General features: G+C 34.6%; 58 protein-coding genes and 1 tRNA gene (1 of these 59 running past the window's edge). 12 read left to right on the top strand and 47 right to left on the bottom strand.

The features are described from left to right. The 3 genes from phaC to phaR form a co-directional block, all read right to left on the bottom strand. A protein-coding gene (gene phaC, locus BM211_RS03055; RefSeq protein ID WP_035435464.1) for a class III poly(R)-hydroxyalkanoic acid synthase subunit PhaC crosses the window boundary here: on the bottom strand, positions 1 to 330 show its beginning. It extends 756 nt beyond the left edge of the window; 330 of the gene's 1,086 nt are visible here — the first part of the coding sequence; its start codon is at positions 328 to 330; its stop codon lies beyond the left edge, outside the window. A gap of 82 nt (positions 331 to 412) precedes the next feature. Further along, positions 413 to 1,156, bottom strand: a complete 744-nt coding sequence (locus BM211_RS03050; protein ID WP_035435466.1) for an acetoacetyl-CoA reductase — start codon at positions 1,154 to 1,156, stop codon at positions 413 to 415. A 154-nt stretch (positions 1,157 to 1,310) separates the two neighbouring features. Further along, a complete protein-coding gene (gene phaR / locus BM211_RS03045) occupies positions 1,311 to 1,778 on the bottom strand; it encodes a polyhydroxyalkanoic acid synthase subunit PhaR (protein ID WP_035435468.1) in 468 nt (155 codons plus the stop codon). A 216-nt stretch (positions 1,779 to 1,994) separates the two neighbouring features. On the opposite strand from phaR, the gene phaQ reads away from it, so the two are divergent. The 6 genes from phaQ to BM211_RS03015 all read left to right on the top strand — a co-directional run bounded on the left by phaQ (position 1,995) and on the right by BM211_RS03015 (position 6,114). After that, a complete protein-coding gene (gene phaQ / locus BM211_RS03040; RefSeq protein ID WP_035435470.1) occupies positions 1,995 to 2,444 on the top strand; it encodes a poly-beta-hydroxybutyrate-responsive repressor in 450 nt (149 codons plus the stop codon). A gap of 43 nt (positions 2,445 to 2,487) precedes the next feature. After that, complete coding sequence (gene phaP, locus BM211_RS03035) at positions 2,488 to 3,012, top strand: polyhydroxyalkanoic acid inclusion protein PhaP (protein ID WP_035435471.1); 525 nt, start codon at positions 2,488 to 2,490, stop codon at positions 3,010 to 3,012. 101 nt (positions 3,013 to 3,113) lie between these two features. Next, entirely contained in the window at positions 3,114 to 3,557 is a 444-nt protein-coding gene (locus tag BM211_RS03030; protein ID WP_035435472.1) for a MaoC family dehydratase, read from the top strand. Positions 3,558 to 3,691: 134 nt separating this feature from the next. After that, positions 3,692 to 3,877, top strand: a complete 186-nt coding sequence (locus BM211_RS03025) for an alpha/beta-type small acid-soluble spore protein (RefSeq protein ID WP_020061915.1) — start codon at positions 3,692 to 3,694, stop codon at positions 3,875 to 3,877. Between the two features lie 390 nt (positions 3,878 to 4,267). Next, positions 4,268 to 5,074 (top strand): TerC family protein, encoded by an 807-nt coding sequence (locus BM211_RS03020; RefSeq protein ID WP_090995068.1) that lies wholly within the window; start codon positions 4,268 to 4,270, stop codon positions 5,072 to 5,074. Positions 5,075 to 5,277: 203 nt separating this feature from the next. Then, positions 5,278 to 6,114, top strand: coding sequence for a formate/nitrite transporter family protein (locus BM211_RS03015; RefSeq protein WP_035435477.1), 837 nt, complete (start codon positions 5,278 to 5,280; stop codon positions 6,112 to 6,114). Positions 6,115 to 6,166: 52 nt separating this feature from the next. Here the strand turns inward: BM211_RS03015 and BM211_RS03010 are convergent, their stop codons facing one another. From BM211_RS03010 to BM211_RS02905, 22 genes are all read right to left on the bottom strand, one after another. Continuing rightward, a complete protein-coding gene (locus tag BM211_RS03010) occupies positions 6,167 to 6,481 on the bottom strand; it encodes a cyclic-phosphate processing receiver domain-containing protein (protein WP_035435479.1) in 315 nt (104 codons plus the stop codon). 15 nt (positions 6,482 to 6,496) lie between these two features. Then, the gene (locus tag BM211_RS03005) at positions 6,497 to 7,207 is read right to left on the bottom strand and encodes a prepilin peptidase (RefSeq protein WP_090995065.1); all 711 of its coding nucleotides are present in this window, start codon (positions 7,205 to 7,207) and stop codon (positions 6,497 to 6,499) included. A 111-nt stretch (positions 7,208 to 7,318) separates the two neighbouring features. Next, entirely contained in the window at positions 7,319 to 8,029 is a 711-nt protein-coding gene (locus BM211_RS03000; protein WP_090995062.1) for a LutC/YkgG family protein, read from the bottom strand. Further along, positions 8,029 to 9,450 carry a LutB/LldF family L-lactate oxidation iron-sulfur protein gene (locus BM211_RS02995; RefSeq protein ID WP_035435488.1) on the bottom strand — a complete coding sequence of 474 codons (1,422 nt, stop codon included), beginning with the start codon at positions 9,448 to 9,450 and terminating at the stop codon, positions 8,029 to 8,031. Before BM211_RS02995 ends, BM211_RS03000 begins: the two co-directional genes overlap by 1 nt. A gap of 18 nt (positions 9,451 to 9,468) precedes the next feature. Next, a complete protein-coding gene (locus BM211_RS02990) occupies positions 9,469 to 10,185 on the bottom strand; it encodes a (Fe-S)-binding protein (RefSeq protein ID WP_035435490.1) in 717 nt (238 codons plus the stop codon). Between the two features lie 154 nt (positions 10,186 to 10,339). Next, complete coding sequence (locus BM211_RS02985) at positions 10,340 to 11,029, bottom strand: FadR/GntR family transcriptional regulator (RefSeq protein ID WP_256216826.1); 690 nt, start codon at positions 11,027 to 11,029, stop codon at positions 10,340 to 10,342. 267 nt (positions 11,030 to 11,296) lie between these two features. Continuing rightward, on the bottom strand, positions 11,297 to 12,685 hold the full coding sequence (locus tag BM211_RS02980) for a sensor histidine kinase (protein ID WP_035435492.1): 1,389 nt from the start codon (positions 12,683 to 12,685) through the stop codon (positions 11,297 to 11,299). Between the two features lies 1 nt (position 12,686). Then, positions 12,687 to 13,358 (bottom strand): response regulator transcription factor, encoded by a 672-nt coding sequence (locus BM211_RS02975; RefSeq protein ID WP_035435494.1) that lies wholly within the window; start codon positions 13,356 to 13,358, stop codon positions 12,687 to 12,689. Next, positions 13,355 to 14,326 carry a YncE family protein gene (locus tag BM211_RS02970; protein WP_035435495.1) on the bottom strand — a complete coding sequence of 324 codons (972 nt, stop codon included), beginning with the start codon at positions 14,324 to 14,326 and terminating at the stop codon, positions 13,355 to 13,357. Before BM211_RS02970 ends, BM211_RS02975 begins: the two co-directional genes overlap by 4 nt. Positions 14,327 to 14,867: 541 nt before the next feature. Further along, on the bottom strand, positions 14,868 to 15,455 hold the full coding sequence (gene folE, locus BM211_RS02965) for a GTP cyclohydrolase I FolE (RefSeq protein WP_035435497.1): 588 nt from the start codon (positions 15,453 to 15,455) through the stop codon (positions 14,868 to 14,870). 43 nt (positions 15,456 to 15,498) lie between these two features. Next, positions 15,499 to 16,215, bottom strand: a complete 717-nt coding sequence (queE, locus tag BM211_RS02960) for a 7-carboxy-7-deazaguanine synthase QueE (RefSeq protein WP_035435499.1) — start codon at positions 16,213 to 16,215, stop codon at positions 15,499 to 15,501. Then, positions 16,208 to 16,699, bottom strand: coding sequence for a 6-carboxytetrahydropterin synthase QueD (gene queD / locus BM211_RS02955; protein WP_035435500.1), 492 nt, complete (start codon positions 16,697 to 16,699; stop codon positions 16,208 to 16,210). Before queD ends, queE begins: the two co-directional genes overlap by 8 nt. Next, a complete protein-coding gene (queC, locus tag BM211_RS02950) occupies positions 16,699 to 17,364 on the bottom strand; it encodes a 7-cyano-7-deazaguanine synthase QueC (protein ID WP_035435503.1) in 666 nt (221 codons plus the stop codon). Before queC ends, queD begins: the two co-directional genes overlap by 1 nt. Before the next feature lie 12 nt (positions 17,365 to 17,376). After that, positions 17,377 to 18,165 (bottom strand): ABC transporter permease, encoded by a 789-nt coding sequence (locus tag BM211_RS02945; RefSeq protein ID WP_090995057.1) that lies wholly within the window; start codon positions 18,163 to 18,165, stop codon positions 17,377 to 17,379. Positions 18,166 to 18,167: 2 nt separating this feature from the next. Next, positions 18,168 to 18,959, bottom strand: coding sequence for an ABC transporter permease (locus BM211_RS02940; protein ID WP_035435507.1), 792 nt, complete (start codon positions 18,957 to 18,959; stop codon positions 18,168 to 18,170). Further along, entirely contained in the window at positions 18,956 to 19,954 is a 999-nt protein-coding gene (locus tag BM211_RS02935; RefSeq protein WP_035435509.1) for an ABC transporter ATP-binding protein, read from the bottom strand. Before BM211_RS02935 ends, BM211_RS02940 begins: the two co-directional genes overlap by 4 nt. A gap of 17 nt (positions 19,955 to 19,971) precedes the next feature. Next, positions 19,972 to 20,628: a PIG-L deacetylase family protein gene (locus tag BM211_RS02930; protein WP_035435511.1), complete on the bottom strand. Its 657-nt coding sequence runs from the start codon at positions 20,626 to 20,628 to the stop codon at positions 19,972 to 19,974. 130 nt (positions 20,629 to 20,758) lie between these two features. After that, positions 20,759 to 21,559, bottom strand: a complete 801-nt coding sequence (locus BM211_RS02925; protein WP_090995054.1) for a class I SAM-dependent methyltransferase — start codon at positions 21,557 to 21,559, stop codon at positions 20,759 to 20,761. 11 nt (positions 21,560 to 21,570) lie between these two features. Then, positions 21,571 to 22,350: a glycosyltransferase family 2 protein gene (locus BM211_RS02920; protein ID WP_090995053.1), complete on the bottom strand. Its 780-nt coding sequence runs from the start codon at positions 22,348 to 22,350 to the stop codon at positions 21,571 to 21,573. Next, positions 22,316 to 23,074: a DUF5591 domain-containing protein gene (locus BM211_RS02915; protein WP_035435518.1), complete on the bottom strand. Its 759-nt coding sequence runs from the start codon at positions 23,072 to 23,074 to the stop codon at positions 22,316 to 22,318. Before BM211_RS02915 ends, BM211_RS02920 begins: the two co-directional genes overlap by 35 nt. Positions 23,075 to 23,087: 13 nt before the next feature. Further along, a complete protein-coding gene (locus BM211_RS02910; RefSeq protein WP_090995050.1) occupies positions 23,088 to 24,755 on the bottom strand; it encodes a carbamoyltransferase family protein in 1,668 nt (555 codons plus the stop codon). 20 nt (positions 24,756 to 24,775) lie between these two features. Beyond that, entirely contained in the window at positions 24,776 to 25,810 is a 1,035-nt protein-coding gene (locus BM211_RS02905; RefSeq protein ID WP_090995048.1) for a bis-aminopropyl spermidine synthase family protein, read from the bottom strand. Positions 25,811 to 26,824: 1,014 nt separating this feature from the next. On the opposite strand from BM211_RS02905, the gene BM211_RS02900 reads away from it, so the two are divergent. Continuing rightward, positions 26,825 to 27,745 (top strand): CAP domain-containing protein, encoded by a 921-nt coding sequence (locus BM211_RS02900; RefSeq protein ID WP_035435525.1) that lies wholly within the window; start codon positions 26,825 to 26,827, stop codon positions 27,743 to 27,745. 304 nt (positions 27,746 to 28,049) lie between these two features. Here the strand turns inward: BM211_RS02900 and BM211_RS02890 are convergent, their stop codons facing one another. The 10 genes from BM211_RS02890 to BM211_RS02845 all read right to left on the bottom strand — a co-directional run bounded on the left by BM211_RS02890 (position 28,050) and on the right by BM211_RS02845 (position 40,589). Next, positions 28,050 to 28,967, bottom strand: coding sequence for an RluA family pseudouridine synthase (locus BM211_RS02890; protein ID WP_035435530.1), 918 nt, complete (start codon positions 28,965 to 28,967; stop codon positions 28,050 to 28,052). Positions 28,968 to 29,061: 94 nt separating this feature from the next. Then, on the bottom strand, positions 29,062 to 29,472 hold the full coding sequence (locus BM211_RS02885; protein WP_035435533.1) for a hypothetical protein: 411 nt from the start codon (positions 29,470 to 29,472) through the stop codon (positions 29,062 to 29,064). 108 nt (positions 29,473 to 29,580) lie between these two features. Further along, positions 29,581 to 31,776, bottom strand: coding sequence for an MMPL family transporter (locus BM211_RS02880; protein ID WP_035435650.1), 2,196 nt, complete (start codon positions 31,774 to 31,776; stop codon positions 29,581 to 29,583). Between the two features lie 104 nt (positions 31,777 to 31,880). After that, entirely contained in the window at positions 31,881 to 32,510 is a 630-nt protein-coding gene (locus BM211_RS02875; protein ID WP_035435535.1) for a phosphatase PAP2 family protein, read from the bottom strand. Positions 32,511 to 32,567: 57 nt separating this feature from the next. Next, the gene (locus BM211_RS02870) at positions 32,568 to 33,620 is read right to left on the bottom strand and encodes a polyamine ABC transporter substrate-binding protein (protein WP_035435542.1); all 1,053 of its coding nucleotides are present in this window, start codon (positions 33,618 to 33,620) and stop codon (positions 32,568 to 32,570) included. Positions 33,621 to 33,737: 117 nt separating this feature from the next. Then, positions 33,738 to 34,538 (bottom strand): ABC transporter permease, encoded by an 801-nt coding sequence (locus BM211_RS02865; RefSeq protein WP_035435544.1) that lies wholly within the window; start codon positions 34,536 to 34,538, stop codon positions 33,738 to 33,740. A 6-nt stretch (positions 34,539 to 34,544) separates the two neighbouring features. Beyond that, positions 34,545 to 35,390 carry an ABC transporter permease gene (locus BM211_RS02860; RefSeq protein WP_035435546.1) on the bottom strand — a complete coding sequence of 282 codons (846 nt, stop codon included), beginning with the start codon at positions 35,388 to 35,390 and terminating at the stop codon, positions 34,545 to 34,547. Next, complete coding sequence (locus BM211_RS02855; protein ID WP_035435547.1) at positions 35,387 to 36,370, bottom strand: ABC transporter ATP-binding protein; 984 nt, start codon at positions 36,368 to 36,370, stop codon at positions 35,387 to 35,389. Before BM211_RS02855 ends, BM211_RS02860 begins: the two co-directional genes overlap by 4 nt. 269 nt (positions 36,371 to 36,639) lie before the next feature. Further along, positions 36,640 to 38,007, bottom strand: a complete 1,368-nt coding sequence (locus BM211_RS02850; protein WP_035435549.1) for an aldehyde dehydrogenase — start codon at positions 38,005 to 38,007, stop codon at positions 36,640 to 36,642. 197 nt (positions 38,008 to 38,204) lie between these two features. Continuing rightward, positions 38,205 to 40,589, bottom strand: coding sequence for an immune inhibitor A domain-containing protein (locus tag BM211_RS02845; RefSeq protein ID WP_090995045.1), 2,385 nt, complete (start codon positions 40,587 to 40,589; stop codon positions 38,205 to 38,207). 340 nt (positions 40,590 to 40,929) lie between these two features. Between BM211_RS02845 and sinI the strand changes: the two genes are divergently transcribed. Together sinI and BM211_RS02835 are read left to right on the top strand one after the other, a co-directional pair. Then, on the top strand, positions 40,930 to 41,043 hold the full coding sequence (sinI, locus tag BM211_RS02840) for a DNA-binding anti-repressor SinI (protein ID WP_141771584.1): 114 nt from the start codon (positions 40,930 to 40,932) through the stop codon (positions 41,041 to 41,043). Between the two features lie 96 nt (positions 41,044 to 41,139). Further along, positions 41,140 to 41,463, top strand: a complete 324-nt coding sequence (locus BM211_RS02835) for a helix-turn-helix domain-containing protein (protein ID WP_035435554.1) — start codon at positions 41,140 to 41,142, stop codon at positions 41,461 to 41,463. Positions 41,464 to 41,603: 140 nt separating this feature from the next. On the opposite strand, the gene BM211_RS02830 is transcribed toward BM211_RS02835, so the two are convergent. From BM211_RS02830 to BM211_RS02790, 9 genes are all read right to left on the bottom strand, one after another. Further along, the gene (locus BM211_RS02830; RefSeq protein WP_090995041.1) at positions 41,604 to 43,991 is read right to left on the bottom strand and encodes an immune inhibitor A domain-containing protein; all 2,388 of its coding nucleotides are present in this window, start codon (positions 43,989 to 43,991) and stop codon (positions 41,604 to 41,606) included. A gap of 456 nt (positions 43,992 to 44,447) precedes the next feature. Beyond that, on the bottom strand, positions 44,448 to 45,041 hold the full coding sequence (calY, locus tag BM211_RS02825) for a biofilm matrix protein CalY (protein ID WP_035435558.1): 594 nt from the start codon (positions 45,039 to 45,041) through the stop codon (positions 44,448 to 44,450). Positions 45,042 to 45,555: 514 nt separating this feature from the next. Further along, positions 45,556 to 46,242, bottom strand: coding sequence for an LPXTG cell wall anchor domain-containing protein (locus tag BM211_RS02820; RefSeq protein WP_051957356.1), 687 nt, complete (start codon positions 46,240 to 46,242; stop codon positions 45,556 to 45,558). A gap of 82 nt (positions 46,243 to 46,324) precedes the next feature. Then, positions 46,325 to 46,915 (bottom strand): CalY family protein, encoded by a 591-nt coding sequence (locus tag BM211_RS02815; RefSeq protein WP_035435559.1) that lies wholly within the window; start codon positions 46,913 to 46,915, stop codon positions 46,325 to 46,327. A 133-nt stretch (positions 46,916 to 47,048) separates the two neighbouring features. Beyond that, positions 47,049 to 47,678, bottom strand: a complete 630-nt coding sequence (locus tag BM211_RS02810; RefSeq protein ID WP_035435561.1) for a DUF4047 domain-containing protein — start codon at positions 47,676 to 47,678, stop codon at positions 47,049 to 47,051. A 435-nt stretch (positions 47,679 to 48,113) separates the two neighbouring features. Next, complete coding sequence (gene sipW, locus BM211_RS02805) at positions 48,114 to 48,689, bottom strand: signal peptidase I SipW (RefSeq protein ID WP_035435563.1); 576 nt, start codon at positions 48,687 to 48,689, stop codon at positions 48,114 to 48,116. Between the two features lie 150 nt (positions 48,690 to 48,839). Continuing rightward, positions 48,840 to 50,075, bottom strand: a complete 1,236-nt coding sequence (locus tag BM211_RS02800; RefSeq protein ID WP_090995038.1) for a D-alanyl-D-alanine carboxypeptidase family protein — start codon at positions 50,073 to 50,075, stop codon at positions 48,840 to 48,842. A 148-nt stretch (positions 50,076 to 50,223) separates the two neighbouring features. Further along, positions 50,224 to 50,451 (bottom strand): hypothetical protein, encoded by a 228-nt coding sequence (locus BM211_RS02795; protein ID WP_035435653.1) that lies wholly within the window; start codon positions 50,449 to 50,451, stop codon positions 50,224 to 50,226. Positions 50,452 to 50,628: 177 nt separating this feature from the next. Further along, positions 50,629 to 51,156 carry a hypothetical protein gene (locus BM211_RS02790; RefSeq protein WP_090995035.1) on the bottom strand — a complete coding sequence of 176 codons (528 nt, stop codon included), beginning with the start codon at positions 51,154 to 51,156 and terminating at the stop codon, positions 50,629 to 50,631. 236 nt (positions 51,157 to 51,392) lie between these two features. Here BM211_RS02790 and BM211_RS02785 point away from each other — a divergent pair. Beyond that, a tRNA-Val gene (locus tag BM211_RS02785) sits at positions 51,393 to 51,465 on the top strand. A 167-nt stretch (positions 51,466 to 51,632) separates the two neighbouring features. Then, positions 51,633 to 52,598 (top strand): tyrosine-type recombinase/integrase, encoded by a 966-nt coding sequence (locus BM211_RS02780; RefSeq protein WP_256216747.1) that lies wholly within the window; start codon positions 51,633 to 51,635, stop codon positions 52,596 to 52,598. A 479-nt stretch (positions 52,599 to 53,077) separates the two neighbouring features. Here BM211_RS02780 and BM211_RS02775 read toward each other — a convergent pair whose 3' ends face one another. After that, positions 53,078 to 54,013 (bottom strand): hypothetical protein, encoded by a 936-nt coding sequence (locus BM211_RS02775; protein ID WP_090995033.1) that lies wholly within the window; start codon positions 54,011 to 54,013, stop codon positions 53,078 to 53,080. Between the two features lie 521 nt (positions 54,014 to 54,534). Here BM211_RS02775 and BM211_RS02770 point away from each other — a divergent pair. Continuing rightward, positions 54,535 to 55,664, top strand: a protein-coding gene (locus BM211_RS02770; protein WP_090995030.1) for an IS3 family transposase whose coding sequence is annotated in 2 segments (ribosomal slippage) — positions 54,535 to 54,790 and positions 54,790 to 55,664 — 1,131 coding nt in all. Because the reading frame shifts where the segments join, the coding sequence is not laid out codon by codon here. A 271-nt stretch (positions 55,665 to 55,935) separates the two neighbouring features. Here BM211_RS02770 and BM211_RS02765 read toward each other — a convergent pair. Continuing rightward, positions 55,936 to 57,192: a PIN-like domain-containing protein gene (locus BM211_RS02765; protein ID WP_090995027.1), complete on the bottom strand. Its 1,257-nt coding sequence runs from the start codon at positions 57,190 to 57,192 to the stop codon at positions 55,936 to 55,938. Between the two features lie 164 nt (positions 57,193 to 57,356). Continuing rightward, positions 57,357 to 57,671, bottom strand: a 315-nt coding sequence (locus tag BM211_RS02760; RefSeq protein ID WP_141771581.1) for an IS3 family transposase, incomplete at its 5' end; no start/stop codon positions are given.

Here is a 57,671-nt window from a genome sequence, read left to right as displayed (position 1 = left end):
TCCCCAGTCGAGCATATATACATCAAAACCGCGGTCTACTAAGTATTCTACTAAACTATTCCCTGGCGTTAAATCCATAATATAAGGCTTATTAATAAGAGCATAAATTAACAAAATAGGAACAGAATGTGTCTTTTCTTTCTTCGGAATGTAACGATATAACTTCGTCTTATTTTTCGTCCAAATTACCTCTTTCGGCGTTAACCCTACTTGCGGCTCTGGTTCACGAAGTAACACTTCACTCGCTCGTCTAAAGCGTTGGTATGCCTTTCGATATTCCTCTGGATACAACTCTAATTGCTTTTCCCATTCTGCTCTCAACGTTGTCATGTTCACAACTCCTTTATTTTTATTTCTTCTAGAAAGAAAGAAGCGCATACCTATCATAGACATGCACTTCTTTGTTGTTAGATTACATATATAAACCGCCATTAATATTTAATTGCTGACCTGTAATGTACGCACCATCTCGGCAAAGGTATACAACACCTTTTGCAATTTCATCAGCTTGACCGAAACGTTTCTTTGGAATTTTCGCAACAATTTGCTCACGAACGTTTTCTGGAACTTCCGCTACCATCTCTGTATCAATAAAGCCTGGGCAAATCGCATTTACTGTTACATTTGTTCTTGCAAGTTCTAATGCTAAAGATTTTGTAAATCCAATCATACCAGCTTTTGCAGCTGAATAATTTGTCTGTCCAAATCCACCAGCTTGCCCAATAATAGAAGAGATACTAATAATTCGTCCCTCTTCAGCTTCCGTTATGTATGGAAGTACAGCACTTGTTGTATTAAATACACTGCTTAAATTTACATCAATAACGCGCTCCCAATCTTCACGATTTAACTTTTTAAATGTACGATCTCTTGTAATTCCAGCATTATTAACTAAAATGTCTACTTTCCCAAAGTGCTGTACTGTTTCTTCAACAAGACGCTTTGCATCTTCTAACTTAGAAACATCTGCTTGACAAGCGTATACATCATGTCCTTCTTTTGCGAGCTCATTCACAAGGTTCTCAGCAGCTTCTTTACTGCTATTGTAGTTAATTACTACCTTTGCACCTTCTGCTGCTAGTGCCATTGTAATTGCCTTTCCAATCCCTTTTGCTCCACCCGTTACAATTGCTACTTTTCCATGTAATTGAGCCATTTTTGCTCCCCCTTTGTTATAATTTGCGGTTACATGATGGATGGATTTCGCCTAGATGTACACCGCATAATGCATGTATACATTTATAAATAATATATCGCCCTAGAAAGAGGTTCTCCCTTCCACTTTCTGAACAAATATATATTTAACGAAATTATTTTTTAGGATCTGGTTTCGCTTGTACAGCTGGCACTTGTAATTTTTCTAATATTGCATTCTGCCCCTCTAATAGCTCTAAAACTTTATCTAATTTATTTTCTAATGTTCGAATATCTTGTTTCACTTTTGTTACATCACGTTTTATTGTAGGTGATTGTCTAATGGATTCTGTATTTTCCTCCAAAAACTCTTCAATATTGTCAACTTTGTTTTCTAAATTAATAACAAGAGAAGCAACTCGTGCAATATCTTCTTGCGTTGGAATATTCACTTTCTCTAAATACCCCTTTGTTGCATCGTTCATCATCTTTTGATAAAACAAGTTCAAATCTAAAACGCTTCCCATCCATGCAGAATACTCTTCTGTCTTGACTGTTTCATTAAGCGTTTTTCCCCAAAACTTTTCTGTCTGTTCGTAAACTTCCTTCCAAGCTTGTAGTGGATCGAGTTTTTGTTCAATCAATTCTCCTACACTCCTTCATTTCGTTATTAAAACAAATAAAAACAATTGAAATAATTCAATCTATTCATTATTTTCCGATATTCTTTCAGAAAGTTCAAGGGTATATTTATTTTTTCTATTTTCAAAAAAATCAATTGACAAAAAATACAGATAGGTGTAAATTGCACATATAAGAAAAAAATCCCAATTAACTGATTCATGAGGTGATGCACAATCATGCTACAAAATGAACCAGAAAAAAAAGAAAGTTTGGAAACGGCCCAAACGAAACAACCAAACTCCATGCCGAAAAACTTCTTAGTTCCATTTCTACTTCTCTGTCTTAAAGACTGGAGTCTTCACGGTTACAAACTCATTCAAATGCTAATGGATATTGGCTTTTCTTCTATTGATCAGGGTAATGTATATAGAACTTTGCGAAAGTTAGAAAAGGAAAACCTCATATCTTCCACTTGGGATACAAGTGAAGGAGGTCCAGCAAAACGAATTTATTCTTTAACGGAATATGGAGAAGAATATTTAACTTCTTGCGCTACGTCATTTGAACAATACCAAAAGATGCTTCGTACATTTTTTAACCTATACACAAATGCGTTCTTCCCATTTTCCACAGTTTCAGTAAAGGATGAAAAATCTTCATCATCTTCTGGTGATACAGCAGATTAATCTGCGTTCACAATATGTAAAAATTTTATTTGGAGGTCAAGTCATGGAAACGAAACCACACGAACTTGTTGATACATTCTGGAAAAATTGGTCACACTCTCTTTCTTTTTTCTCTTCAGCAGGAAAACAAATGGAACAACTTACATTAGAAACGTTGAAACATCAGCAGGAGTCTTTGCATAAATTAACAGAAAGTACACAAGAAATTGAGAAAGAAATCCAGCAATTTTCAGCACAAGCAAACGCGCAATACTCTGAATACGTTAAACAATTTTCCGGAAATTCCTTCAATGAACAAATGGATGGATGGCAAGAAAAATGGAATGAACTTTCCAATCATATGCAGCAGCTAACTGTGTCTCCAACAAAAGCATCCCTATCTTTACTTTCACAAACAAGCGAACAATTCGAAGAAGCAGTAAAACAATTAATTAACCAACAACAACAACAACGTGAAGAGGTTCAAAAACAAATGGAAAGTTTTTTAGAAGAATTCAAATCCATGCAACTAGACCTCGTAAAAAAGTTCGAGGAAAACTCAAAAAATCTATTTACTTCCATGAAATAAGAAAGATGTGGCAACTGACTGCAAAAAATACGCTTTCCCTTCTTTCTCCCTTTGCATCTGGACCGCTCACATTTTTCAACATGGAAAAGAAGGAGGAAGAAATGAATCCTTTTCGAGAAGCAGAATCTGTTCAAGAGCTTTATTATGATGACATTCACTTAGGGGATCGAGCTTCTTTAACAAAGACCATTGCAAACGAAGATATTATTACGTTTGCAAAACTTACAGGCGATGTAAATCCAATTCATCTCCTTGATTCTTTTGCTAAAACAACGATGTTTAAAGAACGCATTGCCCATGGTATGCTCGTTTCTAGCTTTATTTCAACAATACTTGGCACAAAGCTTCCTGGAAAAAATACCATTTATTTATCACAAAACATCGCATTCCGTGCCCCTGTAAAAATCGGAGATACATTACGTGTTGTCGCTGAAGTCATTGAAAAACGCGACGATAAAAGAATTATTACATTACAAACAAACATCTATAATCAATACGATAAAGTTGTTGTAGAAGGCACAGCAACCGTTATGAAAAAAGAGTAGCGCTGCTACTCTTTTTCATTTCCTCCAAGAACTGTTAGTCTCTCCGATTACTTCCGCGTATGAGTGAAATTCAAACACATACAATAACATCATCAGCTCTTATAAGCTGAAAATGAAAAAAGGGGTTTTATACTATGGCAAAAACAAATAAACTACTTGTTCCTGGTGCTGAACAAGCATTAGAACAGTTTAAGTATGAAATTGCACAAGAATTTGGTGTGAATTTAGGCTCTAACACAGCTTCTCGTTCAAACGGATCTGTCGGCGGTGAAGTGACAAAACGCCTCGTTTCTCTTGCACAACAACAATTACGTGGATAATAATATAAACAATGGATTTGAGGCGGATATTCTCCGCCTCTTTTTTAGCGTACATAAAGTGAAATATTCACACAAAACTCTTTTAGCAGATTGACAAACTTTAGCAGTACTTATATACTGTACGTAATAGCATATTTCCAAAGGGGAGTAGCGTCAGAGAAAATATTCTCTGAAACAAAGTCGTCATTACGTGGAACCATGTTCCTCCGGCTTTGTTGGCATAGTTTATTACATATGTCTAGCAAGACCTTTGCCTATTAACGGCAGAGGTCTTTTTTGCATTCATTTCTAAATTCCTCCGCCGTTGATAGAGCTTATTTTGGGGAAGCTAAACAACGGGGAATTTTCTTCTGTTTGTTTAGCGCTTGTACAAACGAGAGGAGATTGTAAATGGAACTATCTTTATTATTGGAGTATGGTTGGGTATTACTTATTTTAGTCGCTTTGGAAGGAATTTTAGCAGCAGATAATGCACTTGTCCTTGCAATCATGGTTAAACACTTACCGGAAGAAAAACGTAAAAAGGCTTTATTTTACGGACTTGCAGGAGCATTTGTATTCCGCTTTGGATCATTGTTTATGATTTCATTTCTTGTCGATGTATGGCAAGTACAAGCAATCGGTGCCATTTATTTAATGTTTATCGCTGGTAACCATCTTGTAAAAACGTATGTTAAAAAGAATGCAGCTCATCAAGAAACAGAGAAAAAAGAGACAGAGAAAAAACAAGAAAACTTTTGGTGGACTGTATTTAAAGTAGAAGTTGCTGATATCGCGTTTGCTGTTGACTCTATTTTAGCAGCTGTTGCATTAGCAATGACATTACCGAAGACAAATCTTGGTACAATTGGCGAACTTGATATCGGACAGTTTGCTGTTATTTTCGCAGGCGGTATGATTGGATTAATTATTATGCGCTTTGCCGCATCCGCTTTCGTAAACTTACTGCAGCGTAAACCAGGATTGGAAACTGCTGCATTCATGATTGTCGGTTGGGTTGGTGTGAAATTAGCAGTTTATACGTTAGCTCACCCTGCATTAGGCGTCATCCCACACGAATTCCCAGAATCAACTACTTGGAAATTAACATTTTGGATTGTATTGCTGTCAATTGGTGTAGGTGGTTGGTTCTTATCAAAAGAAACAACGCCAAACGTACAACAAGATTCAAAACAATATAACGAAAAAGCGCTGTAATTTCAGCGCTTTTTCCTTTTTCTCCATAGATAGAGTTTCTCAATTTTGAAAATATATTATACAATATTTTGTTCAATATTTCACAAAAATGTTGTCCTTTTTGTGAAATATTGAACAAGATTATTGAAAGTAAGAACAAATACGTGTAATTTATTCATATAAAGAATATTAATAAATGATTTATTGAAGGAGCGTAATGTTTTATGCTAGAACAAGGAGTAGATTACCTAGTACAGCTCGCAAAGAAAAAGAAAAAAATGTTAGATAACAATCCAATGCAATATTTCCTTCGGGCAGCGCTAGCTGGTGTCTATATGGGTTTTGTTATTGTACTATGTTCTAAATTAGGAAATTTCTTTCATGATGCACATTCACCCGCAACATATTTTGCATTCTCTATATTTTTTGGAATTGCACTTATTTTAATTATATTTGGTGGAGCTGAATTATTTACAGGAAATACAATGTATTTCACCGTTGCAACTTTACGTAAAGAAACAACTGTTATCGATACACTTCGCAACTGGGGTGCTTGTTATATAGGAAACTTAGTAGGAGCAGTATTTTTGGCATTGCTATTTTATGCAACTGGTATTTATGAAACAATAAGTCACAATCACTTATTAAATGTAGTTGCCACAACAAAGATGGGCGCATCAACAACACACATATTTTTCAAAGCTATTTTATGTAACTGGCTCGTTTGTCTTGCATGTTTCCTTCCATCACAAGTAAAAGGAGATACAGCTAAAATAATTATGATATTTTTAACTGTATTTACTTTCTTCATGTCAGGATATGAACATAGCATCGCAAATCTAGCCATCTTTTCAATTGCTTTACTTGTTCCACATCCTGATACAGTTTCTTTTGCAGGTGCGATTCATAACTTAATTCCAGCTACAATCGGTAACATAGTTGGCGGATCTGTTTTTGTTGGTATGGTTTATCATTATTTGACTAAAACGAAATCTGCAAAACCAGAAATCGATTCCGAACAAACTGAAGAAATTATTCCATTGTCAGCGCAAGTAAAATAAGATGAAACTTTTATTGAGCGAGCATTCCAAATTGATTGGAATGCTTGCTTTTTTAGTAACTTCCAACACATTTAATTATAATGGACGAAGAAATTTCTCCAGACTCTTTTCCTTTTTGTATCCGCGCTAACATATAATGTTGTCCAATCGAATCATTCGTATGAAGATGAATTTCCTCCACATGTAATCGTTCTTTACAAAATACATCTACGAAAAATAGCCCATTTCTCTGACGAAATCCCATATTATAATCAAGTGATAACGTATGTATCTTATAATTCCGCATGAGATCCAGCGCTTGTTCGACTGTCGTCGCTAGTGTAAAACCAGATGGGCACGGTCTTTGATCATCCATAAATACATTCATCTTATCCCCCCTCCTCTACATACTATATGTACATATAGTACCAAGTGCAATAAAAGGCGCAAAAGGAAGCGGTTCATTATATGTCATACGTTTTAGAGCAATTGAGATAATAAGAAAACAAAGACCAAATAATGATGAGAAACAAAGTGATAACAGTATCACTTTTGTTCCAACGACAAAACCAAGTAAAATAAATAATTTTACATCCCCTCCTCCGATTCCTTTTGGATAAATAGTTTGAATGATATATAAGAGCATAAACATGACCATTGCTCCTAACAATCCATCCCACCATAGCGATGGCTGTATAAAAAAACGTTCGATTAAAAATAGTCCTGCAAAAAAGAGTAAAATTTGATTTGGAATAACCATATAAAGAAGATCTGTAATGGAAACAATAAGAAGAAGTGATAACAGCGTCCATGCAATAATAAGCTGCCCATCAGCCCCAACAAAGAACGCTGTAAGAAGAAATAACACTCCGGAAATGCCTTCAAATAATGGATGTAAATATGAAATTTTTATATTACATTGCGTACACCGTCCTTTTTGAATACAAAATGATAAAATGGGGATTAACTCTTTTAGTTGTAATACATGGGAACAATGAGAACAATGTGATCGTGGTTTTATGATGGAATAACCGAGTGGAATCCGATACGCAACAACGTGATAGAAAGAGCCTAATATTAAACCAGTGAAAAAAGCATATACATAAAATAGCATTTCATTCTCTCCTTTCTCGCCTAGTATAACAAGAAAAGGTAACACATTGTATTTTCAAAAATTCATCTTTCTCCATAAAAAAACAGGCCCTTATAAGGCCTGTTTCTTCATTTATACAACAAAATAAAACGCTTTTAATGGTCCATGTACACCAACAACAAGGTTCATTTCAATGTCAGCAGAGTTACTTGGTCCTGTAATAAAATTAATGCAAGAAGCCGGTGCCTCTCCATTTTCTACACGTGTATTCAAATCACGTACCGCTTGTGTAATACGCGGCACGATTGTTTCACGTGGAATAATGGCTACATAAATAGTTGGTAGAAAGTGTAATGAACGCCCTCTTCCTTTATGACTTTGCACGACAATTGTACCTGATTCTGCTAATGTATAGTCACTAAATGAAATTCCGATATTTGCTTGTTCGGCTAACTTCATGTTTTCTTCTTTCTTCGCTGGGTCCCAAACATGCACTTCTACATTTTCACCAGGAAGTTCCGCTTCAAACAATTGCTGCAGTCCAAACTTTTCAAAACGATCATCTTGAGATAACATAATTGGTCCGCCGCCGTTTTCCGTGACAACTTTCTTAATTGCAACACTTAATTCATCTCGATTTGTTTCAATAACAGTCGTATGAATGTTGTTACATTGCTTCTTGAATACTTCTAATAATTCTTCTTGGGAGTAATCATGTAACGTTTCTACATTCACATTGTTTTTCCATACCGGACGCTGTACCCCTTCTGTTTTGCGTTCACGTCCAAGCTGTTTTGCGATATTTTCTAAAAATGAATCGCGATTTTGAATCGTTCCTGCCATTAGTTATTCCCGCCTTTCTTATGCTCTTTATACCAATCGCGGAATCTTTCTTTGCTTGGCGCTGGGAATTCACGAATTTCCGTCCAATTTTTCAGCGGTCCCACACCTTTAGAAACACGATTACCAGATGTAAATGGGCTCATTGCAGCTGGTGCCATTTTCGATCCCATTTTGTATAAAGCAGCTGACGAAGCACCCATACTAAACATTTTCATTGCAAGCTTTTCTGCAAGTGGTGCACGTCCTTCTTTTTCTACAATTACTTGGCGGTGTTTTAATAACAAGTCATGTAATGGAATTTTTACTGGACAAGCTTCTGTACATGCTCCGCATAAACTAGATGCATATGGAAGTTCTTTATAATCATCGTATCCACCTAAAAGCGGTGTTAATACTGCACCGATTGGCCCAGGATAAATGGATCCGTAAGAGTGACCACCAACATGACGATATACAGGACATACATTGATACATGCTGCACAGCGAATACATTGCAGTACTTGACGGAACTCAGAACCTAAAATTTCAGAACGGCCATTATCGACAACAACTAAATGAAACTCTTCCGGTCCATCTACTTCCTCTTCTTGAATTGGTCCTGCTACGGTTACATAACTTGTTAGTTTTTGACCAACAGCGCTACGACATAGTAAACCAACAAGAACATCAAGCTCTTCCATCGTTGGAACCATACGTTCCATACCCATTACCGCAATTTGTGTTTTCGGAATAGACATAACAAGGTCTGCGTTCCCTTCATTTGTTACTAAACAAAGAGAACCTGTGTTAGCAACTGCAAAGTTACATCCTGTTATCCCGATTTCTGCATCCATAAATTTTTCACGAAGAATTTTACGAACAAATTTCGTCATTTCATATGGATCATCCGAGTTTTCATATCCTAATTTTTCTTTAAATACATCACGAATTTGCGTTCTATTTTTATGAAGTGCTGGCGCAACAATATGAGATGGTGGGTCATTGTCCACTTGTAAAATATATTCTCCTAAATCACTCTCAACAACTTCACAACCGATTTCTTGAAGGACATGGTTCATACCAATTTCTTCTGTTACCATCGATTTTGATTTTACAACTTTTTTCGCTTGTTTCTTTTCAGCTACTTGTTTAATGTATTCAGCTGCCTCTTCTTTCGTTTTCGCAAAGAAAACATGACCGCCTCGCTTTGATACATTTTCGCTCAGTTGCATTAAATAATAATCTAAATTTTCTAGCGTATGCTGACGGATTTGTTCACCAAGATCTCGCCATTCTTCCCAGTTTCCTAGCTCCTCAGCTGCTTCTAAACGCTTTGTGTATAAACGCGTTTGTGCAGATGATACAGCCCCGCGCATAAACGAATCTTGAAGATTTTCACCAACACGATCATTAAATTTTTTATCACTCGTTTTCATAGACATAGCTTAATTCCCCCTCCATCAGCGGCTATTCAACACTTCAGCAATATGCATTACTTTCACATTTTTTCCTAAACGCTCGATACGTCCGCCAATGTTTAACAAACACCCACAATCTGCTCCAATTAAATAATCAGCACCTGTTTCCATGACACTATCCACTTTTTCATCTACCATCTGTTCAGAAATTGGCGTCATTTTTACCGAGAACGTTCCTCCAAAACCGCAGCAATTTTGTACATTAGGTAACTCTCTCACTTCTAAGCCCTTCACATTTGATAATAAAATGCCTGGAGCTTCTTTTACTCCTAGTAAACGCGTCATGTGACAAGATTTATGGACCGTTGCTACGCCATCCAAACGAGCACCAACGTCAGTAACTTTTAACACATCAACAATAAATTGTGTTAATTCATACGTTTTTTTAGCTACTTTTTGCGCACGTGGTCCCCATTCTGGATCATCCTTAAATACATGTGGATACTCGTGAAACATTGTCGCACAAGAACCAGAAGGTGTAACGATATACTCAGCATTTTCAAATGTGCTAATCATATGCTTCATTGCTTCTTTTGCTGCTTCTACATGGCCACTGTTGTAAGCCGGTTGTCCACAACAAACTTGCGCTTCTGGAAATTCAATTTCACAACCTAATCGTTCTAAAATTTCAACCGTAGCTTTGCCGACATTTGTTTCAAACATATCGACTAAGCATGTAACAAACAATGTAACTTTCATATTATAGCTCCCCCTCATTTCAACTCAGTCAATATTCATATGGTCATCAGATGACTTAGGAAAAAGAAAGAAACGAGACATTAACTGCTCATATTTATTCTTTCTTTAGAAAACACTAACTTATACTCTCTCTACTTTATCAAAAGGTATAAACTTACGAATTTGTTTCTTCAATGCCTGTGACCATATACTCCACATTCGTTAGGTGATTTTGCATCGCTTGCTGCGCTGCTTCAACATCATTCTCTAACACTGCTGCATAAATTTTTCGATGCTCTTCTAGAAGTCGTTCTGCTGTTGTTTGTTCACCATATAAAATAATTCGTCTTGTTTCACCGATTGCTTCAGCAATCATTTCAGAGACATGGTTCATTAATTCTAACAAAATATTATTATGTGAAGCTTCTGCAATTGCCATATGGAAATGAAAATCTGCTTTTTCACCAGCTTGTTCATCTCCGATTCCCTTTTGCATCTCATCTAACCAGTGCTTCATATTGTGTATATTTTCTTCTGTACGTTTTAACGCTGCTGCACCAACTACTCCTACTTCAAGCACTTTTCGTACTTCAAATAAATTCACAATATCTTCTTGTTTCATCAGCAAAGTTGAATTTAATGATGATGTTAAAGAAGAGGCAGTAAAATTCTTCACATATGTACCTTCACCTTGTTTCATCTCAATTAAGCCCATTGCTCGCAATGCGCTTAACGCTTCGCGCACAGCAGATCTGCCAACTTGAAACTGCTCCGCCAATTGGTGAACAGGAAGAAGTTTATCACCAGGCTTTAATGTACCATTTTTAATCATTCCTAAAATGGCTTCCGATACTTCTTCGTAAATTTTTTTTGGTTTAATAGATTTGTATTCCAGTTGTATCACCCCAGTATCATCCAAACAACAATGACAACAATTTATCCCGCGCTAACGGGCAGTAAAACTCTCACCTCAAGATTCTGAGAAGTGAAAAAGATAAGCAAAAGTTACCGTTTCACTTTATTCAGAAAATAGCATCCATATCTATTTTAGAACTAAATGCGCAGAAGTACAAACATTTTGTTCATAAAATAGACAAAATTAGTTACTCCGACATTTCCCCCTATTTCTTCATTATGATAAGATAACTGGTAACTGAATCAAAATTGTCGTTCCTTTTCCTTCTTCACTTTCAATTTGCCACGTTCCATCGTGAATATGCACAATTTGTTTTACAATCGCAAGACCTAGTCCCGTTCCACCATTTTGACGGCTTCTCGCTTTATCTACTCGGTAAAAACGTTCTCCTAACTTTTCAAGATGTTCGGCACCAATGCCAATCCCATTATCTTTAATTTGCAATGTACATTGTCCTGCTTGTTGCTCTAATTGAACATGTATCGTCCCGTTCTCACCTGTGTAGCGAAGCGCATTATCTATTATGTTATGAAGCACTTGTTGCATCCGATCTTCATCAATGTTGACAATAATATCTGGATCAAGAGTTGTCTGCAATGTAATTTGTTTTTCTGTTACTTGTAATTCATATGTCTCTAATACATCTTCAATTAACTGCGTAAATACAATCGGCTGTTTTTTAAGAGGAAAACGTTCTCCTTCAAGCTGTGCTAAATCTAATAAATCATGAACAAGACGTTGCATACGTCCCGCTTCTTTATGAACAAGCCCAGTAAATTTTAACTGTTGCTCTCCTTTTGCTACACCGTCAATAATCGCTTCACTATATCCTTTAATATAACTAAGAGGAGTTCGCAGTTCATGTGACACATTTGCTAAAAATTCTTTTCGCTGCACATCCTCTTCTTCTAGTGCACTTGCCATCTTATTAAATGCTTTACCAAGCCGACCGATTTCATCTTCTGATGAAATTGTTATTCGCTGTGAAAAATCTCCTTTTGCCATACGATTGGCAACGTTCTCCATTTGTGAAAGCGGCTTTGTAATGGCAATAACAATTTTCCGACCAATCCATACAGTTAACACAATCATGACAAAGGCAAGAGGAGCTAAAATGAGTCCCATTTCATAAATTAGATCTTTAATACTCTTTAAAGGAATATAAGAATATACAATACCGACCAATTTTTTATTGTCTAATACAGGAATAACGATGCCCATAATGTTACGCTGAAAATGTTCTTCATATCCCATCTTTGTAATCGTCTTTCCTTCTAACAGTGTTTGCCGGTCATTCTCACTAATAATTGAATTGTAATGAACATCAAATGGAAGACATGCACTTAAATCGCGTGGATTATCCACAAACAATACATCAGCACTCGCAATTTTATCAAATGATTTTACTTTTTCTTCAAATACCCCTACAGGCTCACCGGCTCTATATTGTGCAACAAGACGATTCCCTTCTGCTTTTAATGTATCTTCAATATTTTGGACATATAATTTTTCATACGAATATAATGAAACAAAATATAAAAACGAAACTGTTATACAAACCGCGCATGCAACTGTAAGCCATAACTTTTGTACCATTGTAAACATTTCACACCTCAAATTTATAGCCTACACCCCAAACCGTTTGAATACAATTCCCATGTTCTCCAAACTTTAAGCGCATTGTTTTCACATGCGTATCAACTGTTCGAGTGCTGCCGGCGTAATCATATCCCCAAACTTTTTCAAGCAACTGCTCCCGGCTAAATACTTGACCGTTATGTTGACAAAGAAAATAAAGTAAATCAAATTCCTTCACAGTTAATGAAATACCTTCCCCATCTATTTCAACACGACGACTTTTCTCATTAATAACAACTGGTCCAAATTCTATTTCCTCTTGTTCTTCATATTTCATATATCTCCTTAATACTGCTTCCATACGTGCAATCAATTCTCCTGGACTAAATGGTTTCACAATATAATCATCTGCCCCTGTACGCAATCCATTTACGCGATTCCACTCTTCTCCTTTTGCTGTCAAAAAGATAATCGGAATATCGGATGTCTTTCGAATTTCTTTACAAACCGTAATCCCATCCATTTCTGGCATCATAATATCCAAAATAACAAAATCAAACTTTTCTATTTCAAGCATGTAAAGCGCCTGTTTTCCGTTTTCAGCTTCTTTCCACTCATAACCAAAGTTGTCCAAATACATACCGACAAGTTGTCTCATATCACTTTCATCATCAACAAGTAATACTTTGCATTTACTCATTTTTTCTCCCCTACTCTTTGCGTAAATTGAAATGGTCCTTTACCAACTGAAATCGTCTGTTTTATTTTCATTTCATGTAAATCTAACACATACACTTCATCACTATCATAACTCGCAACATACCCTTCACTACCAATTTGCCAAAATGCAAATGGATTCGATCCTACTTCAAGTGAAGCTACTTCTTTATACGTTTTCCCATCAAATTTTCTCAGCGTGTTAGATCCGTGACTCAGTACATAAATATATTGTTGATCTGTAGACAGATTAATTGGCATAAATGGCGCATGCAACGATTGAAGCATCTGTCCATCTTGTACAGAATACTCGAGCACTTTTTCATTTACTTGTTTTCCGTCACCATGGCCGCCAATAAATATTTCCTTCCCATCTCCGCTAAGAAAAGCACCTGTTGAAGCTGGTGGAATCATAAAAGAGTTCACAACTTTCTTTTGTTTCACATCAATACTAGACAATTTCGTATCATAAAAATTAAGAACATATAACATGTCATGACGCTGCACCATCGTCAGCGGTCCCTTCCCAACCGAAATGCTCTCCGTTTCTTTTCCATTGGTTGTGAACACACGAATTTTTTGCTCATTTTGATCAGCTGCGAACAATTCTTTTCCATCTTCAGATAATAAAATATTGGCTATTCCTTTTCCTGTATTCCATTTTTCAAGCTGCTTTCCATCTTTCAAAGAATATACATATACATACTCAAGCTGTTTTCCATACACAAGTAAGCGATTCTTGTCTGGTAACAACGTTGTTCCCGTAATTGTTTCATTTAAATGCCACGTTGTAATTGTTTTTTTCGTATTAGTATTAATAAAACTAATACTTCCTTCTTTTATATTTGTTGTTATTAGAAGAGGGGTCTTCGGATCAATCGATTGATAGCCCCCTTCCTTACACCCTGTAAGTAAAAATACAATACAAAGTGAAATCAGCCACCTTTTCAAAAGATTACCTCCATTATGGACAGTTTTGTTATACTTGTAAAATAGCAAATAATTGTGAGGAAAGTGTGAAATTATTTTTCTTTCTATATTATAAATGTAAATTGAAAAACGGACCTAAAAAACAAGCTTTTTTAGGTAGGGCGAGAGCGACTGGTCATGTTTCGTTTCGCAGCTTCCTTCTACTGTTATATCGACCGTTTTGGAGAATATATCATAAGTGAATATATCCAGCTGTAATACGTTGTTCTAACAAGCTTTTCAAAAAATGAAGAAGTAAGATGTTTATGTAATTTTTCAGCAAATAATTGTAGTTCACTTTGAATCGAAAAATCAAAAAAAACGTCATCTTTTCTAAATAAGATAAGTAATTAGAAAAGATAACGTTTTTTTTATTTTGGGGTAGTAAAATTTCTTAAATTGATGGGTATGTAGCGGTACCCCAAGTATAAAAAATACCCTCCTTTCCTACAACCCACAGAAAGAATAACGTCTTTTTTTCATTTCAAGAGAATTTCTTTTTTAGCATAATAACGATGTAATTCTATCCCTCTATCAAATTTAAAGTTTCACTTCGAAGTGTACTATTATCTTTAAATATTCCTTTATATGACGAAGTTATAGTCATTGAACCAGGTTTTTTCACACCTCTCATTGTCATACACATATGCTCAGCTTCAATTACAACAATTACTCCTTTTGGCTCTAAAATTTCAAAAATTACATTTGCTAATTCATTGGTTATTCTTTCCTGCAACTGTGGCCTTTTGCATATGGTTTCTAAAGCTCTAGCTAATTTGCTTAACCCAGTCACTTTTCCATTATTAGGAATATAACCTATGTGAGCCCTTCCAAAAAAAGGTACCAAATGATGTTCACACATAGAATAGAACGGAATATCTTTAACTAATACCAATTCTTCATGATTTTCATTAAATATTTTTAACAAATGTTCAGAAGGGTTTTGACCTAAGCCTTGAAAAACTTCCTTATACATTTTTGCTACTCGCTTTGGGGTTTCCAAAATACCTTCCCTATTAATATCTTCTCCAATTGCTTCAAGAATCATTTTTACTGCTACTTCAATTTTGTCAGTATCTATTTCTACACTTTGGATTGTTTTTAAGCTCATATATTATTTCCACCTTATTAATTTATTCATAAAATGCTCTTATTTATACGCCTCGCTTATTTCCCCATACTAAGGCATGAAGTTGAGGTAATACTTTCGCATCATTCATTTCTTTACACTGTACAGCTTTTTCAATCAACCGTTCATATTTCTGTAATAAGTTTTTAATAAGCGCTGCATCATCCACCGTTTTCGTATCCTCGTTCCCAACTTGTAAGAAAAATGGTACTTGCGGATATCGCTTGTGCACCTTTACTGCATATTCAAAATCATAATCTTCAAATACGACTACTTTTAAACTAAAATCTTTTCTTTCTAATTTATGAATAATAGAATCTAGCATCGTAAAATCTGTTTTCATCTTCGAACTTGGTGGTTTAGGCGAAATTGTCACTTCATCAATTTGAAGTAACCATTCTTGCCACTTACTCCCTTGCGTCTCAATCGCTGTACGAATTCCATTCTCTTTTAATACAGTAAGAAGAAACTGAATATTTTTCAGCAAAACGGGATTCCCACCTGAAATTGTAACGTGAGAAAAATTTTCCCCACCAATTTCAACAAGTTCATTCCAAATTTCTTCTGGCGCCATTTGTCTAATTTGTTCTTTTGTTGAGCCATCCCATGTAAAGGCTGAATCGCACCAAGAACAGCTATAGTCACAACCTGCTGTGCGAATGAACACCGTTTTTTGCCCGATAACCATTCCTTCTCCTTGAATGGTTGGACCAAATATCTCCAAAACAGGAATCTTACTCATCGAGTATCCACTCCCGTCTTACTTCTGCATAACTCGTTGGTGTTTCAAAGAGACGTACGAATTCGACACGAGCCCCTTTATATTCTTCTACTCGATTCCCCTTTGTTAATGCTTCCGCCATCATTTCATAAATCCAGACGACCATATTTTCCGCAGTCGTATTCATCACTGGTAATGTTTCATTTAAATAGCGATGATCCAAATAAATCTCTATTTCGTTTTTCCAAATTTCTTTTATATCTCCAAAGTCAATTGCAAGTCCAATGTCATTTACATATCCACTAATACCAAATACAACTTTGTATGTATGACCATGTAAATTTTTACATTTCCCTTCATAACAGTGCAAATGGTGTGCTGCATCAAATGTAAATTCCTTGCTGACCATTACTCTTTTATTATGGTATTTTAATTGCTCACGCTGAATATCCTTGTCCATTTTTTGCAAATTTTCTACAATGCGAAATCCGAAAAAGTTTTCCATTATCCATTCCCTCCTTCGCGTTCTTGTAGATACGTATCTAAACCTGCTTTACGAAGTTGGCACGCTGGACATTCACCGCAACCATTACCAATGATTCCGTTATAACATGTTAAAGTTTTTTCTCTAACAAACTCGAATGCTCCAAGTTCATCTGCTATTTTCCATGTCTCTGCTTTATCAATCCACATAAGTGGTGTATGAATGACAAACGGATAATCCATTGATAAATTTAATGTAACGTTTAACGATTTCACAAACACATCACGGCAATCTGGATAACCACTAAAATCAGTTTCACATACACCTGTTACGATATGGTGTGCTCCAACTTGTTTTGCTAATACAGCAGCAAATGATAAGAATAGTAAATTTCGCCCATCTACAAATGTCGATGGTAATTCACCTTCTTCGTGTGTAATCTCCATATCTGTTCTTGTTAACGCATTTGGAGCTAGCTGATTTAGTAGGCTCATATCTAGCACTGTATGTTTAATGCCAAGCTCGTTCGCAATTTCCGCTGCACAATCAATTTCTAACTTATGACGTTGATTGTAGTTAAATGTTACAGCTTCCACCACTGCAAACTGTTGCATTGCCCAAAATAAACATGTTGTGCTATCTTGCCCACCACTAAAAATAACTATTGCTTTATCATTAGAGTACATTTTATTCTCCCCTTAACTACTTGCACTGTTATAATATCTTAAGGCAAACTTCCAAAAATAAATTGAAATAATAAAAAATCCAATAGAATAACCCATTAACACGAATACATCGTTTAGTTCTAATCGACCAATTAAAGCATAAGTTGGAATATTACTAACAATAACAATAGGAAAAACAAATAAAAAAACAAATCGACTTATTCCTTTATATAAGGAAGATGGGTATCTGAGTAATGTCATAGTACCAAGAAATAACTCATGCATACCTTCAACTTTGGTTAACCATATAGATAAAGTCATTAAAATATACCAAAGAGAGTACGAGAGTAAAATCCCTAAAAATAATAGACCAAAGAAAGAAAGCCCATTTACAATACTAACACTCTCTCCCTTTTGTAATAATGCATAACTAATTAACAGTACGGCTGGTAAACAGTTCCCTAAATTCCCTAAATCAAGCTTTCTTAATGAAACTAGAAACTGACTATTAATAGGCTTAAACAATATATGATCTAAACTTCCTTGGTTAACTAAACTCGGTATATACGGTAGATTATTGATAAAAAGAGTAAACATCAAAGATTTTATTAACTCACTTGTTCCAATTAACAAATAAATATCATTTGTATTCCAATCATTAATATTACCAAAACTAGCAAATATACTATTAAAAAATATTAATGTAACAATGAACCAAACAACGCTATCTAATATATTTAAAAAAAAGTTAACTCTATACATCATAATATTACTTAAATTAATTTTAAGAATTGCTTTTAACATTTTTAAATATCTAATCATATTTATGCACCAACAGATTCATATTTATTTAACCCCTTCTTCCAAAGTACTCTAATTAGAAGATAGAAAACTAAAGACCATACCACTTGTAAAATTAATCCATTCAAAATTTCAGTGCCACTTAATTTCCCTAAATATACATTTACCGGAAAATGAATCAAGTATGAAAAAGGTAAAAATTGAGTTATTGTATTTAACGGAGCTGGTAAAAATTCAAGCGGAATAAGCGATCCAGATAATAATTCTAATACTATATCTATAGTAAAGAAAAATGATGATATCTCTACAAAGTAAAATGAGAAGAGTGATGTCAAATAATAAATCATATAATATAGTATTAATGCTCCTACTATTGAAAGAATGAATAGGAAAGTATATTTTAAGGTAGGTAAAAGGAAATAATCCCTATTCAGGAATATTATCGGTATTATCGGTATTACTGACATCAGCACCTGAATAATTTTGTTACCTAAATTATGACTAAACCAGTATCCAAAATATGAAAATGGTTTTGTAAGATATTTTGATAGTTCACCAGATTGTATTTCCTCATTTATCGACCAGTGCATTTCAGGAATTAGTAAGAGTTCAATTAACTTAGCAATTATTACATAAGTAATCATCATTTCAAGAGTATAGCCTTGAATATTGTTTTGTGTTTCAAAGAGAGAATGCCACAATAGTATTAAAGCCACAAGCGGTATTAAACCAAAAATCATATATAATACAACATTCATGCGATACTGAAAAACCGCTTGAAATGAAAGCATCATTGGTTTTAAATACTTCTTCATACTGTTATTTTCACTCCAGTCGATTCCATTGAATAAATATCTTCAATGAGGTCTTGTGATGACATTTCAGTCAAATTGTAGTCAATAACATTGAATTCTTTTAATATGCTAGATATGGTCTCGTTCACTAACTTATCTTGAACCTTTATTGTTACACTAAATTTATCCGACTCTTTAACTTCTCCATATTTCTTAAGATCTTGAGAATTTATTTCATTCTCAAAGCTAAGATATATATATTTATAACTCTTAATTTCTTCTTTTATTTTTTTGAAATTGTTATTAAAAACAACTTCTCCATTCTTCAATATTATTAATTCTTCACATAACTCATATATATCTGGGAAATAATGGCTAGTTATTACAACTGTTGTATTTCTTTCTTTGCAATAATTCTTGAGAAAATTTCTAATATTCTTTTGAGCAAGAAAATCCAATCCAATAGTCGGTTCATCTAAAAATAATATCTTAGGTGAGTGTAAGATTGAAGCAATTAACTCACATTTCATTCTCTCTCCTAACGATAGATTCCTTACTGGCGATTTAAGAATTTCTGATACCCCAAGATTTTCAACTAATTCATCTACATTCTTTCTAAACTCTGTATCAGACAGCTCATATATTTCTTTATGTAATAAAAATGTTTCGTAAGGGGAAAGATCCCACCATAGCTGATTTTTTTGGCCTAAAACAACGCCAATTGACTTTAAAAAATCTTTCTTCTTATCATGGGGGTTAAATCCATTTACCAAAATTCTCCCGGAAGTTGGTTTAATTAACCCAACCATTGCTTTCATTAAGGTAGACTTACCAGCACCATTCGCGCCAATAAGCCCTATTATTTTACCTTCTTTTATTTTAAATGACACATCACTTAAAGCCGTAACCTTGACCTTTTCTCTTTTAAATAAACTCTTGAAAGAGTTTATCAATCCTTCTTCAATTTTTACTCTTTCAAAAGTTTTTGATACATCTTCAATTTCAATGATATCCATCTTCTCTCTCCTTCTTACTACTTACTTACCACTCTAAAAACTTCTGCAAATTGCACCCCTGCCTGCATACCCCTATAAGAATTTAACCCCAAAACTCCATCAACCAAATTTAATGTTTTAAGTTGTGATTCGTATTTTTTAATTGATGCTTTTTTCAGTTCAATAAACCTGGTAATATCTTTTACAACCTGATAGTGTTTCATGGGGGTCCATACTTCATACTGTAAACACAAAGGAGCACAATCTTCTTTTAAGAACCCTGATTGACACAGGAATATTGCTTCTGATACAACTTCATTTACTATTCGATGATCCCTATCACTTTCCATATCATGGGGGAAATAAATAAAATTAGGCTTATATACAGAGATTTCGTGAATAATTTCTTCCACAAAATCTAAAGAATACACAAGTGATCTGTCTGGTTTCTTTAAAAATTTAACATTTTCTTTTTCTATCCCTAATGTATTACAAGCTTTTATACACTCGTTCTCTCTATTTGAAACAATTTCATTTAAATCCCCTACACCTCCAGATAAATCTCCTTTTGTAATTATTATTACTTTTATATGTTCACCCTTACTAATAGCTTGAGCAATTGTTCCACCACAACCAATGACTTCATCGTCATGGTGTGGCGCTATAACTAAATGTTTTTTTACTACATCCTTCATTCAGCATCACCTTTATTGAACAGGTAAATCATTTACCTATTAGTTTAATTAAAAATTATTTACTCTGGAGTCCCTATACGAACTGGATACATTTTATTTCCACTAGAAAAATATACTTTTTTAAAAGCGTCTATTCGCACTTTATATCATTAAAATTCTCCCCTTGCTTCCTACATTCATACACCATAAATTCACTATTCCTCCCAAAAGGATTTTTATTGTAATCACCATAAAAATTTTTTATATTGAATCCTTCTATTTCTAAGAGATACTGCATTTCGGATGGTAAAGTATATTTTGCAAGAAATCTAAACTTTTTTTCACTTAAGAAATTATCTGCTATGTCATAAACCTCAAAATAACAAGTGGTTTCTATTATTTGCTTATAATGATCTGCTTTTACGACATCCCATGATTTAACTTTATAATTTTTAAAATTCTCCCCTTTAATGGGACTATTTCCTCCATCACTCACTCTCTTAGAATAAGGAAGAATAGTTGGAGGTGTAATAATATCGAAAACAAAAATCCCGCCTTCTTTTAATAGTAATTTAATATTTCTAAGAGCTAATTTTTGTTGTGACGATGTAAGTAAATATTCAAATACACCACCAGACATAAATATAAAATCAAATTTTCTTTCAGACTTAAAATCTGTAGCAGAAGAAACCTTAAATTCTATTTTATCCTTAATATTTGGTATCTCATCTAACTTCTTACTAGCTTTTTCAATCATTCCTGCTGATATATCAACACTAGTTACATTAGCGCCTTTTTCAGCGAGAATAAAAGATAATCTACCAGTACCGCACCCCAAATCTAAAACTTCATCATTTGGTTTTACCAAACCACTGTAAAAATCAAAAATACCATCAGGTTCTGGGATGATAATGTCGTATAATTCAGAAATTTCATCATATTGTTGCTGCATTGTTTTCCTCCTTAATGTATTTCTTTTTCATATCCCCTATAAAAGGCAATCTGCCAAAATATGAGATAGAAAGCAGTTAAATAACCGTATTTTTTTTTGATATACTTATAGGAGTTAATAATCGACCTCAATTTATTTTTAGGTTCATAATAACCATTTTTTTGTTGTAAAACCCCACGTGCATGACCTACCCCATAATTAAATGAACTTTTCAAATCTTGCTTAATGCTTAACTCTGGATGAATAATTCTTGCATTATCATCATATAAAATCTTAAGACTTGCAGATTTAACTCTAATATCAAAATCATAATCCTCTGTCCAAGATAATTTCTCATCAAAATAATATCCATTTACCTTCGCTAAGATTCCTTTATTAAATGCCAATGGAGGTGAATATGCATTTTTTTTGCAAGTATGTATATGTCTTGCACGTGCAATGATTTTTCCAATTTTGCTGTTAAATGAAAACATCACCCTTCCTTTAGCCAAAGATCCTGCATCTAATAATTTATATAATTTATTGATGGTACCTGGCATAAAAACACAATCTGAATCCATAATTAACACGTTATCTTTACTAGAAATTTCAATTCCATAATTATAAGCTTTCGCTAAATTAGGTGTAGATAATTCCCCAATTACTGCATCGCTAGAATAGGCGATTTTTTTTACTTCTTCTGTTGCACCATTTAAGACAACGACAACCTCTACATTTTCATCAATACTTTTTAAACACTTTTCCAATCTTATATCGTTATAAGCTGGTATTACAATTGTTAGATTCAACATATCTACTCACCTTATTTAAACAATTATCCATACTACTCAAAACTTCATCTAAACAATAAAATTCTCCTGAATCCTTTAACTCGACTAATTTACCTTTATTATTTCTATATGTTTCTATATCTGGGGTTAAAAGAAAAGCAATTCCCAGATCCTCACAAATATCTTTAATTGCAGGAGCCATTGAATATTTTTTTACCGGTACACCATATTGTACTACTACATCGTATGAATTTGATTCTAGGTATCTCCTAATTCTTTGTATCAATACATCCCTATATTCTTTCATCAATTCTTCGTAAATTACTGGATCCTCAATATCTTCCATCCAATCGTATGCACAAAAAGTAGGGTTCATTTGGTATTCATATGGTATAACTCCCGCATTTGATAGAATAATTGGATGAACCATAGGGTATTTATTTGTAACTTGTCTAATTTTTTTACCAATATATGAAAAGTCATATGGTTTAGCCCAAGTACAAACTTGTAAAAAAGCAATTCTTTTCCCCTGAGGCTTTTCGTAATAATCCCCACAAAAATATTCCTGCCATGTATTGAACTCTTCATGATGAATATACTTTGAGCAAGCTCCTCGTTTAAAAATTGGTTCCTCTTTTATTAAATCTAATAGTATATATTCTGGATAGTTAGGATAACTTTTTTTATTAAGTAACAAATCCTCTATCATTCCATCTTTTAGATTAGAATAATTTCTATTTCTCAAAATCTCTCCTCCTTTATTTAAGAATCAAAAATGAACCTAATAAAAGGGCATCCAACCCTGATCCATAAAATGACCTAATAGCATCACTTGGGTTACATATAATTGGTTCTTTTCCTACATTAAATGATGTATTCATAACTGCAGGAATTCCTGTTTTCTGGTAAAAGTTATAGATTGTTTCATAATAATCAGAATTCATATCCCTCGTAACTACTTGAGCCCTTGTTGATCCATCAACATGAACTATTGCTGGAACTAAATGATGTACCTCTTTTTTAACAGTAGAATTTAGCAGCATATAGGGGTTATTTATTTTTTCTTCTAATACTACAGAAGCGTTTTCATCTATGATGCTAGGAGCCAATGGTCTCCATTGCTCTCTTTTCTTAATAGTATTTACTTTATTTAACATATCCCTCCTCTGAGGGTTGGCTATTATACTTCTATTTCCTAAAGCCCTAGGACCGAATTCCATCTTTCCAGAAAATCTTCCTATTATCTTATTTTGAATTAATAACTCGGAGCATTTATCATATTTATTAGAGCCTAATTCTATATATGATAGATTATATTTTTTTAATATATTCAAGATACCGGAATCAGGAAATTCCGGACCGGAATATACATGATCTTCAGTGAACTTAGGTGTTATACCATTTTCGGCAAGAAACCATGAAGCTGCTCCAATACTTACCCCACTATCTGAAGCACCTGGTTGAATGTACAAACTATCCACTTCTGGTAAATCAGCTATAATTCTATTCGCTATACAATTTAATGCTACTCCTCCCGAAAGACACAAATTATCTATTCCAGTTAGATTAATAGCTTTTTTTACAAGCTTAACAATTGCTCTTTCCAAGGCTGCCTGACCTGAGGCTGCGATATTTTTATATTCCATTACTGATGAATTCATTAATAGTATTGAATCTATTGGATTATATTCATATTCAATATAATTAGGAGCAATCTTTGTTATACCATTAATAACTTTTATCCAATCTTTTAATACCGAAAAATATTTATCGTTCATACTAACTGTATTTTCATTTGGTTTCAAAGGATTTTCCAGTATATCAGGAAATTCAAATATTTCTTCTCCATATGAAGATAGGCCCATTAACTTCCCTTCATTATTCCTACCTAAACCTGAAAATACAGTTAATGCTTCATAAAAAATACCTAAAGAATGTTCCAACGGGTATTTTTCTAGTACTTCTATTATATTACCTTTTCCTTTTGCTATCGTTATTGACTCTTCTTCTCCACTTCCATCAATAACTATTATGGTAGCTTCATTGAATCCCGAACTAAAAAACGCACCAGAAGCATGTGCCAAATGATGAGAACACATATGAATTTGAGGATCTTTATCTCTCTTAAAAATTCCCTTCGGAAAAACCTTTTCAAGACAATCTTCTTTGTTAAGCTTCTTTGAATACTTCTCAAAATATAATTGCTCTACATCCCAACCCATAACAATATGATCTACTTCATTTGGAGTAATTTCAGCTTCCTTTAAACAATAAGCTATTGAATTATATGGAATTTTATCTAATGCTTTTTTTTGACGAATAAATCTTTCTTCTTCAGCTGCAGCTATTAATTTACCATTATAAAATAAACACGCACTTGCATCATGAATATCAAAGTCCCACCCATTGACTCCTAAAACATACATTATTTTACCTCGCAGTTAGTTTATATTTTTCTTCTAATCTCATAATATTCTTGCGGAAAAAGGGTTGGTTTATCTATTAATCGGACAAAAACTAACATATCTGTTTGAATATACAAATTATGATATGTATCTTTAGAAAAACCAATGTCATCTAAGTCCTTTTTTATTGATTCTTCATCAATGTAAGGCTCTTCATCCACTTTATAAGAACTTAAATCGTGAATAATTTCTTTTAAATAAAAACCTAAAGATGTCAAGAAATTTTGCAAATAAACCGCCCTATTACCTAATCTTTTAACACTTATATTTAAAAAAATTAAATCACCCTTTTGACCTTTTAATAATTCATTAGCTCTATTTAACCACAAGTCTAACCCTCTACCATCATCTATAGGGTCACAATGTATTGCATCATACTTATTCCTTAAATCTTCCATAACTTCATTTCTAACATCAAAATTATAAAACTCAATATCATCGTTTGTGGATTTAAAATATTCAATCAATTCTTCATCAATATCTCCTACACCTATTTCTCTGTTTTTATATTGTTTAAGGGCTAAACTTGTATAATCATCATCTCCACAAAAAAAGATATTTTTATTAGACGATAACTCTTGATTTATTATTTCAGCTCTCCTCAACGAACTATCCCAAGTAGCTTTAAATTGAGCATATTTTTTTTTGTTTATTTTATTCTCATATCCTGTATTACGAAGAGGGGGTAGTTCATATAAAATACTACTTGTTAACTCTTGTGAAAACCTTATATTATTTTCTATAATTTCAACTAAATTTCTTTCTTTTAATACTTTTAATAATCTTAATGCCAAACTTAAAGTCCCAGTTATTTTGACTAGATCATCTAAAGTATCTACAGTATTAATGGACTTCCAAATTATAAATTCGAATTGTTTTTCACTAATTTCATACCATTTTTTCCAAAAATTCAAAAGTACCCCTCTGTTTTTTAATTTTGGTACTTTATCTAACTCTTCTTCATAGTCTAATTCAATAAATCTTTCATATAATAAAATAATCTTATTTTCTTTCATTCTGTATACCCTACCTTAAAAAAAGTTACATATACAGTTAAACTGCATATGTAACCTCCTTATTTTAAAACTCAACCTAATGTCTTGCCTGCACGAATTAGTAAATCCTCTTCATCTAATTCAAGATCTTCAAGCTCTAACATTTCTTCATGAATATGTTCCTTTTCCATTTCACATTCCCCCCTTATATAGATAAGTGTGTAATTCAAATATGTGCAACAGAGCTGCATCACCAATATTATCATAAGAATAGAATTTTCTGACTAATAAAAAAATTCTATTTATGGATAAAATTTATTCAGAAAATTAAGTAAAATTTTTCCTAATAAAACAGTACCAAGAATAATTATGGATATTTCCATTATTACAATTCATATATTAAGATTTTCAAAAAGCCTAGCATAGAGCCCTTTTTTAGAAATTTTTGTCGATTTTTTATTTATAAATTTTTCGAAAAATATTTTTTTTTGGGGATTATTGGGGGATTTTATACTAGCAAATAACAGTGAATTATCATCAGAATTCTTAAGTTAATGGGCATGGGATCAGCTCCCTCTTACTATGAAAAACGGGCGTACCTTTCTCTATTAAAGGTACGCCCGTCTTTTTTATAGTCTACAACATTAAGAATATGTTACTGTATAATAAAAAAGAACGACAAATAGATTACAATTATGTAAAAAACAAACCATAATATTCCTCATTTATTCTCTATAAATGCTGGCGTTATCCTCTTTTGCTTTCTCTTCTCCGGAAATTATATCCAATTACCCTTTTATTTCTCCTCAGAAAAAAGCACGGTCTATTCCTTATATCATCTAGTATTTTGGCGTTTGTTCTCCCTCTAAAATCTAGGATAAAAAAGGAAATCTTATAACCTATGAATTTTTTTCCAACTTTTTTTCATTACATTCTGTGCTACGATGATTTTGTCAGTCAGACAGGCCGACAAAAATAAATTCTATGTAATAACAGTTTCATAACTTTATACATACGTAGGGGGACAATTTAACAATGAAAAAACGTACTTTACTATCTGTAGCAGCCGCAACTGCTCTTACATTTGGACTAGGAACAGCTGGTGCGAAAGCAGAAACAATGCAACCATCAACAATGAAGGTTCAAAATATTCAGCAATATCCATCATTTATGCAATATATGAATCAAGAAGACTTTCAATCTTTCATAACATCTCTTTTAAATTCAAATCCAACATGGAATGCGGGTGCTTTCCAACAAAGTAACTGTGGACTTTCTGGACAACCAACTTACACAACAATTACAACTCCTTGGGGCAATTTTATAATTGTCAACCCAGTTAACAATAATCAAACAGCGCAGCCAGAAGAAAAACCAGCTGACAACAACCAAGCAGCTAAACCAGAAGAAAAGCCAGCTGATAACAACCAAGCAACGAAACCTGTTAATAAGCCTGCTAACAAACCGGCTGACAACAATCAAGCAGCTAAACCTGCTGAGAAACCAGCTAACAAACCGGCTGACAACAACCAAACAACGAAACCAGCTGATAAGCCTGCTGAAGAGTCAAAAGGTTCATTAAGCGCATTTGAACAAAAGGTTGTTGATTTAACAAATGCTGAACGTGCAAAACAAGGTTTACCAGCATTAAAAGTAGATGCCCAGTTAAGCAAAGTAGCACGTGTTAAATCAGAAGACATGCAAAAAAATCATTACTTCGATCACACTAGCCCAACATACGGTTCTCCGTTTGATATGATGAAACAATTTGGTATTTCATATAGATCTGCTGGTGAAAATATCGCACAAGGACAACGTAGTCCTGAAGAAGTTGTACAAGCTTGGATGAATAGTGCCGGTCACCGTGCAAATATTTTAAATAATGGATACACACATATCGGTGTTGGTTACGTAGAAAGCGGAAACTACTGGACACAAGAATTTATTTCGAAGTAAGACTTTAATCAATGGGGGGCTCCCCCATTGATTATTTTAATTGAAAAGCGGACATGAAAAACCCTTTTTTAGATGGACAAGAGCATCTGGCTGTGCATAGTAGCGGTCAGGGCTTTTTTCTATTCCATTTTGGGATGATCCAGCTCAGTAAATCGACTACTTTTATGTCGAATGTCGTTGAGGAGTCTTTAAATCATGTCGAATCGCCGATATATTGTGAAAAGCGCCGATATATCGCAAAGAACGGTCGATAACGAAAAAAGCTGACTTTAAAAGGCACATTAGTGCCTTTTAAAGTCAGCTTCTATTTATTCATATAAGAATGTAAAACCCGAGAAAAATCATGAGGAAGAGGGATATCTGCTTCAATTTGCTGTTTTGTAATGGGATGCATCATTGTAATATGAGCGGCATGTAATGCTTGACGCGAAAGCAACTTTGTCTTACCGCCATATAAGACATCGCCAATGAGCGGATGACCGAGATAGCTCATATGAACGCGTATTTGATGGGTTCTTCCCGTTTCTAATTGAACTTTAACAAGTGTTATGTTATTTTCTTTCGAGTATTGCATGACCTCATAATGTGTTACAGCATGGTCACCTTTTGGAGAAACACGGCGCCTTGATGCATGGTGACGATCTCGTCCAATTGGAGCGTCTATTGTGCCTCGCTTCTTTTGTACTTTCCCTTCAACAAGTGCCATATATGTCCTCTTAATTTTACGCTCTGTTAATAATCGGTCCATAATTACACCGGCTAAAGCATGCTTTGCAAAGACGACTCCACCTGTTGTGTCCTTATCTAATCGGTGAATGTGGCGCACCTTCGTTTCAATTCCTTGCATTTGCAGGTGAAATGCTACATAGTTTGCTAATGTGCCTGTCCCGCCTTTATTTGCAGGATGTGTGTCTACTTGAATTGGTTTATTCATGATTAAGACATGATCATCTTCATATATAACATCTATATCATAAAACTCTGGTTCTACATCATACTCTTCTTGTATAAACATATGAACTTGCAATTTATCTTCTTCTTGCAGTTGTTCACTCCACCGTTTTCCTTCTCCATTCACAAGAATACTTTTTTCCATACGATATTTGTGTAATAATTTTTTCGGAACTTGCCACTCTTCTTTCAAAATAGAGTCTATCGTTCGCCTTGTCCATTCAGAAGGAACTGTAATTTCACACCATTCTCCCATTTTCTTTACTTTCATATTATCACCTTATTTCTAGTCATCTTCTTATTGTAACGGAAAATTGCTTCTTATGCATAATGAAAGACAGTCCGCAATTGAACTGCCTCTCCTATTACGCACGAAGCTTTTTTATTTCCTGCAACATTTCATCCGCTTTTCTTTCATATGATAAATCTTGAAAAAATTCAGCTAACCGCTTGTAGTCATTGTAAGCATCTAATAATTGGTCAATCGTTTTATGATTATTTTTTTTCAGCGGTGTTTTTAGTTTAACAGGATAACGGTATTCTCCCATATCACGAATTTTATAATACTCTTCTTCTACTTGAATCACTTTCATAAGCTCAACTTCTTCTGCATCGAGTGTATATCCATCGAACTCGCGCAGTAATTCATAAATAATATGTGGCTCTTTTGAATAAAAACCTTTTTCTAACCGATAGCCGACAATGCGATACATATGCCCATCATTTTCTGCAAATTGTACAGTATCATTCAATTTAAATTTAAAATAACGAAACATTGCCTTCCCCCCACTCTTATATGTAATCTCCTTATCTCATACTATTCGCTAAAAGGGGGGCAAGCTATTCATATAAGTAGCTCTCACCTACTCGATGAGAGCCACTTATTAATGCATATTTTTCTGTTTCTTTTTGCGAAATGGAAGCCACCAGTTCCACTCGCCAAACATTTTCATTAAACTTGGTACAAGGATTAATCGAATAATGGTTGCATCAAGGAATATGGCTAGCGCAACGCCAAGCCCCATCTGTTTCACTGGCAAAATATCAGTAAAAGCAAATGCACCCGTAACAACAATCATAATTAACGCAGCTGACGTAATAATCCGGCTTGTTGACACTAATCCTTCTAACGTTGCATAATCGTTATCTCTCGTCTCTTCGTATAATTCATGAATACGCGAAATAAGAAATACTTCGTAGTCCATACTTAATCCGAATACTAATCCAAAGATAAAAATCGGTAATACAAATAATACAGAGCTTTGTTCTAATCCAAAATGGCCTCCTTCAAAAAGCCAAATGACAATGCCTATTGTTGCACTTAAACTAAGTACATTCATCACGATTGCCTTAATTGGAATCAACAGCGAACGAAAAGCTAGTAATAATATCAAAAATGTTGACGCAAAAATAACAGACATCCCCACAACAACTTTGTCTTTAATTTCATCTTCTAATTCTTGCTGGAAAGTTGTCATTCCGCCTAAATAATAGGTTACACCTTCTGTTTTATAGTTTTCTTTAAAATCTCTTACCCATTGCTTCGCTTTCTCTGTTCTTGGCAATGCATCTAAAACAATTCCAATCGTTGTTTTATTCCCTTTCACATACGCCTCTAATGCCGGCTCTATTTGGGCACGGTTTGGCGATTGCAGCGTTGCTGTCAATTGTTCTGCCGACATATTTCCAAGTTGTTCATATAAATTTTTCACTTCATATACATCTTTATCATTCTTTAGCTTCTGCACAACTTTTTGCAACGTTTGTAAATTCTCTTTTTCTGTTACATTTCCTTTTGTCTCAAGGACAAGCGTCACATCTGCATGAGTTTTCACCGTTTTATTAAATGCATCTTCATAACGTTCAAAGGCAATACGTGCCTCGCTTTTCTCAGGTAATGCTTCTACACCAGGAAACTGTAAATCCGCACCGCGAAGCGGCAATAAACAAACGATAATGAATGTAAATACAGCAATCGTCATCACAATTGGATATTTCATTACGAACTGTGCAAATTTACGCCACATCGGTGCTGTGCGCTTAACATTTTGGTTCTTTCCTAATATACGTTTTCCCATTAAAGCTAACAACGCTGGAAGCATCGTCAGTGAAAATAAAATACTCATGATTACGACAATCATCCCGCTAATTGCGACAGCTTGAATATAATCAATTTTGAAAAAGAACAAACCGGACAAACCGACAAATACACATAAACCTGAAAAAATAATGGCGCGTCCTGCCGTTTGATAGGTAACCATAATCGCTTCTTTAACAGAGCGATGTGCAAGCTCTTCTCGGAAACGATTCACAAATAAAAGAGCAAAATCAATAGATAAAGCAAGCCCAATCATCGGCGCGACGTTCAGTACAAAAATAGAAAGTTCCTTTTGTTCTCCGATAAAATATAAAATCCCCATCGTACTAATAACACTTAGCGCTCCATTTAAAATAGGCAAAATCGATGCAAACAAGCTACCAAAAGAAAGTAATAGCACCAAAAACGCAATTGGCAACCCAATCATTTCGGCTACTTTTAAATCATTTTGTGTTCTCGTATTAATTTCATCATTAATAATCGGATATCCAGTTGGAGATATTTTGATCTCTCCGTTACTTTCTTTTTGAATATCCTTTGCAAATGCTAATGTTTTTTCCTGCCGCTCTTTACTTGTTTTCCCGGAAAATAAAATGGAAGCATAAGCAATATCTTCCTTCATCATTGTTTTATTTTCGATCGGCTCATGAAAAGACTCATAAGTTTCTTCGCTTTTAATTTTTTTTACGACCTTATCAATTCTCTCAATAAACTTTTGCTGAGATACGCCTTTCTCCTTTTGAAAGACGAGTAACAATGCATCTTGCGACTGTTTAAAATCTTTGTCTAATATCTTTTTCGCCTTTTGATAATCTCCCTGTGTTTGAAACCCATCTCCACCTAATACACTAGGAAGCTTCGGTGCAAATATGCCAAGTAGCGCAGCTAGCAATATTAATAGCGCAATCGTTGTATATCGAAACCGATATAACAAAGCGCCGATCTTCCCCCACATATCTACTTTATGTACAGTTGTTTTCACAGAGCTCACCTACTCCTCTTCTCATATTCTTTCTCTTAGTGTATCATATCCACTCTTTCGTTCATGAAAAAAGCTACCCTTTCATCAAAAAAGGATAGCTTTTCTTAACGCGCTGAATAAAAACGGTGTAAATAAATAGCGATAATAAGTAAGACACCGCTCATACAATAACCTGCTAACACATCAGTTGGATAGTGTACGGATAAAATGATCCGGCTTAGTCCAATTAAAACAATACATACACTGGCTACAATCGTTATAAAGTATTTTGCACCTGCACTTTTTACATTTACTGCGATCATATAAGCAAGAAATCCATACGTAACAATCGATAACATCGCATGTCCGCTTGGAAAGCTATATCCAAGCGCATCTAACGCCTCGTTAATAGTTGGACGATCTCTTTTCACAATCGCTTTAATTCCTTTATTAATAAGATGTGTACTAAGAATGGAGAGAGGATATATGACCATTGCTACGTAATAACGTTTCTTCCAAAAACAGAACAGACTTACCGATAATACACTTACAATCCCAATTCCAGAACCGAGTTTTGTCATATAACGAAAAAACGTAAGTGACGATTCTGTTTGCAGTCCTGTTACCATTCCTTTCACATACATATCGACTGTCGTTACACCGCCAGAATGTACTCTCCACAAAGTGATGCTAAATGCACAAAGCAAAAGTGCGATGCATACAATCTCATACATATGTAATTTCTTTTTCGACATTCGGAACCTCCTGCTATAAAAAAGCGCGATTTCCGCTAAGAAATCGCACTTTTTTTATTACTTTTCTTTTCCTGTCTTCAGCTCTGTCCAGTAACGATCATACTCTTTTAATTTTCCGTTCACATCAACAAGCCATTCTGTACGATCTAGCTCTTCTTTTGTTAGGAAAATCATATGATTGTTTTGATACTCTTTACTGTGAAGAGTACGAGCCTTTTCATTTGGATTACTATATCCAATGGATTCATAGTTTTTCACGCTGACTTTTGGATCCATTAAGTAGTTAATAAATTTCTCTGCAAGCTCTTTATGTTTTGCACCTTTTGGAATTGCTAACGTATCTGCCCAAATTGTACTGCCTTCTTTTGGAACGACGTATTCAACATCCTTATTCTCTTTTGCAATATATGCCGCATCTCCGGACCATACCGTACCGATCCATGCCTCTTCAGTAATAAATTGTTGTTTAATATTATCTGTTTCAAACGCTAATAAATTTGGTAATAATTTTTGAATATCTGTAAAAGCTGTTTTTAACTCTGCATCATTTGTTGAGCTATTTGAAAAACCATGTTTTTTCAGCCCCATGCCAAGTACTTCACGAGAATCATTTAATAATGATACGTGACCTTTATATTTATCATTCCATAAATCATTCCAGCTTGTTGGCGCTTCTTTTACATATTTTTTATTATAAGCAATGCCCGTTACACCCCATGTATACACAATCGAATACTTATTTTCCGGATCAAACGGAGGTGTTTTAAAGTTTGAAACAAGATTCTCTACATTCGAAATGTTCTTTTTGTTTAATGGCTCTAACAGATCCATTTTTGTCATTGTTTTTACCATATAGTCAGACGGTTGAACTAAATCATACTTTGCTCCGCCTGCTTGTAATTTCGCAAGCATCTCTTCATTACTTGCATACTTATCATAATTCACTTTCACATCATACTTCTTTTCGAAGTCTTTAATAACTTGCTCATCAAAGTTATCAGCCCAGCTGTAAATATTTAATTCTTCCTTCTTTTCGCCGCATCCTGCTAACACCCCTGCAGCAACTCCGAAAGTAAGTGCTGTACTTGCAGCTACTTTCAACCATTTCATTTGCATTCCCTCCTAGTTTGAACTTCATCATTCATCTTTTACTCGTTGATTTATCTCGATTGGGTGGGCTTTCCATCAGTGGGGGAATGCCCCTCCACTGATGGAAGTTTCACTTTATTATAACGGAAGATGGCCGCCTGTATTTTCCTCTCCATCTGCACCTTTGCTACGGAACATCTCAGAAGCGAGCATTAATCCGACAATTACAACAATCAAAATTGTCGACAATGCATTAATTTCAGGCGATATACCACGTTTTACCATACTGTAAATATACAGTGGCAATGTTGTTGATCCTGGACCTGATACGAAGAAACTAATAACAAAGTCATCAATCGATAATGTAAATGTCAATAATGCCGCTGAAATAATACCTGGTGCTAACCCCGGAAGCGTTACATAGCGAAATGTTTGCCACGGCGTTGCCCCTAAATCATTTGCTGCTTCTTCTAAATCGCGCCCCATACCGGAAAGTCTTGCTGATAATACGACAACAACAAATGAAATACTAAATGTAATGTGAGCAATAATAATTGTCATTTGCCCAAGTTCAATACCGAGTTGACTAAACAAAATTAAAAGCGATAATCCCATTAAAATATCTGGAATGAGAATTGGTAAATAAACAAGTCCGTTAATTGCACCTTCAAAACGATATTTATAACGATGTAAAGCAATTGCGATTAACACACCTAACAGTGTAGAGACAATTGTCGTGACAACTGCAATCGTTAAACTGTTGATAAGCGCATCAATTACATCCTGTTTTTGAAATAAATCTGTATACCAATGAAGTGTAAAGCCTTTCCACTCCGCATTAATACGTGAGTCATTAAACGAAAACAGCATAAGTACCATCATCGGTAAATAAAGAAACAATAAAATTAGCCAAGAATAAGTGACTAAAAACTTTTTCATCTTCGTTTATTCCCCTCCGTTTCCATAGTTATATACTTTCGTAGCCCGATAATATAAGTAAATTAACAGAACAGAGAATAACACAACAATCATAGATAACGCTGACCCAAACGGCCAATCACGTGCACCTAAAAACTGATTTTGAATCACATTTCCGATTAATGCAACTTTCGAACCACCCATAACGTCTGATACAACGAACATACCAATAGACGACACAAATACTAAAATCGATCCTGTCGCAATTCCTGACATCGTCATTGGAACTGTTACATGCCAAAATGCTTTAAGCGGCGTTGCACCTAAATCATATGCCGCCTCTAATTTTCTCTTATCAAGTTGTTCAATCGCTGCATATACAGGCAAAATCATAAATGGTAAGAGTGAATATACCATCCCTAAAATAACAGATGGTGTATTGTACAGTAAATTTAAAGGCTCACTAATAACACCTAACTTCAGCAATAAAGTATTGACAAGCCCTTGTGAACGTAAAATAACAATCCAAGCATATGAGCGGACTAAAAAGTTAATCCAAAATGGGATTGTAGCAAGAAGCAGTAAAAGTGAACGCCATTTACGATCAACAATCGTCACCGTATAGGCGAAAGGATATCCAATTAACAAACAAAGTACTGTTGTAATAACGGCAACTTTTACTGTTTCCCATAACGTCTCCATATAGAGCGGATCAAATACACGTCCAATATTCTCTAATGTAAATTTCATCTCAACTGTTCCATACGTCCCGCGCTGGAAAAATGAAAAAGCTAATACAAACAATAGAGGCGCTAAGAAGAAGATAAGCAACCAGACAATTGTCGGTAATGCAAGTAATTTCCCTTTTTTCAATTTAAGGTCACCTCATCTTCTTTCTCCCAACCTATAGACACATTGTCACCAATGTTCCACTGCATCGCTTCGTCTGCACTTTGATACGCCATAAACAACTCGCCTGTTTTCTCATCGCGAATATAAAGCTTTTCCATATTTCCGACAAATTCAATATCCTCAATATGACCAAAGTGATAACCCTCATTAGATGACTCTTCCACGGAACGTATTTTCACATTTTCCGGGCGTACTGCTACGTATGTTTCCCCTGTTTGGACAATATTATTTTCTCCAATAAACGTTGCAACGAACAACGTTGCTGGCTTGTGATAAATTTCTTTTGGCGTTCCAATTTGTTCAATATGACCTTTGTTCATAACCACAATACGATCACTCATGCTCATCGCTTCTTCTTGGTCATGCGTCACATAAATGAACGTAATCCCAAGATTTCGTTGTAAGTTTTTCAACTCACGCTGCAAATCTTTTCGAAGCTTAAAATCTAGTGCTCCTAGCGGCTCATCCAATAACAACACACGAGGATTATTCACAATTGCACGTGCAATCGCTACACGCTGCTGTTGTCCACCAGAAAGTTTTGATGGTTTCCGATTACGGAATTCTGTTAACTGAGTTAAACGCATCGCTTCCTCAGCACGTTCTATTTGCTCCGCTTCAGAAACCTTTTGCATCTTTAATCCAAAGCGAATATTCTTCTCAACATTCATATGCGGAAATAGTGCATAATGCTGAAATACTAAGTTCATATGACGTTTATAAGGCGGTAAATCGTTAATCGTTTCTTCATCAAGCGAAATGACACCTTTTGTCGGTTTTTCAAAACCAGCAATCATACGAAGTAACGTCGTTTTCCCACAACCACTCGGACCAAGAATCGTTAGAAACTCGCCTTCTTTAATGTCTAAAGAAAGAGCCGGAATAATAACTTGATCCCCAAAATGTTTTTCTACTGCTTCGACCTTAATAATATTTTTCATCTTCTCTTCCTATCTACCTCATATTTTTGATAATCATAAATAACCAAGTATTCTATATATACTACCTTTGTTTTATTCTAAACAAAAACGATGTTTCATCACATAATGCGAACGTGATGAGTGGTGAATGAACGTCCGCCACTAATAGAAGCTTCACTTTATGTAATATGTTCAGTTTAATTTTACACGGTACACACCTTGAATAGAAAAACCCCTTCGTGTTGAAGGGGATTTTATCCTACGGACGCACCAATTGATAAACACCATCATCATTTTAACAATTTTCGAATGAATTTTAAAGCACTTTTTGTAGAAGAATAGCGGATTTTCATATCAAATGCTGTCGATTGAGATAAAATGCTTTTATAATGTGAAAATATTTGAAAACTCTGTTCTCCGTGATAACTCCCCAGTCCACTTTGACCAACACCACCAAATGGTAAATACGGCGTTGCTAGATGATATACAACATCATTAATACAACCGCCTCCATAGGAAATGGATTGTGTTACTTGCTTTTGCAAATCTCGCGATTCAGAGAAAACATATAATGCAAGCGGTTTCGGATGGCCCTGAACAGTTGCTATCACATCTTCTATCTTGTCATACTCTAATATTGGTAAAATTGGACCGAAAATCTCATCTTCCATAACAGCATCATTCCATGTCACATCTGTAAGAAGTGTAGGTTCAATTAATAGTTTATCTTGATCATAATTCCCGCCTACTACAGCCTGACCATCTTCTAAAAATGACCGTAATCTTTCAAAATGTCGTTTGCTCACGATCCGAACATATTTTTCATTTTGCAATGGCTGTTCTCCATATTGTTCATGCACAGCTTTTCTCATTTCCTCTATAAATTGATCTTTAATAGAAGAATGAACGTATACATAATCAGGTGCCACGCATGTTTGCCCTGCATTTAAAAATTTTCCCCATACAATTCGCCGCGCTGTAACATCAAGCTTCGCATCTTTATGTACAATGCATGGACTTTTGCCGCCAAGCTCAAGGGTAAGAGGCGTTAATTGTTTTGCAGCTGCCTCCATAACAATTTTCCCAACTCCCACACTACCAGTAAAGAAAATATAATCAAACGGCTCCTTCAGTAAAGCTGTGCTCACATTGGCGTCTCCTTCCAACACTGCAACAAACTCTGGTGGAAATAACTCCGTTAACATTTTTGCAAGAACGCTAGAAACATTTGGTGTTAACTCAGAAGGTTTCAAAACAACTGTATTTCCAGCCGCAATCGCGCCAACTAACGGGGCGACCGCCAGTTGAAACGGATAATTCCACGGGGCAATTATTAACGTTACGCCATACGGCTCCGGAATAATTTTCCCTTTTGATCCAATATGAGTCATTGCCGTTTTCACACGCTTTGGTTTACTCCATTTAGAAAGATTCTTTAGCATAAAAGAAATTTCTTTTAATGTATAGCCAATCTCTGTTGTATACGATTCATGCTCTGATTTATTTAAATCCAGCTTTAGCGCTTCAAAAATTTCAGATTCATAGCGCTGAATACCTTCATATAACGCGCGTAGCTGTTTCTTTCTTTCCTCTATTCCTCTTGTTTTCCCGCTATAAAAGTAGGATTTTTGTCGTTTTATAATAGAAGCAATCGTCATAAAACTCCCCCCTTTACTTCATCATATATTATAATACATTTCTTGTTTCTTCTTATAGAAAAATAAACTGATATGTAAAATATTATTTTTTATGTTCCAAGTGCTTTTCTGCTTTTTTTCATAGAGTGACTGAGTAGTTACTATGTTTCTATAAAAAAAGCTGTTGAAAGGAATCCCCTTCAACAGCTTTTCCATTATTAACGATATAAACGAACTGCACCTGCAGAATTATCATCTGCTTGTCCAACTACTTCAAATTTCAATCCAAGTTTCGGTAATTTGCGTCCTGCATCTGGGATTAATTCGTTCATATACAATTTAGAATCATCAAACTTCGTTACACCTGGTAATCCTTTGTAATCAAATGTTCCGCGTGATGGAGATACAACTTTCCATGCTGGCGCTTGGTTAAAGGAGAACGCAGCATCTGCAATTTGGTATCGTGTACTATTTTTAACAGATGGCTTACCATTTAACGTTCCAACAATTGCCTCTGGGTGAGAGTCAACAACTCCTAAGAAACCTTCGCCTGGATGAAGACCAACCCAGTTATCTGTAAAGCTAGAGTCTGCATACCATACAAGAAGCCCCGTATTATACTGTACACCGTTGCTATATTTTAACGCTTGGTCAGCACCAGCATAGTTTCTCCACTCTAAATAGTAGTTATTTTTCTTCTTATCAAAACCGTTTGCTACAACGAAACCGTTTAATTTTAATAGTGTGTCACCTTCTGCATCATCAGAGAACACAACATTTCCATCGACAGTTAATGTCGCATTATCAAGAGTAAAGCCGTTCGGTGCTAACCCACCGTCTGTAATATATTCGAACACTAATTTTACTTTTTGACCTTTAAATTGGCTTAAGTCATATGACTTATCTACCCATTTACCATCTGTTGTGTCTAGACCACTTTTCACATTCTTTTCACCAATTCGATCCACTAACGTTTTCTTACCATCTTCTGTCACTGCATGTACTTCAAGGAAATCATAATCAGTTTCAATTTCATACAATGATTTGTAATCAAACTTCGTATTTGTTGCTTTTGTTAAATCAAACACTGGCGTTTCTAATGTCGTATGAAGATCGTCGCCTTTTGTACTATAGTAATATTTCTTACCAAATGCAGGCTGAATACCTTTTACATCTTTGTCTGGTAAATTAACGCGAATTAGACCAGGACGAGCTGATTTCGTTACACTTTGATCTAAGTATGTCGCAAAACCGATACCGCGATTTAATTTATCATAATCAACCTCTACAATGTTCGCCCAATTTCCGCCAATGTTCTTTTGAAAGAACTCTTTGTTTTGCGGAGAGAAACTTGCTGGCGTTGTACCTGCAATTTTACCTGCCCAGCTGCCGCTCATAACAGACCAAGAGTTAATCGGCTCACCTGATCCAGAATACTTCGTATCATACTCATCTGGAAGACCTAAATCATGACCAAATTCATGCGCGAATACCCCAACTGCTCCGTCCTCTGGCTCAATTGTGTAATCGTACGCTGCCATTTTACCGCCCCAGTTATCAACTTTTGCTTTTGTTCCTTCAATTGGATATGGGTTTCCAAGGTTCCAGCGATGTGACCAAATTGCGTCATCACCTAATCTACCACCGCCTCCATCTTGACCAACACCAGCGTGAATGACCATTAAGTGATCAATAAGACCATCTGGTTCATTTTTATTTCCGTCTCCATCAAAGTCATATTGATCGTATTGGTCAAATTCAGATAAGTCCATACCGCTTGCTACAGCTGCATCTAATGACTCTTTTACAAGATCACGAGGTCCTTTTGGCCCCTTATTATCATGACCGCCATCACCAGCATCTGCACCATAATCCGCTGCTTTACCTGGAACTGTTAACCACTTTGTTACTTTTCCATCGACTGAGTAACTACCGCCTGATTGCTCTTCATAATATTGTTTAAATGTTGGAATTTTCGAACCATCAAAGAGCGTAAACGGCTCATCACCAAATAACATTTTTTGATAATGTTCTGGAGTAAAATCGTTTGCATACATATAACCTGGAACTTGATCAATATTGTTATGTTTAAAATCAGCATACTCTACTAGCAATACAAGTACTTTATCTTTGCGAACATCACCATTATATTGTTTTTGCTTCGCTGAAGAAGTTGGTACTTTTCCGTTTAATCCACCTTTAACTTGCTCTTGCCCAGCTACTGGGCCACTAGCTGGCTGATCTGCTTTTTCTTTCATATCTGCTTTTGCATCTTTCACTTTTTTCAAAAAGTCAGAAGCTTCTCTCGAGACACTATCCCCTGCTGCTGGCTCTTTCCCAGCATTTTCGCCTTTTTTCTTCTCTACGTATTTTTCAACAGCTTTTAATGTGTCTTCTTTCGATGCAGACTCACTAATTACACCGCGCTTCTTGAGCGCCTCTGCTAGACGATCCTCTTGAATTAAATTTTCGTCAATTGGGCTTAAAGTTCCTGCATTAGCCGGCGTTGCCGCATAAATAGATTGACTGCCAAACCCAAATGTGCAACTAAGCACAGCTGTCGCCGCAAGCGTAGACAGCACTTTAAAAGGCTTTTTCTTCATCCCTATTCCTCCCCAAATCAAAATACATACTAATATTTTGATAATAAAGAAAATTCTATCAATTTGCAATATAATGTCTTAATTTGTAATATTTTTGAAAAAATCCTATACTCCGTATGATTTAATATTAAAACTTATTAATTTATAGAGAATATCTTAAGAAAATATTGATAAAATTTGCTAAAAATATTAAAATTTTTGTAGGTAATTACAAAATACTTGTCCTGCTTTATAAATTTTTTTAATATATATAAGCTTTATGTTTTTTTACTATTATTAGTGCATTTTTTAGTTTTTTATTTTTTATAACCGCAATTACTAGGGGGCGTCATTTGTGCAAATGGAGAAGAAAGAATTACTTGATTCAGAATGGGTCGATTTATTGTTGGAAGCTTTAGATATGAATATAACTAGTACGGAAGTATCTGAATTTTTGAAACATGAAAGTCAATAATCACAGAGCTAACCAACATTGTTCTTTCTAAACAAAAGTGTGTTATAATATAATACATCTTAAGTCGAATACATACAGTATGAAAGGTGCGCTAATATGATTGGAGAACGTATCAAACGACTGCGTCTACAAAGAGGCATCTCCTTAACAGAACTTGCCGAAAAAGCAGGCGTTGCAAAGTCATATATTAGTTCCATTGAACGAAACTTACAAAAAAATCCTTCGATTCAATTTCTCGAAAAGATTTCTAGCGTTCTGCACGTTCCTGTTGATGTACTCCTTCATGATGAACCAACTGAGGAACATGCAATGGACTCTGAGTGGATAAAACTTGTTAAAGAAGCCATGCATTCCGGTATTTCAAAAGAGCAATTTCGTGAATTTTTAGAGTTTAATAAGTGGAAACAACAAAAAAAATGACGCAGACAGAGCGCTTTCTATGAAGGTGCTCTTTTTCTTTATATTATAAAAAGATATTCAGACACAAAAACAGGGTGTGGAGAATGTATTCTCCACACCCTGGCTGTTGAAAGGAATTCCTTTCAACAGCTTCTCCATTATTAACGATATAAACGAACTGCACCTGCAGAATTATCATCTGCTTGTCCAACTACTTCAAATTTCAATCCAAGTTTCGGTACTTTACGCCCTGCATCTGGGATTAAATTGTTCATATACGTTTTAGAATCATCAAACTTCGTTACACCTGGTAATCCTTTGTAATCAAATGTTCCGCGTGATGGAGATACAACTTCCCATGCTGGCGTTTGATTAAAGGAGAACGCAGCATCTGCAATTTGATATCGTGTGCTACTTGCAACAGTTGGTTTACCATTTAATGTTCCCACAATTGCCTCTGGATGAGAATCAACAACTCCTAAGAAACCTTCGCCTGGGTGAACACCAACCCAGTTATCTGTAAAGCTAGAGTCTGCATACCATACAACAAGACCTGTATTGTACACTGGACCACGACCATGTTTTAATGCTTCATCTGCACCAGCGTAGTTTCTCCACTCTAAATAGTAGTTATTTTTCTTCTTATCAAAACCGTCTGCTACAACGAAACCGTTTAATTTTAATTTTGTTTCGCCTTCTGCATCATCAGAGAACACAACATTTCCATCGACAGTTAATGCAGCATTATCAAGAGTAAATCCATTTGGTGCTAAACCACCATCTGTAATGTATTCGAATACTAATTTTACTTTTTGACCTTTAAATTGGCTTAAGTCATATGACTTATCTACCCATTTACCATCTGTTGTGTCCATACCATTTTTCACATTCTTTTCACCAATTCGATCCACTAACGTTTTCTTACCATCTTCTGCCACCGCATGTACTTCAAGGAAGTCATAGCCAGTTTCAATTTCATACAATGATTTGTAATCAAACTTCGCATTTGTTGCTTTTGTTAAATCAAATACTGGCGTTTCTAATGTCGTATGAAGATCATCGCCTTTTGTACTATAGTAATATTTCTTACCAAATGCAGGCTGAATCCCTTTTACATCTTTATCTGGTAAGTTAACACGGATCATACCAGGACGAGCTGATTTCGTTACACTTTGATCTAAGAATGTTGCATAACCAATACCTTTATTTAACTTATCATAATCGACTTCAACAATATTTGCCCAATTCCCACCAATTGTTTTTTGGAAGAACTCTTTATTTTGCGGTGAGAAACTTGTCGGTGTTGTTCCTGCAATGTTACCTGCCCAGCTACCGCCACTCATAATAGACCAAGATTGAATTGGCTCACCTGCACCAGAATACTTCGTATCATACTCATCTGGAAGACCTAGATCATGACCATATTCATGTGCGAATACGCCGACTGCTCCGTCTTCTGGCTCAACTGTATAGTCGTATGCAGCCATTTTACCGCCCCAGTTATTCACCTTTGCTTTTGTTCCATCAATTGGATGTACTTTCCCAAGATTCCAGCGATGTGACCAAATTGCGTCATCACCTAATTTACCACCGCCTGCTTCTTGCCCAACTCCAGCATGAAGAATCATTAAATGATCAATAATACCATCTGGCTCATTTCTATTTCCATCTTCATTTATGTCATATTGATCAAATTGGTCAAATTCAGATAAATCCATACCGCTATCTACAGCTGCTTTTAATGCATCTTTTACAAGATCACGAGGTCCTTTTGGTCCTTTATTATCATGACCGCCATCGCCAGCATCTGCACCATAATCCGCTGCTTTACCTGGAACTGTTAACCACTTTGTTACTTTTCCATCAACTGTATAACTGCCACCTGATTGCTCTTCATAATATTGTTTAAATGTTGGAATTTTCGAACCATCAAAGAGTGTAAACTGCTCATCACCAAACAGCATTTTTTGATAATGTTCTTGATTAAAATCGTTTGAATACATATAACCCGGTTCTTGATCAATATTGTTATGCTTAAAGTCAGCATATTCAACTAGTAATACAAGAACTTTATCTTTGCGAACATCACCATTATATTGTTTTTGCTTCGCTGAAGAAGTTGGTACTTTTCCGTTTAGTCCACCTTTAACCGGAGCTTGTCCAGCTGCAGGTCCTCCAGTTGGTTGACCTGCTTTTTCTTTCGCATCTGCTTTTGCATCTTTCACTTTTTTCAAAAAGTCAGAAGCTTCTCTCGAGACACTATCCCCCGCTGCTGGTTCTTTCCCCGCATTTTCGCCTTTTTTCTTCTCTACGTATTTTTCAACAGCTTTTAATGTGTCTTCTTTCGATGCAGACTCACTAATTACACCGCGTTTCTTGAGCGCATCTGCTAAACGATCCTCTGGAATTAAATGATCGTCGATTGGCGTTAAAGCTCCTACATTAGACGGCGTTGCTGCATAAACAGATTGACTACCAAATCCAAATGTGCAACTAAGCACAGCTGTCGCCGCAAGCGTAGACAGCACTTTAAAAGGCTTTTTCTTCATCCCTATTCCTCCCCAAACCAAAATATGTACTAATATTTAGATAATAAAGAAAATTGCATGAATTTGCAATATATTCTCTAAATTTGTAATACTTTTGAAAAATTACGTATTTTCTATATGATTATATATATGGATAAAATGATTATTTTAGAAAATATTAATAAAGTAGAGTTTAATACGTGGAGACAAAAAATGATGCTGGAAGAGTGCTTTCTGTGAAGGTGCTCTTTTTCTTTATATATAAATACAACTTGAAAAAACACTTTTTTTAGATGCTTGAGAGCGTCTGGCCATGCTTGGAGCGGTCAGGGACACTTTCTGTCACAGGAAATGTGAAAACAAAGCGAGAGTAGGTCATGTTTTGTTATGCATAGCCGTGACCTATATGTTAGAAAACCAAAATGTATTTATATATAATAAAAAGCGGAAGGAAGCCTTCCGCTTTTATTACATTATTTATTTCTCTTCACCTTCAGTTTGTGAAGCATTGAACGTCCATTCTAAATTCAATTTGTCGCCTTGGAAGATATTTTGGTCTTGTCCATTATCTTCGAAAACGAATTGCACCCATAGATAATCCTCTGAACCAGCTTTTAAGCCGCCTTCTTCAGCCCATTCAGGAGCAAATACATCTTTTGCAACTACATCTGGATCTGCTTTTTGCAGGTCAGCTAATGTTGTTTCATAAACTGGCTCGCTTTGTTTATCCCAGTTCCAGATAAACTTTACTTTAATGTGCTTACCAAAATCTTCACCATTATTGTCGCCTTTGCTATCAGTTACTGAATATTTAGTTGCTAGCTTTACATCTTTGATTGCTAATGAACCATTATTTTTTAATAAAAATTCTTTTTTCACAGAATCGCCTGGTTTTAAGTTGTCGATATCAACGATTGTTTTTGGATTAAGCTCAAGATCTAATGTACCCGCTGCAAACGTATTGTTGGATACTTCTTTATCGCTAAAGAATGCAAACGTTCCTCCACCGATTAAAGATAACCCTAATGCTGCTGATGCTACTCCCATGCCTAACTTTTTCTTAAGACCCATTCTAAATTCCCCCAATTCTCTTTTTATTGTTAGCTCTTATATAAATAAGAGATGTAACTAATAAAATAATTGCTTCATTTTAACGTAATCGTGCCAGTCTACTTCCTATTATCTCTATGTATGTTCTTTCATAAGCCCTTTGAATTCATTATAAAGAACAAGGGCGTATTAGAAAAGTGTCAAATATTAAGATATTCCCACTTTTTTCATCGTTTAATTTATCAATATTCTATTTTTCGCTATTTTTCTAATTTTTTCTCCCCTTTTATCTAGAATAGTCAAAAAATAAAGAAAATTCATTCTGTAAAACTTAAAGAGTTCAACAACATTGTATTCTATCACAATTCAAATAGATGTGGAAAACAATTGCTAGTATCCCATTCTCATATCTCTATTTATGGATCTCTCAATAAACTTACTTCTTTCCTCATAGGTAAAACCACACAGGTTACGTAAAATAACCTAAGGTAGCTCCTTCTTCTAACAAGAAGAACTACCTTAGGTTACCATTACTTTACTCTCTAATTCTTTTTCGCCATAATAATATTGCAACTATAATCAATCCACTTCCCAATAAAATTAACATTATATCTCCATACAAACTCCCAGTACTAGGTAATTTATTTTGTTTTACATACGAGTGATCTAAAGTCCTATCAGTATTACCATTGCCTTCGTTTCTATTCGATATATCATTCTTTCCACTATCTGTTTTTTCTACTATATCGCGCGAATCTTCTGCATAGAAAACAAATTTCATATTTACCTTTAAACCTTGATAATCATTTCCCAATTCTTCAGGGAATCGAACTATACATTGTAACTCTTCGTTTTTCCCTTTTCCCAATATACGTTTTTCTTTTTTTGTAAACCCACTCAAACTTCCTTTATATAACAATTGGTCCGAAGCCCTAATCTCTAGCTGCAGCGCATTATATAATTTAACTGAACCTTCATTAAATTCTGAATTTAAAAAGTAAGAGAAGTCCTCACCCTGTTTATTGCTAACATGAATACTCCTTTTCTTCCAATCTCCTGGTTTCATGTCCACCACATCAAATAACATTTCATTAGGTGTCAAACTTAAATCAATTTCCTGACGTTCCTTCGCCTGTATTTTCTCCATATCCATACAAATTCCAACAAACAGCACAATAACACAATAAGTGATCAAAACATACCAAAGTTTTTCGCGGTTCATACACATCCCTCATATAAGCAAAAATATGTTAGAAAAACCCTATATAGAAAAAGGTGGGACTATCCCACCTTTTAGAAAAAAATTATCTTTCTTCTCCCTCAGTTTGTTCTGCTTCGAACGTCCATTTCAATTCAAGTTTATCCCCTTGGAATTGGTTTTGATCTTTACTATTATCTACAAATTCATATTGTACCCATAGATAGTCTGAATCACCATGCTTTAAACCGCCTTTTTCTGCAAACCAGCTACCAAAAATACTTTCTTGAACTGCATCTGGTGACATTCCTTTTAAATCTGCTAATGTTGTTGAGAAAATCGGCTCGCTAAGCTTATCCCAATTCCAGAAGAAGTTTACACGAATATGTTTTCCAAAGTCTTCTGTATTATTACCTTTTGCATCTATTACTTTATAGTCCGTTAATAATTTAACAGTTTTGATATCTAAACTACCATTATTAATAAGTTTAAAATCACGTGTCATCTTATCCCCAGGCTTAATATTATCAACATCAATAATTTTTGTCGGATCTACAGCAAGGTCTAAAGTACCTGCTGCAAATGTATTATTTGAAACCTCTTTATCGCTAAAATACGCAAATGTTCCTCCACCAATTAAAGATAATCCTAATGTTGCTGACGCTACTCCCATACCTAATTTTTTCTTAAATCCCATTCCATATTCCCCCTAAAAACACATTATTTTTTATGTTAACCTCTACAGTTGTAGAAGGTATAACCTCAGATAATAAATCCTTTTCATAATGTTTTTCTGGTTGATTAGAAATGTATTGTCTCCGCTTTGCTGTTTATGATTTCACCTGTTCTTCTTGTTGTTTTTGCTTCACTTGTTCTTCTTGTTGTTTTTGCTTCGCCTGTTCTTCCTTTTGTTTCTTTTCTTCATCAATTTTCTTTTGTAATACTTCATTCATCTCATCTATTTTTTGTATACTTACTTGTTGTTCAATATTATTTTTTATTGCTTTAATATTTGTAAAGCCGTTTTGTACGTATGCAAATACATCTTGACTTGCCTTCGTATTGTCAGCTTTTACAGTTTCAGATACTTGATTATAATATCCTTCAATCTCTGTATATATTTTTTGTAACTCTTGTTGATCTTGTACAAGTTTTTCACGCTGTTGTTGCCAATTCACCAAAACTTTCTCAATTTGTTCTACAGATGTACTTTTCTGCGCGTCTTGCATCATATTTTGATATATTTTTAAAATCTCTAATTCTTTTAACTGTGCTTCTTTTACACTATTTTCAACTGTTTTTGGAAATACGATCGCAGCTGAAACGACAGACTCTACCTTTTTTTCATTCAAAAACTTAGCTTCTGTAGTTCCTATAGCTGTTGCTCCCATATAAAAAGAGATAGAACACATACACGTTAATACGAGTGTATTTTTAAATCTCCTGGATACTTTGTTCATGATACCCTCTCCTGTCACGTGCATTGTAATTCTTTATTAAGAACCTTACATTTACATTATAGTGAACTTAAAAATAAAATGAAAGACAATTTAAGATACAAAAAACGACAGATCCACGACTTATTTTTACATTATATGTAAAAAATTGTCTGTACTAATTAAATAAGGTTTATCACCAAAAAACGGGGGTGACATATAGATAGATGTACACTCCACTCCGAGTGGACGCTTTCCGCGGGCGAGAGCCAGCCTCCCTCGACAAGCCTGCGGGGTCTCACTTTCCTCGCTATTCCGGCAGGAGTCGCCATTCTCCGTTCTGTGTATTAAAAATGATTCATTTTCAAAAAACAACCCCAAGTTATGGTGAAGAACCGTGAATAAAGAAAAAATGGTACTTATTAAACACAAGTACCATACTTTACAAAAATATTATAGTTACACAGATCCTCCTACATCTGCAGATTTATTTTTCTTTTCATTATCAATGCTACGAATTGCACTAAAAATAGAAACTGCTGAATACCCAAGTAAACATATACCTGGAATAATTAAAAGTAAGGCAGCTCCTGCTTTTGAATTCGCATACCCCAACAAATATCCCACATAAGGAACAGTAATATCTGCATATTTTCCAATTACATTTTCAGCAAGAACCGGCTTTAAATCAGGACCATTATTATTGTCCCCTTTTGTTTCATAAGCCACTTTTCCATTTACATCTTTCACATCAATAATGCGGTGAGTCACAATCTTATTATCTTTCTCTTTAAACGTAATAACATCACCTTTTTTATACTTTGAACCATCTTTCGTTGGTTCAATCGCAATAACAGACCCTGTTAAAAACGTAGGTTCCATTGATCCTGATAATACCGCTTTGAATTGGTATCCCATCACCGTTGGATCGCCGCCACTCGCCTTTGACGAAATAACAACAAACGCTAAACTAACCATAATCATAAACAAAACAAAAGAAATGATATTACTCATTACTTTCCATACAAACTTCATCTGTTTCCTTCCTCTCATTTATTTCGCCTTTATATAAGTAAATCGCAAAAAACATTCCTATTCGGTATTCTTTTTACAGAACTCACAATTATATTATAATGAATATTCAAAAAACACAATAAAAAATAGGCAAAATACATTTGCCTATTTTCATCGCGACAACATCTTCTGTCTTTTACGATTCCAAAGAAATACTCCGATACTAAAGATAATAAGAACAGCTGCACTAATACCAGCTATTAACTCATACGAAAAAGTTGATTTTGTTATACTAGTCTCTTCCGGCTTCTCAAACACAACATCTGCTTTTGAAAGAACGTTAATACTTTCTATCGTTTGATCATTTTTCTTAAGATCGACAGTCCCAATCACATCACCGCGGCGAAGACCCGTTTTATATAAATGTACCTCATCAACATGCTTTTCTTTAAAAACAGCTTGTACATTTTTCGCTTCACCTTGTTTCATTACAAGATCAACACTTCGCTCAAGCTCACCATCTACTGATTTATTCAAGTAAAGCATTTCCTTTGTCCAATTGTTTTTATCTAACACTTGCTGCTTTGCAAATTGCGAAAATCCATAATCAGCAAGCTTTCTCATATCCTCATAAATTTCAGGTTTTTGTGAAGCCATTACGACATTCACAATACGATTTCCATCTTTCTCATTCATTTGGACAAGCGTATTACGCGCTTCATTTGTAAAACCTGTTTTCCCGCCAATGCAAAACGGATTTTCAAAATATTGTCCTTTATTAAAAATAGAAGCAGTTTGTCTTGACGTTGTAACATTTGTTCGCTTCGTATTCATAGCCTTCATAATTTCTGGATGCTTCATCGCACCTCTTGTAATCATTGCCATATCATACGCCGTTGTATAATGATTCGGATCATGAAGACCATTTGGCGTAACAAAATGACTATCCTTTGCCCCTAACTGCACTGCCTTCTCATTCATCATCTTCGCAAAATTTTCTGGACTTCCTGCCACATGCTCCGCAATCGCATATGCTACATCATTTGCACTTAACACCATTAAAATCATAAGTGCCGTATCACGATCTACCGTTTCCCCAGCCTGAAGTTCAATTTGATAATTACTTTTCTCTTGTTCAAGAGCTTTTTGAGAAAAAGTAATCTGCTCCCCAGGTTGTACATGCTCCACTAACAAAATACTCGTTAACACTTTCGTCATACTAGCCGGAAAAGCACGCTGATGTGCATTTTTGTCATACAAAACATCACCTGTTTTCGCATCCATTGTAACCGCAAACTGCCCGAATACTTCCGGCGTTGGTACATTTTCGGCATACAACTTAACAGGAGCAAGCAAAAATAAACAGCTCGCAATAACCAAAGCCGAAATTTTCTTGAAATTCAACATACAATTCTCCCTTTTCTTAACTCTCTATATATACGTTAATTAATTATCGAAATCAAAATGGAACACGATACTCTTTATTCACCGTTTTTCAGTATATCATAATTTTACAAAAAAATACATCATATCAATATAGCAAAATAAGGAGGAATCATTCCTCCTTATCTTCCTCATCACTTAAGAGATCTCTAAATCTCTTATTAACGTCCTCTTCCATTATCTCATCCGTTACCCCAATAAATAACCAACCCTTTGATACAATCCACTGTAAAAACTCATCTGCAAATTCATCATGAGACACATTTACATCAAGAACTGCTCCATTAATAGCAATTGTTCTATATCTCGGCACAAACATTTTAAAATTTTTTCTTACCATTTCCGCCCCTTCATTCATATATATATTTAGAAATAAATCATTTATTCCTCTGTATATAATATTAATAGAATGGTAAAAAATGAACTCTTCATATGCCCTAAAAACTACTATATAAACGAAAAACTTCCTTCTATTTAAGAGAAAAAGAGCCTCTGACCACATATAAAAGTCTCGCATTTACTTGCTGTGCTGCTTAATATATTCATCGTAAACAGGAACCTCACTCCCATCTCCAGCTTTCGCACTATTAAAAACATAATTCACATCAATTCCATTTACTTTAATATCAAGGTCGTGGACAATACGATGTGCATACCTTAAAGCTTGCGTATCATGATGCTTCACTGCAATACTATGTAACTTCTCAGCTCGTTCCAAATCGCCTTTTAAACCATCATTAGACAAAGAAACAGCTTCCTTCAACGTAACCGCAATTAATTCAAAAGAACTTCTAGACTCGTCCCATGACGGGCTATTCACATCTTCATATTTCTCATACTTCTCCCAGCCCGTTATATTATTTAAATCACTATGTATCGCTGTTATTTTTTGCGGAACATTCTTTGATAGATCTTCTTTCACTTGTTCAGCCTTCTCAACCTTACTTTCTTGTTGATCCGTCTTATAAAACAACTGCAAACCACCTAATATTACTCCTACTAAAACAAAACCTCCAACAACAAACACAATCCCCTTTTTAAACATGATGCTCCCCCTATACATCAATCTCTCATTTTTCTCATAATATTACATTTGCTAAAAATCACTATTTTTTTACATTATCATGTATACCCACATGTAATGATATAAAATGAAGTACAACACCCTTCTAATTATTATTCGAAATATTATAAATAAAAAGTCTTGTAGAGTTCCTATTATTTCATTTATAATAGAAACCATAAAATAACAACGATGTTTATCCATCATTATTTCATCATGATCCCGTAGCTCAGCAGGGAGAGCGCCACCTTGACAGGGTGGAGGTCGCTGGTTCGAGACCAGTCGGGATCATTACTTTTTAAGAGACCGTATCCTACAAGGGTTTGTAAGTGTTAAGGTTTTATCCTTTGCACACCAAAAATCACCCTAGTGTTGCGGTCAATTACTTTTTAGGGTGCAAGTCATTCACGTCTTCTTATACGGTAAACCAAATTACCGATATAGGGAGGCGTTTTATTTTGTCCAGAACGGGTAAAAGAGGCAAAGCAACGTTAGGCCGTACAAATATTGAGGTTACACAGGTTGAAACTTACACATTCCAAGAGTTATTTAACATTTATATATTTGCAAAAGAAGCAGAAGGTCTTGCAAGAAGAACACTTGAAAATAAGAAGGGGTATTTCTTAGTATTTCACCGATATTTAGAAGAACGTCATGAATACGTAACGCCTAATACACTGGATACTAATACTATTAGAGAGTTTTTATATTACTTGAAGAATGACCACATTAAGCATAAAAATAACCATTGTGTTAAGGAAGAATATAAATCCATTGATGTCTCCGTTTCTTATATAAAGACTATCATGAAACATCTGAAAGCATTCTACAACTTTCTCGTCGAAGAGAATTATGTACATTTAAATCCTTTTACAAAAATTAAGTCATTAAAAGAAGCACAAGATAATATAGAAGCATTATCCGTTGATCAATTAAAAACTTTACTTAAACAGCCAAATCAACGAACCTATGCAGGATTCAGGGACTATGTATTAATGATGTTACTTGCTGATACAGGTATGCGGATTAGTGAAGCGTTAAATCTTCAACAAGAGGATATTGATTTTAAAACGAATGTAATTGAGTTAAAAGGTACTAACACAAAAAAACGTAAAACTCGATATGTACCTATGTCCCAAAAGACTAGTAAGCTACTGCGTGAATTACTAGTTGAAATTGAGGAATTTGATACCCTGCATATATTTGCTACTGTTTATGGAAATACCATTGATCCTGCACGTTTTAGACAAAGATTAAAAATATATGGTGATAGTGCAGGAATTAAGGGGGTAAGAGTCTCTCCTCACACTTTCAGACATACATTTGCAAAGTATTATTTGCTTAATAATGGCGATGTGATGACTCTACAAAAAATTTTAGGGCATTCATCAATTGAGATGGTTAGGAAATATATTATAATATGACAAATAAAGATATTATAGCTCAGCACAATAAGCATAGTCCGATTAATAATTTATAAACTAAAGAGTGATCAAAATGTGCACTCTTTTTCAAGACATTATCCTATGCAACAAATAGAGTTTTAATTGTCACTTTTTCGTCATCAAAACACTAATTTGTTTGATAAAAAAATAGAGAAGCAGATGTATTTATATACACTGTTTAATATATGAATTAAGTAACCTAAAAAATCCTATCAATCTTATAGCTTTTCTATATGGGTATTTCACACGTAAAAAATAACGTTTATTAACATTGTTTCCCATTTATCTTATATGGTAACGATTTTTAATTTAGATTGCAGAAGTAGTAGAGTTTATATTTCTATTCACCGCATAAGTTACTATATTTAATTACGCACTACCCTATTTCAAAAGAAAAAGACATCCTTTACAAGGTGTCTTTAATGTTTAATAGCATCAACAGTAATATTGATTAACTGTCATAATTTGTCAATTATATTAGTGAAATTGTCAATTAGTTTAGGTAACTTAGTAGAAATTTCATCCATATTATTGAACGATTTCATTGTTAACATCTTTTTCATGCCAGTGGTAATAGAGTTCCCAAAGGATTTAATCCGATTTTTTTTAGGCTGTTCTTGTTGAAGTGTTTCCTCTAAATCACTAAGATTTTCAGCCATTTCTTCTTTTTCTTGAATTGTACTTTGTTCTAAAAACTCTTTAAATTGGTTGATAATTATTTTTAATTCTTCCAATTCTTTGTCTTGACTTGATCCGAGATTGACTGTTTGTTGTATATTACTGCTTTCATAGTTTTGTTGTATTCCTGTAACTGTGGCATTAAAATTATTATTTACAGTTATAGTTCGTTTGGAACTGTCAACTTGCTTTGACATTCCTACAAAATGCTCAAGCCTTGCAGCAAGATTATTTAAATCAAACATATCTCCAGCCATGTCACTACCTTCAGCATATAATGTCTCTACCATTTTAAATGTAGCATCACCGTATTCCTTATTTGGATACTCTCTCCATATTTTCCTGTGATGACTATGTTGCTCATGAGCATTTGCACCCAAGTTTTTCAGTAATCGAATATGATACTCTTTAATTTCAGAATATATTCCATTAATAACCTCTTGTAAGTCATTAATTGCAGTATTAAAGTATCTTCTTAAATCATAGCAACTTGCTTTAAAATCATAATCCACAGAACTCCAATAACCTATTTTTTCCAATTCTTCGATTGTAGATTTAAATATATTATCTGAATCCCTTAAAAATTCAATCCATTGTTCTAGATCAATTAACATATCTGGTAATGACTGATTACTATAACCCGTGCTTCCTATCACTAAACCTCGTACCATATTAACACCTCTAATTACTTTAATTTTATTATAACAAACTTGCAACTATCTCCCCTTAATATCTGATTGAAAGCAATCTGTATTAAAGCAAAGAAAAAAACTTTATTAGTGCCTATAATGCTTAGTCAAAGTAACAATAATTTTACCTTACTCACAGTCTAAATTTCACCGTTTGTTCCTTACATTTCATAATACAGTCCGTACGGCTCATAGAATTGTTATAAGAACATGATTAGAACAATGGCACTTAATTTCTTCTCACTATTCACATGTGAATACATTTCGTAGTCTATAAATATTCCCTATTAATAAGTTAATCTTTTTATAAACTAGTTTAATTATATCATTAAAGACGGAAACAATATCCATTTTATCTCCATCATACAATGTCATAGGCACTCTCGTGATTCTTCATTAAGAATAAAACAAAAATACTCTGGAACAACGTCTAAGATATTAAGTATAATCTCCACTGTCCAACTTTTAAAATGGATAGGCTACACTGAACTAGACAAAAAAATTAAGGTCAAGTAGACTACAACTAATATATTTGAGGAGAATCTACTATGACGAAAAATAAAAGAGAAAGAAGAACCTTTACAGCAGAATTTAAACACCAAATGGTTCGACTGTATCAAAATGGTAAACCAAGGAAAGACATCATTAAGGAATACGGACTAACACCATCATCATTGGATCGATGGATCAATCAAAATCATACGTCTGGCTCATTTAAAGAGAAAGATAATAAGACGGCTGAACAACTAGAATTGGAAGCGTTGAGAAAACAAAACAAACAGCTTCTTATGGAAAATGATATTTTAAAGCAAGCGGCGCTGATACTAGGACGAAAGTAAAAGTAGTGAAGAATAACCTACATAAATACTCGATATCAGCAATGTTTGATGTCCTACAATTACCAAGAGCAACGTATTATTATGAGGCAAAACAAGCACAAGATACAGTAGATGAATTGTCACCACTCGTGAAAGAAATCTTCCGAGAGAGCCGTCAGAACTATGGAACACGAAAGATAAAAGTGGAATTAAAGAAGTTAGGATATGTGATTTCACGTCGCCGTATTGGACGAATCATGAAGAACCAAGGTTTAGTATCTCACTATACGATTGCACAATTTAAACCGAAGAGAGTTAGCTGTAATGAAGAAAAAATTTCAAACGAGCTCGATCGTCAGTTCAACCAGAAAGAAGAACTGACTGTAGTCGTAAGCGATTTAACATACGTCCGTGTGAACAAAAAGTGGAATTACGTATGTTTATTAGTTGATCTCTTTAATCAAGAAATCATAGGACATAGTGTAGGCAAAAAGAAAGATGCCGAGCTTGTTTCACAAGCTTTCGCAACGGTGAAAACAAACTTGAATCGGATTACCTTATTTCATACAGACCGAGGAAATGAGTTCAAAAACAAGCTGATTCACGATACGTTGGAGACCTTCAAAATTAAGCGTTCATTAAGTGCGAAAAGCTGCCCATACGATAATGCGGTAGCGGAAGCAACCTACAAAATCTTTAAAACAGAGTTCGTTCGAGGTCGTCATTTCGCAAGTTTAGAAGAATTGACCTTAGAATTGAACGACTACGTAAACTGGTTTAACAATGTTAGAATCCATGGAACACTAGGCTATTTGAGTCCTGTTCAGTACAGGCAGGAACACCTAAAAAAAATTGTCTAGTTTCGTGTTGACATACCATTCTCATATAATAGGATACAAAATAGAGTAAAAGTTAGTATACTCCCTCTAATACGTATAGCCGCAAAACAGTATAAAATACAGTAGGCAAGCGATAAATAATTTCGTAATACCTACATTACGTATAAATAGCTAAGAGGATAAAATACAGTAGTATTCGATAAAAATTACATTCTATAAGGTATAGGTAACTAACGAGGTAAAAATTAGTAGTTAAAACAAAAAAGACTACTCGAAAGTAGCCTGTTATAAATTATCCTTCATATGTAGTATATGCTATTCTTTCCTTAAGGACTTTTTCCACCTTTTCTTGGAATATTTCTAGTTGGTTAGCATATTCTTTCGCTTCTAACAATCCCGAATCGACTAATTCCTTTTCTTTAGTTAGGCGATAGTACTCATCTTGATAAAGTTTATAGAAAAACTCTCTTTCACTAGGTAAATAAGTCGTCCTAAGTTGCATTAAATCTCTTATAATAGATTTCATTAAAGCTTCACTATAATCATTATAAAAGTTGTTCGGTTCTTCAGTATAAAAACTAAATTTCTCCATTATTTCTAATTCTTTTTCAGACATTTTTAGACCTTCAGATTCAGAACTTACGGAAGACTCTCTTAAATCTTCTATCTCTTTAATTGCAATCTCACTTACTTTTTCCCTTAACTGGCCTTGTACTTGATTCATAAACTGTTCACTTTTATACATGTAAAAAGAAACGTCTGTCTCTCTTCTAAACTCATTTAGCAGTTCAATACGCGGACCAATTGTTCTACCTTTTTCAATTTGCCACCAATCTGGTTTCACGTCATCTGTAACAAAAATCATTGATTTATTGTCATTTTTTGCTTTATCTATAATTTGCTTCCAAACAACTAAATCTCCAAACTTATCTTGATAAATAACACCGTTATATTCTTTAGTCTGATCTTTCTTATCTTTTTCATCTTCGAAACCAGGTGGAAACTTCTTCTTGTAGCGGTCTTCTCCCTCTTTATAAATCTTCTCTAATTCACCTTGTGTATATGAATTGCCTATCTTGTTTTCATACAATTTGTTCAATGAATCTAAAATACTATCTTCATTGAGAAAATTAGGATGTTGTTCCTTATCCTGTTTTAAACCAGCAATAATTTCATCAAACGAGTCTTGCATCTTCTGCGCTATGACATCCGTATGTATTTTCGGGTGTCTGCTGTTAAATCCTTTTTTAAACTTTGAAATAAACTCTGTTGCTTGCGAATCTATTTTTCCACAAATATTATCATAAGCTATTTGTTGCTCTAAAATAACGTTCACCCTATTGGAATGAAACTCTAAACCTACTTGATAAGGCATCCATAATCTATCACTGATTTTCTCTAGTATTTCTAGTAACTTATTTGCAGTAGGCTCCGAGTATCTATATAGATTCAACAACACATTTGCATCTATTACAAAATAACAATTATCAAAAATATTTTTAAACTCTTCTTGATTATATTTATAGAACTCAGGAAATACCGTTTTCATGAGAACCTCCAACCTCTAAGATATTTATATATCAATTCATAACATATAAAGAAAGAATTTTCCATCAATATCAACTATCTAACTAATAATGAATGATATTTTATAAATAAAAAAAGACCGTCGAAGAGTGGTCTTATCCCTGTCAAGTAGACAATATAAAAAAACTATGCAGCTAGTGCGTGTCTAAACTCAATCGGCGCACGCTGATTGAGTTTAGATTGAAATCGTTGATAATTATAATAGTAAATATAATCTTCAACGGCTTGTCTTAATTCACTTTCCGATTTACACTGGTATAGATACAACTTCTCTGTCTTGAGGTGCGAAAAGAAGGATTCTACACAGGCGTTATCTAGGCAGTTTCCTTTGCGAGAGTGGCTGCCTTTTATGCCATATGCTTCTAATCGCTTGTTGTATGCATAAGACGTATACTGATAGCCTTGATCCGAATGGAGAACGGCTTCAGCTACGTCTTTTTT

This window comes from Bacillus sp. 491mf, assembly GCF_900112415.1.
GTDB lineage: Bacteria > Bacillota > Bacilli > Bacillales > Bacillaceae_G > Bacillus_A.
This window is presented reverse-complemented; position numbering and strand designations above follow the sequence as displayed.

Excerpts from the sequence above, each read along its gene's own strand:
- BM211_RS03050 (WP_035435466.1), bottom strand. The coding sequence starts at position 1,156 with ATGGCTCAATTACATGGAAAAGTAGCAATTGTAACGGGTGGAGCAAAA.
- BM211_RS02870 (WP_035435542.1), bottom strand. The coding sequence starts at position 33,620 with ATGAAATGGTTGAAAGTAGCTGCAAGTACAGCACTTACTTTCGGAGTT.
- BM211_RS02890 (WP_035435530.1), bottom strand. The coding sequence starts at position 28,967 with ATGAAAGTAAAGAAAATGGGAGAATGGTGTGAAATTACAGTTCCTTCT.
- calY (WP_035435558.1), bottom strand. The coding sequence starts at position 45,041 with ATGGGTCTTAAGAAAAAGTTAGGCATGGGAGTAGCATCAGCAGCATTA.
- queD (WP_035435500.1), bottom strand. The coding sequence starts at position 16,699 with ATGGAAAACTTTTTCGGATTTCGCATTGTAGAAAATTTGCAAAAAATG.
- BM211_RS02865 (WP_035435544.1), bottom strand. The coding sequence starts at position 34,538 with ATGAAAAAGTTTTTAGTCACTTATTCTTGGCTAATTTTATTGTTTCTT.
- BM211_RS03015 (WP_035435477.1), top strand. The coding sequence starts at position 5,278 with ATGCTAGAACAAGGAGTAGATTACCTAGTACAGCTCGCAAAGAAAAAG.
- BM211_RS03025 (WP_020061915.1), top strand. The coding sequence starts at position 3,692 with ATGGCAAAAACAAATAAACTACTTGTTCCTGGTGCTGAACAAGCATTA.
- BM211_RS02800 (WP_090995038.1), bottom strand. The coding sequence starts at position 50,075 with ATGTTGAATTTCAAGAAAATTTCGGCTTTGGTTATTGCGAGCTGTTTA.
- BM211_RS03005 (WP_090995065.1), bottom strand. The coding sequence starts at position 7,207 with ATGCTATTTTATGTATATGCTTTTTTCACTGGTTTAATATTAGGCTCT.
- BM211_RS02925 (WP_090995054.1), bottom strand. The coding sequence starts at position 21,559 with ATGCAGCAACAATATGATGAAATTTCTGAATTATACGACATTATCATC.
- phaQ (WP_035435470.1), top strand. The coding sequence starts at position 1,995 with ATGCTACAAAATGAACCAGAAAAAAAAGAAAGTTTGGAAACGGCCCAA.
- BM211_RS02765 (WP_090995027.1), bottom strand. The coding sequence starts at position 57,192 with ATGAAAACGGTATTTCCTGAGTTCTATAAATATAATCAAGAAGAGTTT.
- BM211_RS02850 (WP_035435549.1), bottom strand. The coding sequence starts at position 38,007 with ATGACGATTGCTTCTATTATAAAACGACAAAAATCCTACTTTTATAGC.
- BM211_RS02995 (WP_035435488.1), bottom strand. The coding sequence starts at position 9,450 with ATGTCTATGAAAACGAGTGATAAAAAATTTAATGATCGTGTTGGTGAA.
- BM211_RS02905 (WP_090995048.1), bottom strand. The coding sequence starts at position 25,810 with ATGAAAGAAAATAAGATTATTTTATTATATGAAAGATTTATTGAATTA.
- BM211_RS02855 (WP_035435547.1), bottom strand. The coding sequence starts at position 36,370 with ATGAAAAATATTATTAAGGTCGAAGCAGTAGAAAAACATTTTGGGGAT.
- BM211_RS02830 (WP_090995041.1), bottom strand. The coding sequence starts at position 43,991 with ATGAAGAAAAAGCCTTTTAAAGTGCTGTCTACGCTTGCGGCGACAGCT.
- queE (WP_035435499.1), bottom strand. The coding sequence starts at position 16,215 with ATGAGTAAGATTCCTGTTTTGGAGATATTTGGTCCAACCATTCAAGGA.
- BM211_RS02815 (WP_035435559.1), bottom strand. The coding sequence starts at position 46,915 with ATGGGATTTAAGAAAAAATTAGGTATGGGAGTAGCGTCAGCAACATTA.
- BM211_RS02930 (WP_035435511.1), bottom strand. The coding sequence starts at position 20,628 with ATGAAGGATGTAGTAAAAAAACATTTAGTTATAGCGCCACACCATGAC.
- BM211_RS02795 (WP_035435653.1), bottom strand. The coding sequence starts at position 50,451 with ATGGTAAGAAAAAATTTTAAAATGTTTGTGCCGAGATATAGAACAATT.
- BM211_RS03000 (WP_090995062.1), bottom strand. The coding sequence starts at position 8,029 with ATGGCAGGAACGATTCAAAATCGCGATTCATTTTTAGAAAATATCGCA.
- BM211_RS03010 (WP_035435479.1), bottom strand. The coding sequence starts at position 6,481 with ATGAATGTATTTATGGATGATCAAAGACCGTGCCCATCTGGTTTTACA.
- BM211_RS02885 (WP_035435533.1), bottom strand. The coding sequence starts at position 29,472 with ATGTTTCGTTATTTTAAATTTAAATTGAATGATACTGTACAATTTGCA.
- BM211_RS02900 (WP_035435525.1), top strand. The coding sequence starts at position 26,825 with ATGAAAAAACGTACTTTACTATCTGTAGCAGCCGCAACTGCTCTTACA.
- BM211_RS02910 (WP_090995050.1), bottom strand. The coding sequence starts at position 24,755 with ATGTATGTTTTAGGAGTCAATGGGTGGGACTTTGATATTCATGATGCA.
- sipW (WP_035435563.1), bottom strand. The coding sequence starts at position 48,689 with ATGAAGTTTGTATGGAAAGTAATGAGTAATATCATTTCTTTTGTTTTG.
- BM211_RS02835 (WP_035435554.1), top strand. The coding sequence starts at position 41,140 with ATGATTGGAGAACGTATCAAACGACTGCGTCTACAAAGAGGCATCTCC.
- BM211_RS02940 (WP_035435507.1), bottom strand. The coding sequence starts at position 18,959 with ATGAAGAAGTATTTAAAACCAATGATGCTTTCATTTCAAGCGGTTTTT.
- BM211_RS03030 (WP_035435472.1), top strand. The coding sequence starts at position 3,114 with ATGAATCCTTTTCGAGAAGCAGAATCTGTTCAAGAGCTTTATTATGAT.
- sinI (WP_141771584.1), top strand. The coding sequence starts at position 40,930 with ATGGAGAAGAAAGAATTACTTGATTCAGAATGGGTCGATTTATTGTTG.
- BM211_RS02875 (WP_035435535.1), bottom strand. The coding sequence starts at position 32,510 with ATGTCGAAAAAGAAATTACATATGTATGAGATTGTATGCATCGCACTT.
- queC (WP_035435503.1), bottom strand. The coding sequence starts at position 17,364 with ATGTACTCTAATGATAAAGCAATAGTTATTTTTAGTGGTGGGCAAGAT.
- BM211_RS02980 (WP_035435492.1), bottom strand. The coding sequence starts at position 12,685 with ATGTTTACAATGGTACAAAAGTTATGGCTTACAGTTGCATGCGCGGTT.
- BM211_RS02920 (WP_090995053.1), bottom strand. The coding sequence starts at position 22,350 with ATGTTGAATCTAACAATTGTAATACCAGCTTATAACGATATAAGATTG.
- BM211_RS02845 (WP_090995045.1), bottom strand. The coding sequence starts at position 40,589 with ATGAAGAAAAAGCCTTTTAAAGTGCTGTCTACGCTTGCGGCGACAGCT.
- BM211_RS02790 (WP_090995035.1), bottom strand. The coding sequence starts at position 51,156 with ATGTTTAAAAAGGGGATTGTGTTTGTTGTTGGAGGTTTTGTTTTAGTA.
- BM211_RS02975 (WP_035435494.1), bottom strand. The coding sequence starts at position 13,358 with ATGAGTAAATGCAAAGTATTACTTGTTGATGATGAAAGTGATATGAGA.
- BM211_RS02810 (WP_035435561.1), bottom strand. The coding sequence starts at position 47,678 with ATGAACAAAGTATCCAGGAGATTTAAAAATACACTCGTATTAACGTGT.
- BM211_RS02945 (WP_090995057.1), bottom strand. The coding sequence starts at position 18,165 with ATGATTAGATATTTAAAAATGTTAAAAGCAATTCTTAAAATTAATTTA.
- BM211_RS02935 (WP_035435509.1), bottom strand. The coding sequence starts at position 19,954 with ATGGATATCATTGAAATTGAAGATGTATCAAAAACTTTTGAAAGAGTA.
- folE (WP_035435497.1), bottom strand. The coding sequence starts at position 15,455 with ATGAGCTTAAAAACAATCCAAAGTGTAGAAATAGATACTGACAAAATT.
- BM211_RS03020 (WP_090995068.1), top strand. The coding sequence starts at position 4,268 with ATGGAACTATCTTTATTATTGGAGTATGGTTGGGTATTACTTATTTTA.
- BM211_RS02990 (WP_035435490.1), bottom strand. The coding sequence starts at position 10,185 with ATGAAAGTTACATTGTTTGTTACATGCTTAGTCGATATGTTTGAAACA.
- BM211_RS02820 (WP_051957356.1), bottom strand. The coding sequence starts at position 46,242 with ATGAACCGCGAAAAACTTTGGTATGTTTTGATCACTTATTGTGTTATT.
- phaP (WP_035435471.1), top strand. The coding sequence starts at position 2,488 with ATGGAAACGAAACCACACGAACTTGTTGATACATTCTGGAAAAATTGG.